We start from the raw sequence: 57671 nt of genomic DNA, 5'->3' as shown, positions 1-57671 counted from the left end.
AAAAACACTGAATTTATTACCGGCCGAGGGTGGGATCAAAATGATTGGAAAGTAAAAGAATTTCCTACCAAAGAAAAACTTGACGCACTTTTCCCCAACACTCCTATTGCCATTACTCGAGTTGACGGGCATGCAATGCTCGTTAATCAAGCGGCGATTGATGTAGCTGGCATTGGCATTGCTTCTAAAGTTGATGGTGGAGAATTTCTTAAAAAGAATGGAAAACTAACAGGAGTGCTTATTGATAATGCCATGAACTTTATCAAAATTCCTCAACCTTCAAAAAAAGAACAAATACAAGCCCTAAAAGATGCTCAAAAAATTTGTTTCGACCTTGGTTTAACTACCGTCGATGATGCTGGTTTAAACAAGCAAGTAATTGAGCTTATAGACAGCTTACAGCAAGTAGGCGATTTAAAAATGAGGGTGTATGCCATGATTTCGAATAACTCCACTAATTTAGATTATTATCTAAAAAAAGGAATCATTAAAACCGACAAGCTCAATGTTCGCTCTGTAAAAGTCTATGCAGATGGCGCTTTAGGATCACGAGGAGCCGCTTTAAAAGATGAATATTCTGATAAAAAAGGGCATTTCGGAGCATTGGTTAATTCCTATGAACACCTACAAAAGCTAGCTCAAAGAATTGCAAGTTCTAACTACCAAATGAATACACACGCCATTGGTGATTCTGCCAATTATGTTATGTTAAAAACATATCATGAAGTGCTGAAAAACAAAGAAAACAGACGCTGGCGTATTGAACATGCCCAAATAGTGGATGTGAACGATTTTGACTTATTTAAAAACGTACTTCCTTCCATTCAACCCACACATGCTACCTCTGATATGTACTGGGCAGAACATCGTGTAGGAGCCGAAAGAATTAAAGGTGCCTATGCTTATAAAACCTTACTAGAACAGTACGGTAAAGTTGCCTTAGGAACAGATTTTCCAGTTGAAGGAGTAAATCCTCTTCATACTTTTTATGCCGCAACCATAAGAAAAGACTTGAAAGGTTACCCTAAAAATGGATATAATATAAACAATGCCTTGTCAAGAAAAAACGCCTTGAAAGGAATGACCATATGGAACGCTTACGCTAATTTTGAAGAACACGAAAAAGGAAGTATTGAAATAGGAAAAGTAGCCGACTTTATAATTTTAGATAAAGACATTATGCATATTAGCGGTGATGAAATCCCAACAACCGATGTTCTAGCAACCTATATTGGTGGAGAAAAAGTAAATTAATATTGATCTAATACCTTTTGTAATTTGAAATTACCCTATAAAAAATGATGTTTTTTTGTGGCACGAATTATAAAATTCAAGCATAGCATTGTGCTTATGATTTCTTTTTCTAATAAAATAGAGAAGAAAAAGGGTACTCTACTACGGTAATTTAAATTTATCAATGGTATCATTGCATCTTTTAAAGCTACGTTTGGTCATATATAAAAAGTAACACCAATGACCGCATCAAAACGTAAACAGGAATTTCACAATCAATTATCATTAGGTAAAATAGCACTTAAAAACAACGATTTTAAAACTTCCTTCTATCATTTAGAAAACGCACATATTCTTGGACAAAGACATGTTTACAGGCATACAGCCTCACATTATTGGATGTTGTGCTACGGGTTAAAAACCAAGTATTTTACAGAAATAATCGGGCAATTTTTCAGAATTATTGCTGCAGTTCTTTGTACATTAATCTGGGTACCCTCAGGAAATACAGGAGGGACAAATATCTCTCCTATCAAACCTATTCCAATTCGAAAAGAACTTCAAAAATATTTTTAAACCTAAATGCATCTTTTTACGCTTTTCATTGTCTATTATATGAACATAAAAAATAAATTATCATGTTACCTAAAAATAAATGTACTTGTACTTGTGAACAATGTAAAACAGGAAATTGCAAAAACTGTACCTGCGACAACTGTAATTGCGACAATTGTAATTGTTAAACCCGTATTGTATACTAAAAACCTATGATTGTTTGAAAGCCTAATACCAGTTATTGTTTGAATTTACGGTAAAAGAAAATAGTAAATGGTATAACGTTTAGATTGTGCTTTTAACTTTCATAGGTAATAGTAAGTATATAATACCATTCTAATGTCAACTTACTCCACCATAATTGGTTATGATCAATGCCGGTTTATCGATAAAACAAAAACATGGTTGTTAAGAAATTATGGAGTAATTTCTCCTAAGAACGGGTATAATACGATTTACAAATAAATTTTTCGCATATCTATTATTTCTTTTGTAGCTATTTTTGCGTTATAAAACTTAACCATAGCTTGGCTATGCTAAAGTTTTATGCCTTAAACTAACTTAAAACAACTCAATACCTATAGACCAAATACTTATCTGTAAATCGTATAATTTGTTATCCCCAGAATACCGTTAAATAAATCAAAATAAAATTTGTTTTGAGAAAGAGATTAATATCTTTTAAAGAAAACACAAGTACACCAATAGTTTTTTGTAAATTTATAATTATGACTACACAAGAAGTTTGGACAAAATACGCAACAGACCTAAAACTTTTTATCATGAGCAAGGTGAAAAATGAGTCTGCTACTGATGATATTTTACAAAATACATTTATTAAAATACACACCAAGCTGCACACACTCAAAGATATCACAAAATTAAAGTCTTGGATATTTACTATCGCTCGCAATTCAATTATTGATTATTTTAAAGCCACCAACCAAACTATTAACAGCAATCTTTTTGAAGAGAAAACGGAAATAGAAGAAAACGAACATACCGAAAAAGATTGCCTACGAGGTATTCTAAACAATCTTCCTAAAAAATATAGAGACCCTTTGTTTTTATCTGACATTAAAGGATTAAAGCAGCAGGAAGTAGCTAAACAATTAAATCAAAGTTTACCCACAACAAAATCTCAAATTCAACGAGCACGTAAACTAATAGCCAAAGGGTTTATGGATTGTTGTGGTTATGTTTTAAACAAAGACGGAAAGTTAATAGGTGAAATTCAAGATAAAGACGACTGTAAAGTTTGTAACTAGTATTGATTGTTATTGGTAGAATTTTAACGATTAATGAGGCATAAAATGTTACGAATTATAAAACTTTTGTAACTTCGTGTAAATTCAACACTAAATGAAGATATCACAAAACATCAAAGTCGCCGTAGATGCTGTTGTATTTGGTTATGAACAAAAAGAATTATCTATTTTACTCATAAAAAGAGGAGTACAACCTTTTAAAAACTCATGGGCTTTACCTGGAGGTTTAGTTTTAGAAAACGAATCGTTAGAAAATGCCGTTCAAAGGGAATTACAAGAAGAAACAGGCGTCACAATTGATTACTTGGAACAACTATATACTTTTGGTACACCTGAGAGAGACCCAAGAAATCGGGTAGTTTCAGTTACTTACTTTGCTTTAGTGAGTCCCAATAATTTTAAAATAGAAGCAGCCACTGATGCAGCTGAAGCTAAGTGGTTTTCTATTGCTAAAATTCCTGAACTCGCTTTTGACCATAAAAGCATTTTGCAACTTGCTTTAAAAAGATTAAAAAACAAAATAAACTATCAACCCATTGGTTTCGAACTACTAAATAAAGAATTTCCTTTTTCCGATCTTGAAAACTTATACCAAACTATTTTAAATAGAAAAATTGATAGACGTAATTTTAGAAAAAAAATATTAAGCTTTGAAATTTTAACTGAGACCGACAAAATACATCAGCGTTCCAGCGGACGCCCTGCAAAACTTTTCCGATTCAATGCCAAGAAATACAAACAACTTCAAGAAGATGGATTCCATTTCGAAATAAAGTTTGCGTAAAAAAAACACAAAATATTTTCATACACTACAAATATTCTTTACATTTGCGTAAAAACAACGCAATATGATTTTAAATCTAGACCAAAAATTCACACCATTGGGTAATCATAATACCATCGAATTTGAAACATTTACCTTTTCAGGTGGAGAGCCACACATTAAAATCATTTCAACTATTGAAAAAGAAGAAATTACCATAACACACAGAATACGATCTTTTAATGATTTTGGTTTGCTATTATTAGCAACCAATGCACTTAAAAACATGGGAGTTCAGAAAATACATCTCCTTTGCCCTTATTTTCCAGCGGCAAGACAAGATAGATTGATGGTTTCGGGTGAACCCCTTTCAGTAAAAGTATATGCCGATATTATTAACAGTCAAAATTATGAATCTGTCACTCTATATGACCCACATTCAGAAGTAACCCCTGCCCTATTGAATAATTCTAAGGTTATTGACAATCATACGTTCATTAAAAAGGTAACACAACAGCTATCAAATGATTTCGTTTTGATTTCGCCAGACGGAGGAGCATTAAAAAAAATATATAAAGTAGCGGCTTACCTTAAAGACTATGAAGTTGTAGAGGGCTCAAAATCTAGGAACGTACAAACAGGACAACTAACTAGTTTCAAGGTATATTCTGATGATTTACAAGGAAAAGACTGTTTAATTATAGATGATATATGTGACGGTGGCGGTACTTTTTTAGGATTGGCTGAAACGTTAAAAGCTAAAAATGCAGGAAATCTTTATTTAGCCGTGAGTCATGGCATTTTTAGTAAAGGGATTTCTGAATTAGAAAAAAGATTTACTAAAATATTTACCACGGATTCATTTAAAACAATTACTGCAGAAAATTGTGTACAAATTAAATTAGAAGAAATTTTAAAGAACAACTATGAAACTAAAAACAAAGCTATATAAAGAACAACTAAAAAATTGGCCAGAAAAAGGGCATCATATCATGGCTCAATATGATGATGAAAAAGTGATTGTATATCAATCATATCGGCCAGCCATTGGGAAATTTGCTATAGAAAACCAATATTTTGGAGGACCATTTAAATACACACGTATGACTTGGATAAAACCCAACTTTCTATGGATGATGTATAGAAATGGTTGGGGTACTAAAGAAGGACAAGAAGTCGTATTAGCCATACATTTAAAACGTACGTCCTTCGAACGGTACCTCACCAAAGCTGTGTATTCAACTTTTAACGAAAAGATCTATGACACCCGTGAAAATTGGCAAAAACAAGTAAAAACATCCTCAATCAGGCTGCAATGGGATCCTGATCACAATCCGTATGGAGGAAAATTAGAAAGAAGAGCAATTCAAATTGGTATCAGGAATCAAGAAGTTATTCAATACGCAAAAGAAGACATTCTGGAGATAGAGGATATTTCTGACTTTGTTAAAGACCAACACAAACATGTCAAAAATAAAAACCTAGATCTGCTCATAGTTCCAGAAGAGCATCCTTTTTATTGTGATGATAATTCTGTAAATGTGGTATTAGGAATAAAATAAATTGAATTATGAAAGTAAAAACCATAGAAGCCACTTTTTTAGGATTAGCCATTGCAGACGCTTTGGGAGTTCCAGTAGAATTTAAAAATAGAGACGAATTAAAAACTAATCCAGTAACTGACATGAGAGAGTATGGAACCCATCATCAACCCAAAGGAACTTGGTCTGATGATAGTTCACTTACTTTCTGCTTGGCTGAAAGTTTATGTAAAGACTATGACTTAATTGATATTTCAATAAAGTTTACACAATGGATGAGAGCGGAAATATGGACACCACACGGATATGTTTTTGATATCGGTATGCAAACACGAAAGGCTATTGTTCACCTAATGGACATCATAACAAGAAATGAATATAAAGAATTGACTATTTTAAAATTTTCTGGTAATGAGTATGGAAATGGAAATGGTTCTTTAATGAGGATAATTCCTTTACTATTCCATATAAGAAACAAACATACGGAAGAACAATTCAATATTATATGGGATGTTTCGTCTTTAACCCATCCACATATTAGATCAGCTTTAGCGTGTTTAATCTATTTAAAATTTGGTGAATATATTTTAAAGGGTGATTCAATTAAAGATTCTTATCTAAACATGAAAAAAGAAATTTTATCTTTTTTTGTTTCTAAAAAAATTTCCACTTATGAGCAGAATCATTTCTCGAGGGTTCTAAAGCAAGACCTTAAGAACTTAACAGAAAAAGATATTAATTCAGGAGGATACGTTGTTCATACTTTAGAAGCTTCTTTATGGTGTTTACTGAATAGTTCAAGCTATACCGAGGCTGTTTTAAAAGCAGTTAATTTAGGTGATGATGCAGATACTACGGCGACAGTAGTTGGGGCAATTGCAGGAATGCACTATGGTTTGGATAATGTCCCTGTAGAATGGAAAAATTGCGTAGCCAGAAAAGAAGATATTCTTCGATTAATTCAACAATTTGCCAAAAAATACCATTATGAAAATTAAACTAACAAAAGGAGACATCACTAAAATAAAAGTAGACGCCATAGTAAACGCAGCCAATTCAAGTTTATTGGGTGGTGGTGGTGTGGATGGTGCTATCCATCGTTGTGGTGGTCCACAAATTTTAGAGGAATGTCAAAAAATCAGAAACAGACAAGGTAAATGTAACATAGGAGAAGCTGTTATAACCACCGCAGGGAATTTACCCGCAATAAAAGTAATTCATACTGTTGGGCCAGTTTACAATGGAGGAAAAAGAATTAAAAAAGAAAAAACACTATTAGCAAACAGTTACCTTAATAGCTTACAAATTGCCTTAAAAAACAACTTAAAAAGCATAGCTTTTCCAAATATAAGCACTGGAATTTATAAATTCCCAAAGCAATTGGCTGCTGAAATAGCTATAAAAACAATACAAGAAAACCCTATATTAGATGAAGTTATTTTTGTCTGCTTCGACGAAGAGAATTATACTATTTACAAAAAACTATTAGACTATGAATAGCATAAACTATGTAAAAGGAGATGCAACACATCCTAACGCTGAAGGGAATAAAATTATTGTTCATATTTGCAATGATATAGGTGGTTGGGGCAAAGGTTTTGTCTTGGCTGTTTCTAAAAGATGGAAAGCACCAGAACAAGCCTATCGCAACTGGTATAGCTCAAAAAATAATTTCAAGCTAGGAGAAGTTCAATTTGTACAAGTAGAAGAGAAAGTCTGGGTCGCGAATATAATAGCTCAACATAAAATTAGAAAGGATGAAAATGGCAATCCACCAATTCGGTATAATGCTATACAAAAAGGATTACAAAAAGTACAAAGTAAAGCAAAAGAATTAAACGCATCAGTTCATATGCCAAGAATTGGTTGTGGATTGGCTGGTGGTACCTGGGATAAAATAGAACCTATTTTGATCGCTACATTAAGCTCCTATAAAATACGCACTACTGTATACGATTTCAAATAAAAATGAAAATTATGAATGAGAAAAACGCAAAAAAAATCAGTAAGTTTTTAAGTTTACTATTAAGACACACGCCTGAAAAAATTGATTTAAAATTGGATATAAATGGGTGGGCATCGGTCAATGATCTGATTCAGAAATCTAAAAAACAGGGTACGATCTTTACGATGGAAGAGCTAGAGTTTATAGTAAACACGAATGATAAAAAACGTTTTACCTTTAATAAAGACAAAACAAAAATCCGTGCCAATCAAGGGCATTCGATACAAAATATTGACTTATCATTAAAAACAGCTACTCCTCCCCTGTTTCTATATCACGGAACAGTTGACAAGTTTATACCAGCTATAAAAGAAAAAGGGCTACAAAAAATGAATAGACAACATGTACATTTAAGTGCCGATAAAGAAACAGCGATAAAGGTAGGTAGGAGAAGAGGAGAACCTATTCTTTTAACTATTCAATCGGATGACATGTATAAAGAAGGATACGAATTTTACCTTTCCGAAAATAACGTTTGGCTAACCAATCATGTTTATCCAGAATATATCGATTTTAAACACCATTAAACCTATGAAAAAAATAGCACTACATCCGGAAGTATTTCTAATAGAAAATTTTTTGAATTCAGAAGAATGTAATAGCTATCTTAACCTATATAAAAAGCAACCATTTGAAGAGGCCAAAATCTCAATTCATGGGCAGCAAATTATGAATAAAAATGTTCGTAATAACGATAGGCATATCTTTTTTGATCAAAACTTAGCGCATAAGTTTTGGCACAAAATAAAAGATTTTATCCCTAAACAGATTGGCTTCTATGAGGCTCTAGAACTAAATGAAATGTTTAGAGTTTACAAACATGTCATAGGCTAGCGGTTTAAAATGCATATTGATGGATGCTTTCAAAGAAATTTGAACGAGAAAAGCTTGTCTTCTTTACTCATTTATTTGAATGAAGATTTTGAAGGTGGTGAAACAGAATTTCGAAAACTTTTTACTATTTCCCCTAAAAGAGGAACAGCACTAGTTTTTAAACATCGATTAAAACATGAAGGAAAAGAAATTTTATCCGGAACAAAATATGTATTAAGAACAGATATAATGTATAGACGAATCTAAGGCAGATACGTACCCTTAATTTAAAAAAAGAAACTGTATGAAAACATTTGTCATAGGAGATATTCACGGAGGGCTCAAAGCAATTCCTCAAATTTTAGAAAAGGCAAATATAACTAAAGAAGATACCTTGATTTTTTTAGGTGATTATGTTGATGGCTGGAGTGAATCCGCTCAGGTAATTCAGTACCTCATTGAGTTGTCTAAAACACATACTTGTATTTTCACAAAAGGAAACCATGATTTATGGTGTGAAGATTGGTTAAGAACAGGTAAAGGTGAAACTGTTTGGTTAGCTCATGGTGGACAAGAAACAATAGATAGTTACGGTAATTTCAGTTCATTGGATAAGGATCTACATCTCTCTTTTTTTCAAAAGATGAAACCATATCATATTGACCAAAAGAATCGTCTATTCATCCATGCCGGCTTTACCTCAATGCATGGTGTGATGAAAGAAAAATTCACTAAAAATTATTTTTTCGACAGAACCCTATGGGAAACAGCTTTGGCAACTGGTGATCGAATAGAAAAAGATGCTAACGTTTATCCTGATCGACTTAAACATTATAGCGAAATATTTATTGGTCACACACCTACAACTCGATACAATATTCTTAAACCAATGAATGCAGCCAATGTATGGAACATAGATACAGGCGCTGCTTTTACAGGTGCGTTAACAATCATGAATATTGAAACTAAAGAATTCTGGCAAAGTGATCTTTTGACAGATCTATACCCTAATGAAAAAGGACGTAATTAACCAATGCTAAGTCACCTATTTCAATGCTAGAACTAGGCTTGTATATTACATCAAAAAAAATGATAGTTATATGCCCTGAAGCCTTCTATCAACATCGTTATATATCAACTATATGTGTAAAATTCAAAACACCTCTCTTTAATACATATGAAAAAGGGATCAACCATTTGAAATCTGTTATCTAAATTTATTACTATGAAATACAACAACGAAAAAATCAAACAACGCTACAACAATAACGAAATCCTAAATTTCTTATTCTTTTGGGGGCATCAACCTAATAAAGATGGAAGTATCGGTAAAAGCTGTTTTAGTCAGTGGTGGGAGGCCACTTTTGAGATTGACGGAATCATCTACCCAACCGCTGAACATTATATGATGGCAGGAAAAGCAAGGGTCTTTAATGATCGTGAAATATTACAAGAAATTCTAACAACTACAGACCCTCATGATGCTAAAAAATTAGGAAGGAAAGTAAAAAACTTTACTCCAGACGCATGGAATCAACATAAGTTCAACATCGTTGTAAAAGCCAATTATGCGAAATTCTCTCAAAATGCAGCACTAAAAATCTTTTTACTTAACACCAAAGATCGAATTCTGGTGGAAGCGAGCCCTAGAGATAGAATCTGGGGAATTGGTATGGGGCAATCGAATGAAAAAGCTTTAAACCCAAATTTATGGCGAGGACATAACCTATTAGGATATGCATTAATGGAAGTACGAGATAAACTAAATAGTCAATAAAGTATTAAGCCAATTATATAAAATGAGACAAATAAATAGTTACAATTTATTGTTAGGTATAGATAGCTATTGGAGATGCATACGGAGCTGGATTAGAATTTCAAGATAGAGATTGGATCAATAAACATGTGAATTTCTCAAAATTTATAAACGCAAGAAATAAAATTAAAGTAGCCCCTGAAAAACTTCACATATTTACAGATAACTATCATGAATGGCAATATACGGATGACACAGAAATGACTATCGGCCTAATAAAAGCTCTTTATTCAAAAAATGTATTCAACGAAAATTTATTAATAGAAAAATGGAAAGAAGAATATGAAAAAGGAAAATTAGAAAAAGGGTACGGAAGAAATGGACATGGTTCTATGGGTTGGTACTATTCAGGAAAAATGAGTATTAGTGAAGTTAGAAATTTCCAAAAAAATCGTATAAACCCTGGAAATGCACCTGCAATGAGGTCAGTTCCTTTAGGACTTATTGACTCTAATTTAATCAATTCTTACTCTGAAATTAACGCCAATGCAACACACCCTAACATCAACGCTATACTATCAAGTCAATGCATAGCCAGAGCAACTGAATATTTAATTGTACAAAAGGGTGATAAAAATGATATTATAAACTACTGTTTTGAAAAAGTTAATCTTAATAAAGAATATCGAAATTATCTTAAGTTGGTAGATAAAATTAGCCCTTATGAAATGCTAACTGAAAATGATTACACAACCTTATGTGGTAACCAACCAATTAAAAAACCATATTTTCTTGCCGGAATAAAAGGTGTGCCCTCTGATTCAAAATATACTACCGGATGCGTTTTGTATATATTAAAAAACAGTACAAACCCTTTTGATGCTCTGAAAAAATCAATTTTAATCGGTGGCGATGTTGACTCCATTGCATCTATTACTACGGGAATAAAAGCGGCCATCCACGGACTCAACAGTATTCCTGAGTTTATGATTGAAAATGTTGAAGGCAAAAAATACATCGAAGAAATCTCAGTAGAATTTAACGATTATATTAACGCACCTCAACACTTTTCATCAATATAAAGAAAAATAATTGCACAGATAATTTAATTTGCGTAATTTTGACACAAATTAAATTATTAACTATGAATCCATTACTATATACAGACGGTTACAAAGTAGACCACAGAAGACAATATCCTCAACAAACTACCTTAGTATATTCAAACTGGACTCCAAGAAAAAGTAGAATTAAAGGAATCGATAAGGTTGTCTTTTTCGGACTTCAATACTTCATCAAAAAATATATTATCAAAGAATTTCAGATGAATTTCTTTAGCAAGTCTAAAGACGATGTCTGTAAACAATACAGCAGAAGAATTAATAATTACTTAGGCGAAAACCAAGTAGGCATACAGCATATTGAAGCTTTGCATGATTTAGGATATATTCCTATGGTATTTAAAGCCCTTCCTGAAGGTGTTGAAGTACCTGTTAGAGTTCCTATGTTTACTATGTATAACACCTTACCTGAATTCTTTTGGTTAACCAACTATTTTGAAACTTTATTGTCTACTACTGTTTGGCTACCATGTAACTCTGCCACTATTGCAAAACAATATAGAAAAATATTAGACCAATATGCACATGAAACCTCTTCTATTCCAGAATTTGTGGATTGGCAAGGTCATGATTTTTCTATGCGTGGAATGGCTGGTTTAGAAGCTGCTGAACTAAGTTCAGCTGGTCATTTATTAAGTTTTACAGGTACTGATACTATTCCTGCTATTGACTTTTTAGAAACTTATTACCATGCTAACTCGGATAAAGAATTCATTGGTGGATCTGTAGCGGCGACAGAACATTCAGTAATGTGTATGGGCACCAATAGTAATGAACAAGAAACTTTTAAACGTTTAATCACAGAAGTATACCCAAGTGGTATTGTGTCGATTGTTTCTGACACCTGGGATCTATGGAAAGTGTTAACTGAATATTTACCCAATTTGAAAAATGAAGTAATAGAACGTGATGGAAAAGTAGTTATTAGACCTGACAGCGGAAACCCGGTAGATATAATTTGCGGAGACCCCAAAGGAGCAACTAAAGCTGCGAAAAAAGGTGTTATCGAATTACTTTGGGAAGTTTTTGGAGGCACTATCAATGGTAAAGGTTACAAGGAACTGGATAAGCATATTGGTGCCATTTATGGCGACAGCATTACCCTGGAAAGAGCTACACAAATTTGCGAGCGTTTAAAGAAAAAGGGATTTGCGTCTACCAATGTCGTATTAGGTATTGGTTCATTTACTTATCAATACAATACGCGTGATACTTTTGGCTTTGCCATGAAAGCCACTTATGGAGAAGTTTCGGGAGAAGGAAGAGAAATTTTTAAAGACCCCATTACTGATGATGGCACTAAAAAATCTGCCAAGGGTTTATTAAAAATCACCTTAGAAAATAACGAATATCAATTATACGATCAAGTAACTTGGGAAGAAGAGAAACAAGGTGAATTACAGGAAGTTTTTAGAGACGGAAAATTACTGGTTCAATATACATTACAAGATATAAGATCCAGAGTTCACACTTCTTTTGAAGTCACCGTATAATTTTATCGAATTTAAAAGTGAAAAGTACATATTGTTAAAAGGCTACTTAATGTATTATTAAGTAGCCTTTACTATGCACCTATAGCACCAAAACGTTTATTATTATGAATGTTACCTGTTATAACGAAACCAATACTCCAATATTTATTGAGTTTCTATTATTTCGAGAAATAACATTAGAATTGTTTTCTTTAAACACGCTTATAAAGGAACCTTGACCATCATATTCAAAAAATAATTTCAAGTTATCATTAACTGTAACTTTATATCCTATACCTAAAGCCATTCCAACATCTGTAGAGCTAAACGACTCTTCTATTGGCAGTGAACTATCAACATCAATCGCTTTAGCATTTAACAAAAACCCTGCATATAATCCAAAATTCAAATACCATTTTCTAGTAGATCCGAAATGCCAGTTAGCCATAACAGGAATCGTAAGATAGTTAATGCGATAATCAGTTGTACTATTAGCTCCATTATTGTCTATTAGATAGCCATTACCCCAACCTTTTTGATCAAAAATTAACTTCGCTTTAATACCCCATCGATCGGAAAAATAATACTCTCCAGTAGCCGCAATATTAAACCCCGTAACGTTATCCGTAGCAGTATCTGTGTTAAACCCATTGGAGCCACCAGTAACATACAAATTTGCAAAATTAACTCCAAGGTTCCCTCCGAGTTCAAAATCTCCTTTTTCTTGGGCAAAACCCCCTGCGTAAAGCATAAAAAACAACGCAACAATAATTGACTTTTTCATAAGTAAAAAAAATTTAAATTTAATATTTCGATTAATTCATTATTTGAAATCCAAAACAGCCTATAATTTCTCTATTTTTAGAAACTATCGGTACCCGCTTTGCATGTTTCTGTTAGTCTAGTAAGAGACCTTTATCTATGTGACCATTTTTAACATCTTTCTTAAAGAATAATCACAATCCATACTTAACAATATCCCAAGGTCTATATCGAAAAAAGATTCATGAAATTCAAAATGAGTATTTGATTGACGTATTGTTAGATCCAGCATAAAACTGTCATCTAAATCAACACTTAAATACAATTTTTCAAGTTCAGGATATTGTAATTCAATATTTTGTCTATAAAACTTCTCAAACTCGATAGTAACTTCATCGTTACTCCATCGATTTCGATCCAAAAAGTATTTTGATTTTAACCCAAAATTATAGGAAGAATAATATATAGTGTAAAAACTTAAGTGTACATAATCACTTTTGCCATTTTCTGCAGAACTTTTTTCCTGCGAAAAAACTTGTGAATACACCAAAAGCATGCACATAGCAACGAACACCTTTTTCATATTTTGCAATTTTCAATTAAAGTTCAAATCTAGAAAAAAAAAACCAGAACTCAGGATTTTCTGTTTTTTTAACATTTGGGTTTACCGTCTTTTCTTCTTTAAACCTCTTGATTTATTTCTAGGGGGTTTTGATTTCGGTTTGAAAACCACTGCATCATCAAAAGTATTTTTGGTTTTTTGAGGTTTGTTTTTACGCCAAGTGGTATCTGAAGGTAATAACTTTTGTAGCAGATCTGAACGACCTACTTTTGTCAATTTATTTTCGATCCACTTTCTATTCTCTTTCTTATACCAAAAGAAAAATCTATGTTGATCGAGTTTTTCTTGTTTCGTTTTCGGTGTTTTAACCTCCTTTAGTGTATAAGGATGATAACCGCTATAGTAAATAACCGTTGCTACGGTCATTGGTGTAGGTGTAAAATCTTGTACCTGTTCTAACTGAAACCCCATATCTTTAGTTTCAGCGGCTAAGTTTGCCATATCTTCAGGTTCACAAGCAGGATGGCTCGATATAAAATAAGGAATCAATTGAAGGTTTAACCTCTTCTTCATGTTAATTTTATCAAACCTTTCTTTAAACTTATGAAAGTACTTAAACGAGGGTTTACGCATTAGTTTTAATACAGGGTCTGACGTATGTTCTGGAGCCACTTTTAAACGACCAGAAACATGTTTGGTCATTACCTCTTCTGTATACGCATCTAATTCCTTAGGATCGGCATTCTTATTAAACTCGGGCACCAGCATATCATGTCGAATACCACTTCCTATAAATGACTTTTTTATTTTAGGATGTTTATCTACCGCCTGATATAATTCTGTTAATGGCTTATGTGAAGTATCTAAATTACTACATATTACAGGTGATATACAAGAAGGTGCAACACATTTATCACAAATTGATTGAACTTTACCTTTCATCTGATACATATTCGCCGAAGGGCCACCTATATCAGATAAATATCCTTTAAAATCATCCATTTGTGTTAATTCATCAACCTCCTTTAACACCGATTCTTTACTTCTGCTGGCTATGAATTTCCCCTGATGGGCAGAGATTGTACAAAAACTACACCCTCCAAAGCATCCTCTATGAATATTAACCGAAAATTTAATCATTTCATAAGCAGGTATTGGTCCTCGCTTATTATATTTCGGGTGAGGCATTCTAGTGTAAGGAAGATCAAATGAGCCATCAATTTCCTTCTCTGTCATTGTAGGATAAGGTGGATTAATCATTAACGTTCTACCTCCTACTTCCTGAAAAATCCTCCTAGCGTATAATTTATTTGATTCCTGCTCTATAATTTTAAAATTCGAAGCATATGCCTTTTTATCTTGCAGACATGTTTCGTGCGACGTTATTTCAACGTCTTGCCAATTTTTGTTCTTAGGTATTTTCTCTCCTTCTTCTAATAAAACTGCTGTTTGCTTAATGGTTCGTAAACTCGAAAACGGCACTCCTTTCTCCAATAATTCTATCACTTCCCTCAATGGTTGCTCTCCCATTCCATACACCAACATATCGGCACCTGAACTCTCTAAAATTGTTGGCATTAATTTGCCCGACCAATAATCATAATGCGTAACCCGACGAAGTGAAGCTTCAATTCCACCAATCAATACGGGTACATCAGGAAATTTTTCTTTTAATATTTTCGTGTATACTGAAGTAGCATAATCAGGCCTAAACCCTTTGTCTCCATTGGGGGTATAAGCATCTTTGTCACGGCGGCGTTTACTGGCCGTATAATTACTTACCATGGAATCCATACAACCTGCTGTAACCGCAAAGAACAAACGCGGTTTTCCTAGTTTAACAAAATCTTGCAAATTATCATGCACACTGGGCTGTGGTACAATGGCTATGCGTAAACCATAGCTTTCAAGTATCCTTCCAATAACTGCAGGCCCAAATGAAGGGTGGTCTACATATGCATCACCGCTAAATAGAATGACATCTAATTCATCCCATCCTCTTAACTTCACCTCCTTATTTGTAGTCGGTAACCAATCTGAAAGCCGTCTAATTCTCATACCTCGTGCAAAGGTACAACGTTTTGAGGTATTTGTTCGTATTTTAGAAATAATACTATTTCTAATGTTAATTTACCTATCATATTATATCAATTAGAATTTGAAAACCCCTCTTTACCCCAATTTATGGAATAGTTTCAACTAACCACAGGTATCATACCATAGTGGTAAGAGAATAAAACTCAAAGTTACCACGGAGTTATGTAGTGCAAATACCCACAATTTTTAAGTCATACTAGCTATTGTTTGAATTTACTGTAAAAGAAAATGAATGTTTCTTTCTTTATATAAAATAGAAAAACCAATAATAGCTGTAGCTATAATTTCTTTTTATTTTGAAATAGAAAGGGAAAAAGGACGTTTCATTACGGTAAATTCAAATGGTAAATGGTATCACTACACGAATACAAGAAAATGATCACCCTAACTTAGCTAAGAATTCGTTATAATAAACTCGAAACAGCTGTGGCTAATAAAACGAAATAATAAAAAGTCTCATGAAAAATGAGGCTTTTTATTATTTCATATTTAATTTTATTTAAAAGAGGCAATACCCTTTTTTAACCAGTTGTAATATTCATCGACATCTGGTGTATATGCCACTGGATCAATTAAATTCTCCTCATTTGTATCCATAAGCACATAATACGGTTGAGAATTCGTTTTATACTTGATCGTTTGAAGCTCACTCCATTTCTGGCCAATATAACGGAGCTTCTTACCCGGTCTGAGTTTAGATTCAACAATGTCATCTTCATTTAAAGCTCTTTTATCATCAACATAAAGTGAAATCAATACGACATCGTTTTTTAAAACAGATAAAACCTTGTCTTTTGCCCATACATTTTGTTCCATCTTTCGGCAATTCACACAAGCGTGACCAGTAAAATCAATTAATACTGGTTTATTTGTTTTTTTAGCATAGGCGAGTCCTTTATCATAGTCATTAAATGCCAAAATATTATGTGGAGCCATTAAATGTGCCCCATCCGGAAGATCATCATGCGGTGTTGCATTATTGACTGTATTTGCTCCGCTAGCTATCTTTTGATACCCTACGCCATAAGGTGATTCACTATAATGCTGCGCAGGAGGAAATGCACTAATTAAATTCAAAGGTGCTCCCCATAAACCTGGCAACATATAAACTGTAAAGGACAATGACACCAAACCTAAGCACAATCTACTTACAGAAATATGAGTAATTGGTGAGTCGTGTGGTAATCGAATTTTCCCGAACAAATATAAAGCTAAGGCACCAAAAATTGCAATCCATATTGCCAAAAACACTTCTCTCTCTAACAAATGTAACTGTAACACCAAATCGGCATTTGATAAGAACTTAAAGGCAAAAGCCAACTCTAAAAACCCTAATACAACTTTTACGGTATTTAACCAACCTCCTGACTTCGGAAGTGAATTCATCCAGCCTGGAAAAGCAGCAAATAAGGTAAAGGGTAAGGCAATAGCCAACGAAAACCCAAACATTCCTACAATAGGTCCAATCGTATCTCCTCCTGTAGCGGCTTCTACTAAAATAGTACCCACAATTGGCCCTGTACATGAAAAAGAGACAATAGCTAAAGCCAAAGCCATAAAGAAAACCCCTATTAAACCTCCTCTATCTGATTGGGCATCAACTTTAGTACTCCAAGAGCTTGGTAAAGTTAATTCAAAAGCCCCTAAAAATGATAGTGCAAATATGACTAACAATAGAAAGAATAATATATTAAACCAAACATTAGTTGATAACGCATTTAAAGCGCTTGGTCCGAAGAAGAATGTTACCGCTATTCCTAAAACTACATAAATAACAATAATCGCCACACCAAAAAATATAGCATTCCTAATTCCTTCCGACTTATTTTTACTTTGCTTGGTAAAAAAACTTACCGTCATTGGAATCATAGGGAATACACAAGGGGTTAAAAGTGCCGCAAAACCAAATATAAACGCTAGAATAAAAGTCTTTAAAAGTCCTTTTTTCCTAGGATTTTCTTTTGTCTTTTTTTTTTCTAAAACAACCTTCTTCGCTTTTGCTAAGTCATACACCAAATCAATTTCAGTAGGTGGCAAACACTGAGTGTCTCTACACACCATAAATTCAACAGAACCCTGAATTTTAGCACTTGCATCTTTTACTTTCACACGTTGTTCAAATCGAGTTTTTTTACTAAACGACTTCACTTCCATGTTGAAAGTTGCATCATGTTTTGTTTTTCCCTTTTCTTCAATCACCTTCCCCTCCAACGTATAATTCGAGTTTTCTGTAAAGAAGAAAGAGGTAGGTATAGGACCACCAGGTTCAACGTTTTGTGAATAAATCTGCCATCCCTTTTCTATAGTTGCCGTTGCAACTAGATTAAACTCATTCTCTGAAATTTTTTCTACCGAGGTAAACCATTTTACAGGGTTATATATTTGTGAAACGATTGATGTTGTCGAACATAACGAAAGAAAAAGTATTAAGAACTGTATACCTAATTTGGGTCTTAAACTTACAAATGATTTCATTTTAACGTTTTTAAATTAATCTTGATCAGTTTTACTAGTATTCTAAGTATGCAATATTAACAAATAAGTTAAAATTAATTGCTTTTATTCTCCTAAAATCTCTAATTTTAATGTAACAATTGTTACATTAAAACACTGTATAGTAAAGATTAATGTATATAATTGTGTATTTTCTCATTCCTCTAGTTCAGATACTGTTTCACTATTTTCTTCTATTATAAATCAAGTGGATACGACTATCTGTTTATAAATTCTTCATAAACGAAAGACTACAATTACATAGTGTCTTTTCCATAATTTTTGCAATTCACACCCTATATAAAAAATAAAACAGTAGTGTTTCAAAGACATTCATAAGTAAACTCATGTAATTCTTTAACATTTAATTAAGAATTGTTACCTATGCATTTACTTAATTTTAACACCTTATATATCATACATGTTTGTATTAAAAAACACTTGTGTTTTTGTTAAAGACAAATACATTCTGTTTTTTTGTTAAGATTTTGAAAATAGAACAGATCTCATTTATCGCACATAGAAAACACCGAAAATATTAATTCATAAATCGTAATTTACAAAAATAAACTTATGAAAACATTCTTAAAACTAACCTCCCTTATCCTATTATTCTTTGCCTTAGGGTGTATTAAAAAGACAACCAATAAAACATCTGAAGTCCAAAAAGAAAGTAGTTATATTCAAGACAACTATCACAAAATGGAGGTGAAAATTACGATGAGAGATGGCATCAAATTACATACAACAATCTACTCTCCTAAAGACACCAGCAAAACCTATCCTATCTTATTAAAAAGAACACCATATAGCTGTAGGCCTTATGGTAAGGATGAGTTCATGGAAAAAATTGGTCCGAATCCGATTTTAATGAAAGAAGGAAATATTATCGTATATCAAGATGTTCGTGGACGTTGGATGAGTGAAGGTATATATGACAACATGCGCGCATATATTCCGAACAAAACAGCCAAACAAACTGATGAAACCACTGATACCTACGACACCATTGATTGGCTAGTAAATAATATTCCTAATAACAACGGCAAAGTAGGTACTTGGGGAGTTTCTTATCCAGGTCACTATTCAACTGTCTCTGCTATAGATGCTCACCCTGCATTAATGGCAGCATCACCTCAAGCTTGTATTGGTGATTTCTTTTTTGACGACTTTCATCATAACGGTGCGTTTTTATTAAGTTACTTTAATGTCATTTCATTGTTTGGTACCTACAAAGATCAACCCACTGATTCTGCTTGGTATACTTTTCCTGATATGAAAACTCAAGATCAATATCAATTCTTTCTAGACAAAGGCCCGTTAAAAAACCTAAATGACTATTTCCAATATAAAAAACCTAGTGTTTCCAATTCTGATAACCATAAACCTATAAATGATTTCTTTTGGAAAGAAATTATTGAACACCCAAATTACGATTCGGTTTGGCAAAGTAAAGGGCTTATTCAACACTTAGATAAAGTTCCATCAAATGTGGCTACCATGATTGTTGGTGGATGGTTTGATGCAGAAGACCTATACGGCCCTCTTGAAACCTATAAAGGCATTGAAAAACATCAACCTAACAACTACAACACCATGGTATTTGGTCCGTGGGATCATGGAGCATGGTCTAGAGACAAAGTACCTAATATTATAGGTAATTACTATTTTGGAGATTCTATTTCATTACACTTTCAAAAAGAAGTAGAAACTAAATTCTTTAATCATTTCTTAAAAGGTGATGGTTCAAAAAACAGTGGACTACCAGAAGCATATGTGTTTGATACTGGTAAAAAAGAATGGAAGTCATACGACGTATGGCCACCGAAAAACGCCCATAAACAAACATTTTTCTTGTCTGAAAATCAAAAGTTAAGTAAGTCTCAAAAAAGCAATACTAAAATCAGTTTCGTAAGCGACATCAAAAAACCTGTTCCTTACTCTGAAGATATTAAAACGGTATTTACGCCTCGTAAATACATGACCGATGATCAACGATTTGCTGCAAGAAGGCCAGATGTATTAGTTTTTGAAACAAATGTCTTAACTGAAGATTTTACTTTAGCTGGTGATATTTTAGCAAAATTACAAGTAGCAACCACAGGTACTGCTGCAGACTGGATTGTAAAAATTATTGATGTACATCCTCACGATTTGAAAAACGATAATGAAGCCATGCAACCTCATTTAAAACTCAGCAATTACCACTTAATGGTGCGAAGCGAAGTAATGCGTGGTCGTTTTAGAAATAGCTTTGAAAAACCAGAACCCTTTACCGCGAATAAAAAAACGGCGGTGACTATAAAATTACAAGATGTTTTTCATACAATTAAAAAAGGACACAAATTACAAATTCAGATACAAAGCACTTGGTTTCCTTTAATAGACCTCAATCCTCAAACGTATGTTGATAATATATACAAAGCAGACGAAAAGCATTTTAAAACGCAAACACATTCAATATTTACCGATTCTAATATAGAGTTTACAGTATTAAAATAAACATAAAAAAAACTTACCGCCACATTAAAAGCCAGATAATGAACTGTAAAAATTGTAACGAAACTCTAGAGGAAAACGCACATTTCTGTGATAATTGTGGCGGTAAGGTAATTACGAATAGAATAACTTTCCGTTTTTTAATGATTGAATTATTTGCTGTTTTAGGTTTTGACAACCTGTATTTCAATACGTTGAAGAAAATATTTATCTCACCTCAAGAGGTTTTAAACGAATATTTAAATGGGGTACGAAAACGATATCTAAATCCCTTTGCTTTTCTTGCCGTTGGAGCTGCTATTTCACTAATCATTTTCAACCTCTTTATAAATGATTATATGGAAATACAAAACTCCTTTAACCCTACCAACATCAGTGAATTAAAAGAGATCACCGAAAAAGATGTAACAAGTATAAAAAGTATATCTCCTAAAGAATTAGCAACTTTAAAAAAGCAACAACAAACGGCTAAAATTCAGCTTAAAATTCAGGACAAATGGAATCGTTTTCTAGTAAAGTACTTAAACATTTTCACCTTTTTGTTTCTTCCTTTTTATGCATTGCTCAGCTACTTTACCTACAAAAAACCTTATAACTTTGGTGAACATATTGTAATAAACGCCTATATTCAAGGAGCAACAATGTATTTTTCCATTATCATGTTCTTCTTAAGCATGTTTATACATCCCAAGATATTTTCCTTTAGCATTCCGTTAATGATACTTTTTTACTTATATGTTTTTAGTAAATTGTACCAACATCGTATACCAAAAATAGTTGGTAAGCTATTGAGATTTATTGCTGTTCTAATTATAGTTTCAATAGTTACTTTCCTTATATTTTTAAGTTTGTTTTTAATAGGTATGCTCATAATAAAAGTTGTTGACCCTGCATTTTTTGATAGTCTAAAAACATCCTTATGACAAAATAGATTCTCTAGTTTTATTAAAAAAACAAACTAATAATCCTTTTATTTCTAAAGTATATTTTAAACACCTATCCTAATATCCTTTTAAATAGAATTAAAAATTACTTCTATTCGAAATTATTAGTTCTTCTAATTACCATAATTTTCATCCTTAAAGACTTCAAGAAAACTATGGGTTATATTTTAGAATTTGGGATCGTATACTACCTACAAAAAAACCAAACTACGTTCGAGAATATGACAAAACTCGAAAAATAAGTTTTAAGAACAATGAAAATCAAAATTTAGTCGATTTGACTTTTAACAATAATACTCACGAAAACTATAAGTAATTTAAAAAATCACTTCTATCAATCTCACGAGCTCCAAGGCTAGCTAGGTGCTCATTATACACCTGACAATCCACTAACTTATAACCACAATTCTGTACCAAATGAATGAACGCCACTTTACTCATATTACTCCGTTTGCTAAACATACTTTCACCACAAAACACACCATTTCCCAAATCGACCCCATACAAACCGCCTACCATTTTATGGTCTTTCCAAACTTCAATTGATTTCGCATACCCTTTGCGGTGTAACTCGATATAAGCCTCTTGCATATCATCTGTAATCCAAGTTCCGTACTGATCATTTCTATCAATATATTTACAATTGAAAACAACCTCTGCAAAAGCCTTATTTTCAGTAACTAAAAAGTCATTTTTACGCAATACTTGTTTCATTGATTTGGAGATATTAACCTCTTTAGGAAACAATACCATACGAGCTGGTGGACAATACCAAACAATAGGCTCTCCTTCGCTGAACCATGGAAAAACTCCCCTTTCATACGCATGCACCAATCTTCCCACTGATAAATCTCCACCCAACGCTAAAACACCTTCTTCAGTTGCTAATTCATAAGGAGGAAATACTATTTCTTTATCTAACCAAATCATATCTATATACATTTTACTACTTACTCTTTGATTTTCTAAAAACTCACTATTTTTTCTTAACATATTTAGCAATTTCTTCTAAAAAAAAAGATCAAAAAGCAATTAGTAGTACTTAGCACAAAAATACTATTAAAAACTCACAAAAAACGAATAGTTCCACACTAGAGCCAGCAACTTATTTCTGTTCTTCTATGATCACAACAATAAAAGTCCTAATAAATAAATGGTGCTTCCCACCAACATTGCAATGAGGGTATATGGCAAAATTTCTTTCGCTTTTAATTTTGTAATACCTAATAAAGGTAATGCCCAAAAAGGTTGTAACATATTGGTGACCTGATCTCCATAGGCCAAGGCCATAATTGCCTTGGGTAAAGGCACCCCCAATTGCAAGGCGCTCTCAACAACAATAGGCCCTTGAACAACCCATTGTCCGCCACCGCTTGGAACAAAAACATTAATCAACCCAGCGCTAAAAAAGGTAAAAATAGGCAAGGTAGTTGCCGTAGAAACTGACACAAAAAAACCAGATATTAACGTAACCATTCCTGTACTTTTCATTATCCCCATAATACCAAAGTACAACGGAAACTGAATTAATATCCCAGAAATATCACTTATCGATTCTCCTACAGCATTGGTAAACTTTTTAAAGCTGCCATGTAAAACAATTCCCAAGCCTAACATAAAGAAATTGATTAAATTAGGTGTGATTTTAAAATTTTTTATATCGTCAAAATACCGAAATGAAAAAGCAATTAAAAGTAAGGCTCCAAAAAAATACGCTAATCGCTTCGAGCTGTCTAACCTTTCAGCCTGAGTTGTCGGTTTTTCATTAGTATTCATTTTATATTCAGGCAGCTTAATTTCTGTAGGCTGCGCTTTCTTTCCCAAGACATAAAACGTTGTTGACACAAGTATCACAACCAATGAAAAAATGAGCAAATTCCACCAACTAAATACTGTTTGGGAATAATCAATAAGATTCGGTATTTGTAAAAGCACCTCTTCTGAAGAAATGGATGTCATTAAACTCTGAATATGCCCACTTTCATTAATTTTAATAGGTGCCGATCCAGAAATACCGCCATGCCAAACCATTAACCCCATATACCCAGCTGCTCCAACAATGGGATAATTAAGCTCTATATTGTTTTTTTGCGCATGCTCTGCGACTTTACGCGCTAGTAGCGCTCCAAAAATCAATCCTAGCCCCCAATTAAAAAAAGCAACTAACATTGTCGTAAAACTAACAATAGAAGCACTAGTTGCCGTATTAGTACAGTACTTTGTTACTTTTACAATAAGATTACTTACGGGGGTACTCAATACCAACACATGCCCTAACACTAAAATAAGCATCATTTGATACGCAAAAACCAATAAACTATTTGACCATATTCCATTTTCCCAAAATGTTAACACATCAATTGAATACGCAAATGTTGTAACATTATCAGGCTTCGTAAATAGCACGGCTAAAAGCAAGGTGAGTAAGGTTAATAAAATGGCGATAGTAAATGGTGACGGCAACCATTTTTTAAATATATTTTCAATAGTCTGCGTAAGTTTCATAATACTAATTTTGATTTGCTAAAATAATCAAATAGACGCAATCATTTTTTTAACTAGCTTTGCAACATGATTAAAGAACTTCAACTGCGCGTTAGTTTAAAAGAAGAAAAAATAGACGATATTTTAAAAAAGAAAGCTTCTACAAACTTAAAAATACGATACACTGATATTACCACTGTAAAAGTACTTCGTAAATCGATTGATGCACGGAAAAAAGAGGTAGTTTTTAACTATAAAGTAGCCGTTTACATAAATGAATCAACACCTGAAAACATTGAATATTCCTTCGATTACAAAGATGTTTCCAATGCAAAGGAGATCCATATTATTGGGTTTGGCCCCGCTGGTATGTATGCAGCACTTCGATGTATTGAACTGGGCTACAAACCTATTGTTTTAGAACGCGGTAAAAATGTACAAGACCGCCGAAGAGATTTACGGGCTATTAATCAGTTTCATGAAGTAAACGAAGACTCTAATTATTGTTTTGGTGAAGGTGGGGCAGGCACCTATTCTGACGGTAAATTATATACCCGTAGTTTGAAGCGAGGAGATGTTAGAAAAATATTTGAAAACTTGGTATATCACGGAGCTACAGAAGAAATTTTAATTGATGCACATCCACATATTGGCACGAATAAATTACCTAAAATTATTCAAAACATTCGTGAAACCATTATAAAGCACGGTGGTGAAATTCATTTCCAAGCACGTGTTACTAATTTCGTCATCAATAATAACACACTACAAGCCATACAATTACAAAATGGGTCAGAGATCTCGGTTAATTCTGTTATTTTAGCTACAGGTCATTCTGCAAGAGACATCTATGAGCTATTACACAGCAAGAACATTTTACTTAAAGCCAAGTCATTTGCTATGGGTGTTCGTGTAGAACACCCGCAAGAGCTCATTGATCAAATTCAATATAATTGTCCGTATAAAAGAGATGAACTATTACCGGCCGCTGCATACAGTCTCGTGCAACAAGTTAACAATCGTGGTGTGTATTCTTTTTGCATGTGCCCTGGCGGATTCATTGTTCCAGCAGCCACTAAGAATGGAGAAATCGTAGTTAACGGAATGTCTCCTTCTCGTAGAAATAACAAATTTGCCAATTCGGGAATTGTTGTCGAAATTAATGCCGAAAAAGATCTTTCTAAATACGAAAGTTTTGGTGTCTTAAAAGGGCTGCAATTTCAAAAGGATTTAGAAACGTTGGCGTTTAACGCAGGAGGAAGAACTCAAACCGCTCCGGCACAACGATTAACTGATTTTGTGGAAGGAAAATTATCGTCTTCTTTGAACGAAACTTCCTATCAACCAGGATTAAATTCGTCTCCCTTACATTCATTACTCCCAAAGTTAATAGGTAGTAGATTGCGAAAAGGATTTGCTTCGTTTGGAAAAAAAATGCATGGTTATTACACTTCTGAAGCCAACATTGTAGGAGTTGAATCTCGCACCTCATCTCCAGTTAATATCCCAAGAAAAGACACTTTAGAACACCCACAAATCAAAGGCTTATTTCCCTGTGGCGAGGGTGGCGGTTATGCTGGTGGGATTATTTCCGCAGCCATGGATGGTGAACGTTGTGCTGAAGCAGCAGTAGATTTATTATAATTAACAAGATTTCTTTGATTTATCAGCAATTACCTTGTATTTTTGCGGATTCCACAGAACTAAGGATAAAGTTGTAGATGTACATGGAAACAGCAAAGAAAAAAAAGAAACCCCCAAAAGCAAAACGATTGCATAATTACTATCAACGCACTGGTTTTTATATGTTTATATGGGAAAGCTTAAAAAAAGCCTTTTGGCCAATACTTGGTGTAGTCGTAGGTTTATTCTTGTTTAATAAATATGTATACAACATTAATGATGGTTTAGAAGCAATGACCGACACCTTTTCCAGGATAGGAGTATTAATAACCTTCTTTATTTCCGAAACATTATTGGGATTAATCCCACCAGAAATTTTTATAGCTTGGTCGAAGAAAACGAGCGAACCAATTATAAATCTTTCTATTTTAGCGGCTCTTTCTTATTCTGGAGGAATAATATCTTATTTTATTGGGCGAGCTGCTCTAAAAATAAACGCGGTCAAAAATTACCTAGAAATTAAAATGGCTAAACACTTAAAAAACACAGCCAAATGGGGAGGATTTTTAATTTTAGTGGGGGCTTTATTACCATTACCCTTTTCTATAAGTTGTATGACTGCTGGCATGATCAAATACCCATTTAAAGGGGTAGTAACCTTTGGGTTATTTCGTTTTTTACGTTTTGTTATTTATGCATGGGCTATTTTCAATATGGTAAGTTAATAAATATATTATGGGAGGATTATCAAACAACGATGTTTTTAAAAAATTACGAGTAGCTCATAAATTAAGAGATACCGATATCATTAAAATTTGTTCTTTAGTTGACTTTAAAGTTTCTAAAGCCGAATTAGGTGCTTTCTTTCGAAATGAAGAACACCCAAAATACAAAGAATGTGGAGATCAAATACTGAGAAACTTTTTAAATGGTTTGATTATACATTTACGAGGCCCAATGCCTAAGAAAAATGAAATTAAAAAATAAAAACCTTCTAGTTTATTAAGCTAGAAGGCTATCCCCTTTAAGTTCTTCTCTCAGAAAACTGAGTGATGAAGCCACAAATCTAATACCGAAAACATAAGGTTTACGTTAAAAAAAATGTAATTTTTTCACAAATCTCATGTTTTTACATAAAAAAAAGAGCATATATGCTCTTTTTATATAGTATTACTGCTTTCTATATTAAAACGGCAAATCATCCGGCTCATTATCAGATAGATCCGGAGCTGGTGAAAATTCATCTGGAGTTGGTGTATTTTGAGCTGGCGATTGTGCTAAATTTTCAACCCTCCATCCTTGAACTGAATTGAAATATTTTGCTTCCCCTTGTGGATTTACCCACTCTCTACCTCTTAGATTAATTGAGACCTTTACATCTTGACCTACTTGGTAATTATTTAATAAATCACACTTATCTTGAATAAATTCAATTAGTATCATTTGAGGATACTGCTCATCAGTAGTCACAACCATCTCACGCTTTCTAAAACCATTGCTTCCAAAGGTTTGCGTTTCGTTAATTAACTTAATTTTACCAATTACTTCCATTACTATAACTATTTAATTAAAAGCACTTTCCAAGCACTTTCTACATCATTACTTTCTAAAAACTCTTGTGCAAAAGTATGTTTTTTTTCTTCAGATACACCTACATATTGCGGATGTTCTTTAGCAAAGTTATTAACATCGCTGCTCGCTGGTAACTCTTCTACATTCCCGAGCATACCCAAGTTATTACCCGTTAAAACCCTGCTGTTTCTTATGTCGACCGGGATTCGATCTACACCAACACCCAAAGTCGTTATAGGCTTAGGTATTTCAAAAAAACCATCTCTAGCTCGTGTATAATAACTACCTCCTGCTCTTGCCACTAAATCAATTTTGTGTTGATCTATGTTCCCATTATCATCTAGCACATCTTCCTTTACATGTAACTTAACCACTTCGCAGACTATTAAATTTCCAGCACCTCCCTCTTGACCAGTATATATAATTTCTTTCACCCTGCATTCAAACTGTACAGGAGATTCAGCTACTCTAAAAGGTTTTACTACTTCAGAGGGTAACATAGTGAGGCCTGCCTTTTCAAATTCGTTGACCCCTTTCGGGTACATCGTGCTACTCAAAGACATTTGTTGAACAATACTATAATTAACAATATTGATAACAACTTCTTTAGTAATTTCAGCATTGTCTAATGTATGTTTTGTTTTATTTTCTCTGACACTTCTGGCGGGAGAAAAAATCATTATAGGAGGATTCGCTCCGAAAACATTGAAAAAACTGAATGGTGATAAGTTAGGGTTTCCGTGCTCGTCAATTGTGCTTGCAAAAGCGATTGGCCTTGGAGCTACTGCTCCTAACAAATACCCATGCAATTTTGCTGTAGATATATCTTTAGGATCTATAGATAACATTATTTATTTTTTTGGTGTAAATATACTACAGTTTTATATATGATGTTATAGTAGAGAATAGTTTATATTTGATGTATGAGTTTTTTTCAAAATACCTTTTGGCTGAAGCGTATCACTGTTTTAATTTCTATCGTAATTGTTTCCTTAATTCTATGGAATACCTATATATTTTTCAAGAAATTTAAAGAAGAAGAACGTTCAAAAATGGAGTTATATGCCTCTGCCATTAAAGAAATGGCTTCTAACCCCGATTTGAATGCTAGTTTCAATATAGAATTTAAAGTTTTTGAAAGTATCAAAAACATCCCTGCCTTATCATTAAGTGAAGATGGAAAAATAATTAGAATGTACAATTTGGATTTTATTCAATCTAACGATCCAACATATCTTCAAAAACAATTGGCTCAAATGAAAAAACAAAACGAACCAATTGTCATTGAATACCTAAATACAAAAGAATTCATTTATTATAGAAATTCTGATTTACTCTATAAACTCACCTATTATCCCTTAGCCCTATTATTAATTCTCGGGTTATTCTTAACAATTCTCTATCTAGGTTTAAAATCGAATAAAATTGCCGAGCAGAACAAATTATGGACAGGAATGGCAAAAGAAACTGCCCATCAAATAGGAACTCCTTTATCTTCTCTTTTAGGATGGATTACTATTTTACGATCAGAGAACATTAATAAAATGTATGTAAATGAAATAGAAAAAGATGTAGATCGTTTAAACATCATAGCCAACCGTTTCTCTAAAATCGGCTCTCTTCCCGAATTAAAACCTCACAATATCACTGAAGCTACTTTAAAAGTATTTAATTATTTAAAATCTAGAAGTTCTAAGCAAATATCTTTCTTTTTCCATTCGTTTAAAGAAGATACAAATGTCAATATTAACACTGAGCTATTTGGTTGGGTTATTGAAAACCTAATAAAAAATGCTATTGATGCTATGCAGGGAAAAGGAACTGTAAATGTTTCCATTTCAGACAACACCAAACAGGTTATTATTACAATTTCAGATACAGGAAAGGGACTTCACAAATCACAATTTAAAGAAATCTTCAAACCCGGATTTACTACTAAAAAACGTGGCTGGGGTTTAGGATTATCGCTTTCAAAAAGAATTATTAATGATTATCATAAAGGAAAAATATTGGTGCAAAAATCGGAGCTAGGCAAGGGAACTACTTTTGAAATACAACTTTCCAAGTTTTAATATATTAATACCTCCTTACATACCGGAATTTGGCTAAAATTTTTCGCTGATGATAAAAATTCGTCAAATCCATTTTCAATACCAGATCGAACGTAGGACGTTTGTTTAGATCTATAAAGAACCAATCAACACCAAAATTCATTCTTTTTTCAGTTCCTACTCAAAATTACTAGCAATGTTCTCGGCTAAAGAAACAAACTCTTCATTCGTCAATTTCACTTTCTCCATAAATCGCATATCAGCCATATGATTAATCGGTATCAAATGCACATGAACATGCGGAACTTCCAGGCCAATTACACTCATACCGATTCTTTCACATGAAACTGTTTTTTCAAGAGCTTTAGCCACACGGTACGAAAAAGACATCAAGTTAGTATACTCCTCTTTTGATAAATCAAAAAGCTTATTTTCTTCTCTTTTAGGAATCACTAGTGTATGACCTTTCGCATTCGGATTTATATCTAAAAAGGCGTAAAAATCATCATCTTCTGCAATCTTAAAAGAAGGTATTTCTCCTGCTATTATTTTTGTGAAAATACTTGCCATAGTTGTTTTTAATAATTTTTGTTAAGTAAAAATATAAAAGAATTCGGGTTTTGAACACATCAAAACCCGAATATAAACTTTAATTTAAATTTTTATTGAAGAACTAACGTGAAATATCCAATATTTCAAATTTCATAATACCGTTCGGCACCTGAATTTCTGCCATATCTCCAACCTCTTTTCCTAATAACCCTTTTCCTATGGGGGAATTCACAGACAGCTTTCCATTCCTTACATCACTTTCACTATCAGCTACTAGTGTATATTTGAATTCCATTCCATTAACTGTGTTTTTTATTTTGACAATGGAGTGAATTAAAACCTTTGAGGTATCTAATTGGCTTTCATCAATGATACGGGCACTAGCCACTACATTTTTAAGTTTAGCTATTTTTGTTTCCAGTAACGATTGCTCTTCCTTCGCCGCATGATACTCAGCATTTTCGCTCAAGTCTCCCTTATCACGTGCATCAGCAATTTCTTGTGATACTCTAGGTCTTTCCACCTGCTCTAACTGCGCCAGTTCATCTTTTAACTTTTTTAATCCCTCTACAGAATAATATGATACGTTTCCCATAAATTCAATAAATTTAAAAATCTCATACCAGTAGGAATGAGATTGTCTTACAAATGTACAAAATTTTCGTAAATTCGTTGTCTTATATTTATATCTACTTTAAAACAAATGAAAAATATTTCAATTATAGTACTGCTACTAATCGTAGTTGGTTGTAACAATAACACTTCGATAAACAGTTGTTTTAGAAACACATTGCAACCTATATCTGTAGATTTAAATAACCCTCAATTAAACAGTTTATTAACTCCAAATGGCACAGCGGAAATAAATGGAGGCTTGCAAGGCATCGTATTATTTAACAAAGGTACAGGAGGTTCTTTTAGCCCTTATATTGCCTTAGATCGGCAATGTCCAAACAAAGATTGTTCAACTCCAATGATTATTGATCCACCTGTATTAACCTGTTCTTGTGATGAAAGCAAGTATAGCATGTTAAACGGTAGTTTAATCTCTGGAAACAATAGTTGCGAAGGAGGGGCGAGAATTTATACAGTAACTCCAAGTGGAAATAGTTTACAAATAACCAATTAATTTAGACATACTATAAAATAGATTCTTATTTTTGCAGTAATAACAAGACTTACTAACAAATTTATCGTGAAAAATTATTTTTCTTCAAACTTTAAATTGGGCGTTCTTGGTGGCGGGCAATTAGGAAGAATGTTACTTGCTGAAACGCAAAAACTAGACATATACACAGCCATTTTAGACCCTAATAATGAGGCTCCATCTGCCAAGATTTGCAACGAGTTTCATCAAGGAGATCTTCTAGACTTTGAAACGGTTTATAATTTCGGCAAAAAAGTAGACGTTTTAACTATTGAAATAGAAAACGTTAATATTGATGCTTTGGATAAACTAGAAGCTGAGGGGCTTACCATTTATCCAAAACCTAAGAACCTAAGAACCATTCAAAACAAAGCTCACCAAAAAGTCTTTTACCATGACCACAATATCCCCACAGCTGAATTTTCAAGATTCACCTCTTTAGAAGAATTAAAGCACTCTATAAGTAATGAGGCTATCAACTTTCCCTTTGTATGGAAATCAGCAAGATTTGGCTATGATGGAAATGGCGTGAAGATTGTTCGTGAAACTGGTGATCTTAACAATTTACCTACGAATGAGTGTATCGTTGAAAAACTAATTCCTTTTAAAAATGAATTAGCGGTTATTGTTGCAAGAAATGCCAACGGAGAAACGAAAACCTACCCGGTAGTCGAGATGGAATTTCACCCGGAAGCAAATCAGGTAGAATACGTAATTTGTCCGGCAAGAATTGATGAATCGGTAGCTCAAAAAGCACGTGAAGTTGCCCTAAAAGTAGTAGATGCTTTTGATTTTATTGGATTACTAGCAGTAGAAATGTTTCAAACAGAAGATGATGAAATATTGGTAAATGAAGTAGCTCCTCGAACGCATAATTCTGGGCACTACTCTATTGAAGCGAGTTATACAAGTCAATTTGAGCAACATTTACGAAGTATTCTAAACCTTCCACTAGGAAATACTAATAGTAAACTTGCTGGAATCATGGTTAACTTAGTTGGTGCTGAAGGTTTTACTGGCGATGTAGTTTATGAAAATATTGAGGAAATTTTAAAAATAGATGGAGTTACGCCACATATTTATGGAAAAAAACAAACCAAACCTTTTCGTAAAATGGGACATGTAACCATAATAAATAAAGACATCAATAAGGCTCGAAAAGTTGCGCAAAAGGTAAAAGAAACAATTAAGGTAATAAGTAACTAAATATCAGGTCGTTTTTTTTAGAATTATTGTTCATCAATTAAATTCTTAACTAAACGCCAAACAATAAAAAATAATTATGGTAGGAATTATAATGGGAAGTGATTCAGATCTTCCAATCATGCAAGAAGCAATTAATATATTAGAAGGCTTTGATATTAGTGTTGAAGTTGATATTGTATCCGCTCACCGTACCCCTGAAAAGTTATTTGATTACGCCACAAATGCTCACAAAAGAGGTATTCAAGTAATTGTTGCTGGTGCAGGAGGCGCAGCGCATTTACCTGGTATGGTGGCAAGTATGAGTCCATTGCCTGTAATTGGCGTTCCTGTAAAAAGTAGAAACTCAATTGACGGTTGGGATTCTGTTTTATCGATTTTACAAATGCCTGGTGGTGTACCTGTAGCAACAGTAGCTTTAGATGGCGCTATGAATGCAGGTATTTTGGCGGCCCAAATTATTGGAGCATCAGATAAATGTGTCTTAGACAAGATTGTTGCCTATAAAGAAGGCTTAAAACTCAAAGTTGAAAAAGCTTCTGAAAGAGTAAAAAAATAAGTACTTTAGTGCAAAAATAGTACTATAAACCTCACAGATTTATAATTTGTGAGGTTTCGTGAATTAAAAAAGAACCTAAAAATGAATCCACTTTTACAAGATTTTAATACTGCTCCTTTTTCTAAAATTAAAGAGGATGATTATAAGCCAGCCTTTCAAAAAGCCATTGAAATAGCCAACAAGGAGATCAACGCTATTGTTGAAAATTCAGAAGCTCCATCTTTCGAAAATACGACTGTTGCTTTGGACAACACAGGTGAAAAATTAGACCGGATAACCGCTATCTTTTTTAATTTAAACTCTGCTGAAACAAACGACGCTATTCAGCAAATAGCAAAGGAAATTTCACCTTGGTTAAGCGAGTTTAAAAATGATATGATTTTAAATCAAGCGCTATTTAGAAAGGTAAAAAAAGTGTACGACCAAATTGACACGTTACACCTTTCTCCAGAACAACATATGTTGTTAAAAAAGCAATATAAAAGTTTTGCTCGCAATGGAGCTAACTTAGACGATGGTGATAAAAACGAACTGCGAAAAATTGATACTGAATTGGCAAAATTGTCATTACAGTTTGGTGAACATGTTCTTGCTGAAACCAATGCATTTGAAATGCTCTTAGTTGATGAAAAGGATTTAGATGGATTACCCGAAAGTGCCCGAGAAGCCGCTAAAATGTTGGCAGAGCAAAGAGGTAAAAAAGGGTGGTTAATTACTTTAGACTACCCAAGCTATATTCCTTTTATGACCTATGCTGATAATCGAGAATTACGTAAAAAACTAGCCATTGCTTTTGGTAGCAAAGGATTTCAGCAAAATGAATTTAACAATGAAAACATTGTTTTAAATATTGTCAATTTACGAAATAAAAGAGCGCAGTTATTAGGCTATAAAACACATGCCAATTTTGTGTTAGAAGAACGAATGGCTGAATCTCCTGAAAACGTATTGTCTTTTTTAAATGAACTCCTTCAAAAAGCAAAACCAGCAGCACAAAGAGAATTCACTAACTTAGAACAGTATGCAAAAAAGCTTGATAACATTGATCAACTTCAAAAATGGGATGGAGCTTATTATTCAGAAAAACTAAAAAAAGAACTTTATAATTTAGACCAAGAACTGTTAAAACCATATTTTAAGCTAGAAAACGTTATTAATGGTGTTTTCGAAATCGCCAAGCGATTATATGATTTAAATTTTGAAGAAATTGATACTCTTGAGAAGTATCACGAAGATGTAAAAACCTTTAGAGTTACCAACACCAAAGGCAACTTTATCTCTCATTTTTATGCTGATTTCCACCCAAGAGCTGGGAAACGAAATGGTGCTTGGATGACCTCTTATAAGTCTCAACAAATTAAAAATGGTACAAATGAACGCCCACAAGTTTCAATTGTATGTAACTTCACTAAACCAACGGACACCAAACCCTCTCTGCTAACTTTTAATGAAGTAACAACTCTTTTTCATGAATTTGGGCACGCATTACATGGCATGTTAGCCAATACTGTATACAACAGTTTATCAGGTACTTCGGTTTCTTGGGATTTTGTTGAATTACCAAGTCAAGTTTTAGAAAACTGGTGTTATGAAAAAGAAGCACTAGAGCTCTTCGCTAAACACTACGACACTGGAGAAACTATTCCGATGGACTACATTCAAAAAATAAAAGAGTCTGCTAGTTTTCATGAAGGAATGCAAACCTTACGTCAATTAAGCTTTGGTTTGTTAGATATGAGCTGGCACGGAAACAGTATAGATAAGATAGATGCTGTCAAAGAATTTGAAACAAATGCCTTTTCAAATACGCAACTATACCCTGATGTAAAAGAAAACTGTATGAGTACTTCTTTTTCACATATTTTTCAAGGAGGATACGCTGCTGGCTATTATTCGTATAAATGGGCAGAAGTATTAGATGCTGATGCTTTTGAATATTTTAAAGAAAAAGGTATCTTTAACAAAGAAATTGCTACTAAGTTTAAAGACTCTATACTTTCTAAAGGAGGTACAGAAAAACCAATGGAGCTATACAAACGATTTAGAGGAAAAGAGCCTAATTCTGATGCTTTACTCAAGAGGGCTGGCCTGCTTAAAACGGAAAAGTAAGTAACTCGATTTCTGATGTAAATCACCAATCATAATTACTTATAGTAACATCGGCCAAAAAGTAAATCAGAAACCTGAGAGTAAGGAAATGATTGAGTTATCTCACCTCAGAATCGATATAACATATGCAACAAGCTTTTACCTTAATTTAGAGCTTGTTGTTTTTTAAAAACATTAAAAAAAGCACTAAACTTTATTAAACTCGAATGAAAGTTAGCAAAAGGTTGGTATTGCTATCTATTTTTAGCTTCAATCCATTTGCTCATATACTTTGTTGCTTGTACTGTTTTGTAGTGTAACAAATTTCCTAAAAAATTATGAGTTCGATGTTCTTCTAAATGCTGCATTAGTGTTTCAATCCTATACATAAAAGGTTCCTCGAGTTTTTCCTTATTGTAAAGGGTATTGATAATATGTACTCCATTTTTCTGGGCTGCTTTCCATACTATTTCATCTTTATATAGCTCAACGGCTCTTTGGCTAAAATCTTCCATATTATCAACTATAAAACCATTCCAAGGTAAACTATCATGCATCCCTTCTGCTCCTATATTCGTAGTTACACTAGGAGTTCCACTAATCATTGCCTCAGTTAACTTTCCTTTGATACCTGCTCCAAATCGTAAGGGAGCTAACACTACTTTTGCCTTTCTAACCACCTCTTCTGCATTATTTACATAGCCTTTAATATAAAACCGTTCTTTTGGTGAGTGAAGTTGCTCTATTTGTTGCGTTGTATAAGCTCCATAAACATGAAGTTCTGCTTGCGGTAATTTGTTTTTAATATGTCCCCAAATATTTTTTTTCAATTGCAAAACAGCATCAACATTTGGAGCATGTAAAAAATTACCGATAAAAACAAAGTTATTACGCATAGAAAAACTCAACCAATCATCTACTCGATTGTCGTCAATCTTTTCAAATAAAAACGGAAGATGATATAATAAGGTTTCCTCTATTTTAAACACCTCTTTTAACAACTTTACTTCATAGCTAGAAATAATTAAGCTGATATCGCACCTTAAAATAGCAGCGATCTCTCGTTTTGCATCATCAGACTTCAAAAGTGCCTTGTTTGTTAAGGTTGCTCCTTTTTTTATATGGGCATGTCTGGTTTTGCGTAAAAAATGTAAATCCTCCGTATCCAAGACACGAACGGCATTGGGCACATTTTCAGCTACTCTCCAACCAAACTGTTCCTCCATCATAAAACGGTCAAACATTACTATATTGGGATTCAACGCTGTAATAAAACTATCGAATGAAGAACAGTTTAGTTTAATTTCCATTTCATCAACTCCTAAAATAGACAAATCAACTGCCTTTTCACTCTTTTGTGATGGTGAGGCAAATGTTACCTTATACTTATTCTGTAAAAATAAATGTATTAATTGCAACATTCGACTGCCTGCTGCTGATGAGTTTGATTCTACCCAAACGTACCCTATGATTAAAACTTGATTTTCCAATGATTAATTAACTAAAGTGTTTTGGTATTCCTACCAACAAATTTACTCGAAATTAAACGATTTATACAATAAAGACAGATCTATGTCATAAAACCATAGCACATCATCAAAACAGGCTTTAATAATTCAGTTTAGTAAGATAATCGAAGTATTCAAGAACTCGACCCATAGCTTAATTGTAACAACGTATTATGCAGCAGAACTTCGTCATGAGCGAGCTAAACAAAATAAAAACAAGTGCTTTCTCAATATTAGCAAAGTACCGCTATAGTAATATTTAAAAGTACAACGAAGTGGTTCATTATACCGTGGTTTGGTTTCATCTTATAATAGATATTCTATCGCATAATTCAAGTTTTACAAAATAATCAATAATCACAAAATCGCTACTAGGGTTTACTTGCCTATGAAAATAGACTAGACTATTTTTTGTCAAGTATTAAAAACAGAAAATACCTCAAGTCTCATTTCAAAGTTCCAACACATATTTGGAATTTAATTCATTACTACACTTTGTTTGGCTAACAAGCATTCTTTCTTCATATTTTTATTGATCGGTATCATCTTGAATGTTAAACTCAGAAACAGTAATTCTTTAGTATTAAAAGCATAATATCACAAATAATTGTACATTTGTACACTAAAAAAGAACTAAATAATTTAAGCTACAAGCTTCAAAAAATAGATAACAATGAAATACGATGTAATCGTTATTGGTTCTGGTCCTGGTGGATATATTTCCGCCATCAGAGCTGCTCAATTAGGTAAGAAAGTTGCAATAATAGAAAAGTACGCTACGCTCGGTGGTACATGTTTAAACGTGGGGTGTATTCCTTCTAAAGCGTTACTAGATTCATCTCATCATTATTATGATGCCGTACATCATTTTGATGAGCACGGAATTTCAGTTGAAAAACCAACTTTTGATTTTGGTAAAATGGTAGCACGTAAGGCATCTGTTGTAGAGCAAACTACCGGAGGAATTAAGTATTTAATGAACAAAAATGAAATTGAAGTTTTCGAAGGTTTAGGTTCATTTGAAGATGCTACCCATGTAAAAGTAACCAAAAACGATGGTTCTTCAGAAATTATAGAAGCTGAAAATATTATTATTGCTACTGGTTCTAAACCATCTAGCTTACCTTTTATCTCAATCGATAAAGAGCGTGTAATAACTTCTACTGAAGCCTTAAAGTTAAAAGAAGTACCAAAACACCTATTGGTTATTGGTGGAGGTGTCATAGGATTAGAGTTAGGCTCTGTTTACAAACGTTTGGGTGCTAATGTAACTGTAATTGAGTATGCTTCTGCTATTACACCAACAATGGATAAAGATGTATCTAAAGAACTTATGAAAGTTTTGAAGAAACAAGGAATGAAGTTTAATATAAATCATGGAGTTACTTCTGTTGAGCGCAATGGTGATGAAGTTATTGTAAAAGCAACAAACAAGAAAGGAGAAGAGGTTGTTTTCAAAGGAGATTACTGTTTAGTTTCTGTTGGTCGTCATGCTTATACAAAAGGATTAGGCTTAGAAAAAGCAGGTGTTAAAGTTACTGAAAGAGGTCAAATTGACGTGAACAAGCATCTACAAACTAATATTCCTAATATCTATGCAATAGGCGATGTTGTTCGTGGAGCGATGCTTGCTCATAAAGCAGAAGAAGAAGGTGTTGCTGTTGCAGAATATTTAGCTGGTCAAAAACCTCATATTGATTATAATTTAATTCCTGGAATAGTGTATACCTGGCCTGAAGTTGCCGCTGTTGGAAAAACCGAACAAGAATTAAAAGAAGCTGGAATTGAATTTAAAGCTGGTAAATTTTCAATGCGTGCATTAGGACGATCACGTGCTAGTGGAGATATTGATGGTTTCGTAAAAATATTGGCAGACAAAAACACTGACGAAGTCTTAGGTGTTCATATGGTTGGTGCACGTGCCGCCGACTTAATTATGGAAATGGCTGTTGCTATGGAATTCAGAGCTTCTGCCGAAGATATTTCACGCATATGTCATGGTCATCCGACGTATTCAGAAGCAGTGAAAGAAGCTGCTAAAGCTGCTTGGGACGGTCAACCGTTAAATGCTTAGTAAAAAATAAAACTAAAAAAAGCAACTCAATGAGTTGCTTTTTTTACGCCTAATAATTGCTATAAAAACAAAATACATCGTATTTAAGTATAGAAAACACATTTTTATTGTTAATTTTTTACATATATTTAGTAACACGAACTAAAAATTATTAAAAATGAAATCAAAAATACTTAACACCCTTCTGTTTTTACAAGTTTCTATTGCGGTTTTCTCTCAAAGCTTTATTGAAAAACAACTTCCACCTCCACAAAACTTAAGTTCATTCTTTATAGGTCCAATTATAAAATCAACAATCCATTATGGAGCAAAGCCTGCTAACTATAATGATAAGGTACTATTGTTTAATCATGGATACATCGATTTAAACCAGTTGTTTTTCACTAATAATACATTTTATCAAGAAGCTTACAATGCTGGCTACCAAGTAGTTTTTGTTGCCACAACAAGAGGTGAAGGAATTTGGGCTAATGGAAATTTACTTGCCGAAGCTATTGATATTATAACTCATAAATACGAGGTAGCAAATCTAGATATTATTGCACATAGTAATGGAGGAAAAGCTGCAGAGGCAGCTATGTATGCTTATGGAAAAAAAGATAACGTAAAAAGAGTTTTTGCTTTGGGAACACCTTACTGGGGCACCTATTTGGCAGACATATCACAACAATGGTGGTTTAATTGGATTTGGCAAAACACAGGGCTAAACGAAGGCAGTGCAACCTCTACCACCTATTACTGTCGTGATGTTGTTCGTCCCTTTTTTGATAACCATCCAGAAAATGAACCTGAAAAATTTTATGTACTGGGTGCTTCTGGATTTGCTCATGGTCATACCATTTTAGCTCCTGTAATGCTAACTAGTGGCTTACTATTATACACCCAACAAGGGGCAAACGATGGTGTTTCTCCTTATGATAGTACCTTACGCCCTAATGGAAATTTTCTTTTTCAGAAAAATGAACTAAGAATAGACCATATTGATGTAGCCTTAGGGCAATACGTTTGGCAATACATAGCACCCATTTTAGAAACGAACGCTGCAAGAGCTATTCAAAAAAATACGGTTACCGTATCTTCCAAAACGACCAGTGATTATCAAGTCATCCATTCTGAAAATGAGTATGACGCAATTACCATGGATAGAGGTAATTCTAGTGCAACTTTAACTATCTATCACGACAAAGAAGTGAAATCCTTTCAACTAAAAAGCACTCACGGAAAACTCATGCACGAAAAAAACATCAATAATTTTACACAAAGCTATGTCTTAACAAATGCTTCACAGGATGTCAAACTTATATCCAATGGAACATATACAGCGTTTATACACCAACCGAATGGTCCAAAAATGAGCTATGAAAGTGATAATACTACTGAACGATTAAAAGTTTCTTTCCAAAACAGTAACACCCCTATAAAACATATTGAAGTAGATGCTGTAATAAGTAAAAAATCTGATTTATATGGTAACAAAATAGCTAATGAAATTTATCACTATTCTTTAACGTATGATAGTCCTTCAAAACAATTCATCCTAGATACTTCTTCTTTTAACGAAGGAGTATACAGTATTCTTTTAACTGGCACTCACTCTAACTTTAAGAGATCACTAATTTCTGGTTTCACAAAAGGTTCTTTGTCCATTTCAAAAATTAAGAAGAAAATAGCATCAAGCAATACTGTTTTTAGTCCTACGCTTAAAACTACCATTATTGATGAGCATATAGAGCTTACAAACCTATCTCAGCACACTATGAGTAATATTACCATTGAAATCTACACATTGAATGGCCAAAGGGTATTGAGAAAGATGCAAACCATTGATAATGATTATATCGTAACCAATACGAGTACCCTTTCCTCTGGGTTATATATCCTTTCTGTTGATGTCAAAGGAAAAAAGAAAAGTTTTAAAATTATCAAAAAATAATAGCGTTTTATATTTAAAATTACCTTTGAATTTTAACATCAAACGAATACGAAGAACATCATAAAATAGCACGGTATTTACCATAAGGTTGTTGGTAAATTAACACCACAAATGAAATTACATAAAAAAAACCGGGCACTTTGCTCGGTTTCTCTCTTATTTACTTTGCTTGTTATTGCTGAATACCATAGAAAAGTATGCCACTCTAGTTGGTACATGTTTAAATGTAGAATGTATTACTGCTAAAGCTTTACTAGATCCTGTTCATCATAATATAATGCTGTACACCATTTCAATAAGCGCGGAATTTCAGTTGAAAAACTAACTTTTTATTTTGGTAAAATAGTAGCACGTAAGACACCTGTTGTAGAGCAACCTACTAGTGGGAATAAATATGTAATGAGTAAAAGTGAAATTCAACTTTTTGAAGATCTTGGTTCATTACAAAATGCTATTCATTTAAAAGTAGGTAAAAACGATGGGGGTTCAAAAATTATAGAAGCTGAGAATATTAATATTGCTACAAGATATAAACCATCTAGCCTATTTATTATTTTTATTGATAGACGACAAAAACACTGACGAAATCTTAGGTGTTTATATGGTTAGTGTAACTGCTACTGACTTAATCATGGAAATGACTGTAATAATGGAATTCAGGGAATATGCGGAAGATATTGCTGGAATTTGTCATGGGAATCAAACCTATTCAGAAACTAAAACTGGATCGAATGACCAGCACTTAAATGCCTAATAACGAAATAATCAATTCTACTAAAGAACAGCTATTTTTTGCATTTTACACAAAAAAATAAACCATCTATAATATTTACAGACACATCACTAATAAACTTTCATACATTTATACAAAATCTTAAAAATCAGTTAATTATGAAGTTAAAAATACTTTTATTTAATGTATTGATATGGTTATCATCAAACATTCTATCACAACATTTAAAAGAAATACAACTCACAAGTCCGGAAAATATAAATTCATCTGTTTTACAAACAATTGAACAATCTACCATTCATTATGGAGCAATACCTCAAAATTATAGTGGAGAGGTTATACTTTTCACCCATGGATTTTCATCACTTAATCAATTATATTTTTCAAATAATGATTTTTATAAACAAGCTTACGAAGCCGGGTATCAAGTTGCTTTTGTTTCGACAACTAGAGGGGAAGGCATGTGGAGAAATGGCGAAATTCTCGCGGAATCAATAGATCAAATATGTAATAAATTCAACGTAAATGATGTAATTATAATTGCTCACAGCAACGGAGGAAAAGCTACCGAAGCGGCAATGTATAATCATAATAAAAATGATAAGGTGAAGAGCGTCTTTGCACTTGGCACTCCGTTTTGGGGAACATATCTAGCAGATATATCGCAATTTTGGTGGTTTAGTTGGATATGGAAACACACTGGACTAAATGAAGGAAGTGCGACGTCAACTACATATTATTGTCGGGATATAATTCGTCCATTTTTTGATGGACACCCTGATAACGTTCCTGAAAAATTTTATATTGTAGCTGGCTCAAGCTATTTAAGATCAAACCCTGCATACCATTTTTCAGGGTCAATTTTAAACCTTAAACAAGGAACGAATGATGGAATAACACCATACAGCAGCTCATTAAGACCGAATGGAAACTTTTTATTCGAGCAGAACGAACTACTACTAGATCATAGTGAAGTGGCAGAAGGTCAAAATGTTTGGCAACATATTAAACCCCTATTGAATAATAATAATCGGAGACAATATGTAAATTCTAATAAGAAAAATAAATACGATTATAACATCGTGGAGAGTGATTATCAAATAATCAATTCTGAAAATGATTACGATGTAATTAAGATGGACAAAGGTAATTCGAATGCTCTGTTAACTATTTATCATGACGATAATCTAAACTCTTTTCAGCTAAAGAGTACAAATGGAAAACTTACACAAGGAAATAACATAAGTGGAAACACACAAAGCTATACCTTAAAAAATGCATCACAGACGGTTGAGCTATCATCAAATGCAAAATATGTAGCGTTTATTCACCAACCTGATGGTCCGAAAATGATGTATGAAAGTGACATTTCTACAAATCAATTAAAAGTATCTTTTCAAGACATCAACATAGAACCAAAAGATATTGAAGTGGATGCTATAATAAGTAAAAAATCAGATTTATTCGGCAATAAGATAGACCATGAAATTTATCATTATTCTTTAACATATAATCATACTTCGAAAGGATTTGTCCTAGACACCTCTTCTTTTAACGAAGGGGTATACAGTATTCATTTAACGAGTACTCATGCTAACTTTAAAAGATCACTTATTTCTGGTTTCACAAAAGGTTCTTTGTCAATTTCAAAAATTAAAACTGAATTAACATCCAATGATAACTTTTTTAAACCTAAACTTAAAAATTCTGTTATTGACGAGCATATAGAACTTACAAATCTCTCTCCTAATACAATGAGTACAATTAACGTTGAAATCTACACAATAAGTGGCCAAAGGGTATTAAGAGATATACAAATCATCCATAACGATTATATAATAACCAATACTAGCTCACTTTCCTCTGGATTTTATATCCTTTCTGTTGATGTTAAAGGAAAAAAGAAAAGTTTTAAAATTATCAAAAAATAATACCATGTATGATTTGAATATGAGTTCGATTTGTTTTACTTCTACAGAAGCCATAGAAATAATGAGATTTGATGTATAAAACATAGCTTAAGCCTTTAATTTCAGACTCTATGAATCATACATTATTTAAATATAATAACAAAATATTAGGAATAATGACATAAAAAAAGACCGAGCAAATTGCTCGGTCTTTTTTTTATTTTAATTTGATATTATTGTTGAATACCGTAGAAACTACTTACTCTATCATCAATCTTAGAAGCCTTTTTTAACGCTTCAAACATTTGATATGATTTATTCTTTCTACCACTAGCTATTCTTTTTCTATATGTATCGTAATTTGGTAATGCCGTTGGTACTTCTTTCTTCTCTACTACAAAAGCATAAACACCTCTATCACCTACAACTTCAGTATACAAATTATTCTCTGTTGCCGATAACATAGCTCCTACAACTCTAGGTTCACGTCCTACACCTGATAATGTTGGTGCTTCCAGATTTACATTCAGGGTACGTCTCACTGTTTGTCCTGAAGACTTTGCAATTTCCTCTACTGTTGTTCCACTCATCTTAGCTTGAATCATTTCAGCTTTCTTTTCATTCATAAGTATTGGACGAACCTTTGTTGCTGCTTTATCAACTGGCATTAAACCTTTATTAGTTTTCCCAGTTAACATCGCTACAACATACCCACCATCTACGTCAAAACGTTTAAAATCTCCAACATTTATATCTTTATCAAACGACCAAGTTATAATTGATCTTTCATTACCCAAACCAGGAACGTTTTCATCTAATGCTTTTAATCCTACGGCAGGAGAAGAAGATAATTTCTTTTCTTTAATAATGTCCTCATATTTCTTACCATTCGCTAAATCTAAAGCAAACGTTTCAGCATTTTGAAAAATAGTATTCTCAGTTGCATCAGAAGCTTCTATTTTACGACCTATGGTAACTAGCTTCACTACTGGTTGGAAATTCTTTTGATCTTCAATTTTGATAATATGGAACCCAAACACTGTTTTAACAACTCCAACATCACCTTTTTTATTTCCAAAACAATAATCTCTAAACTCTGGCACCATTCGGTTATAGGTAAACCATCCTAAAGCACCGCCTTTATCAGCATTTGACTTATCTACTGAAAATTCTTTCGCTATCTCAGTAATCTTTGATGGTGATTTTTTTATAACCGCCATTAAACTATCTGCTTTGTCTTTCGCCTGCTCTTCTGTTTCTTTAGTTTCCGCTGTTGCCGAACGTGATCCAATAAAAGGAATCAATACATGGCTTGCCTTAACTGAATCAGGGATTTCGGTTATTTCTTTAATTTTTGACAATTTAAAATGGTCATTATCTTTATAAGGTCCGAATACATCACCTACCTTACCTTCAAAAAGTTTCTCAGCAATAACCTGCGGTACTTCTACTTTAAACTTATAATTATCATCTAGTGTAATGTCTGATTTTACATCTTCAGAAAACACCTCATAATCAGTGGTGTTTTTTAAGCCTACAAATCTATTTTCTTCTGAATCATTTAAAAAACTAGCTACCACATTCTTAATAGCTCCTTCATCCTCTTTTGTAGGTTCTATGTTAAATTTCACAAACTTAAGATCTCTCGATGCTTCTACTTGATAACTTAATGGATTCGCTTTTATATACTCTTTAATATCCTTCTTTTTAACAGACACTAAACTATCTGCAATAGAGGTGTATGGTACGTATACAAACTTTCCAGAAATTTTTGTGTTTTCCGTTAAGTATTGCAACTCTCCTTCTTTTAGTGAAGCACCTAATCCAGCCCCTACTAAATTATCGTAAGTAGTCTTTTCGATATTATCTCTTAACGAAGCCATATAATTTTGCCAACTCTGCCATTCTTGAGAATTTTCAGCTTTTATGGTTGCCAAATGTTCTTTTAACTTACTTTTGTCAAAAACACCTCCGGTTTGAAATCTTTCTTGGTTTTTTACCCCAGAAGACTCAATAAGTGCTTTTAATATATCTGCTTCTCCAACAGTAATTCCAGCTTCTTCTAACTGTGCTTTATATATTTTTTGACGTACTAAATTATTCCAAACTGTTTTTGCAGCTTGCATTTCAGATACTCTATTACCAGCTTGTTTTTTATAGGCTTCTAAAGCTTCACCAAACTCTTCACGAGTTATGCTTTCACCGTTTACTTCGCCTATTTCATTTACTTTACTTGAATTAAAAAAATCTGATATTGTAGAAGGGTCTAATACAAATGCAAAAAGTGCTAAACCAATAACAAGAATCAAGAACATTGAACGTTCTCTAATTTTAGATAAAATTGCCATACGTCATTTTATTTTATTAACAGTGTGCGAAAATACAATTTCACATTTAATAATGCAATGTTTTTTACCTGTTTTAGAGCAGTTATACTTGTTGTTGTTTTATTATTCGTGGTTATCTAACACTCTTAGATATATTGTATCAATTTTAGAAGCGCTTACTTTCAAAATTTTTACTTCAAAGTTTTCTATTTGAAGAATTTCATCTTGTGCTGGAATCGTTTCGGTATGATTTATTATAAACCCTCCTAGAGTTTCATAAGCTTCTTCTTTAGGTATCTCTAAGTGGTACTCTTCATTTAGATAATCAACTTCTAAACGTGCTGAAAAATGAAACTCTCCTTCATTTATTTTTTCTTCAAAAAGGCCTTGTGTATCATGTTCATCTTCAATCTCTCCGAACAATTCTTCAACAACATCTTCAACAGTGATAATTCCAGACGTACCTCCATATTCATCGACAACGACAGCAATGCTTTTTCTTTTCTTCATCAATGAATTCAACACATCATTAATAATCATAGATTCAGGCACAAACTCAACGGGTAATAATATCGCTTTTATAGATCTAGGTTTTTTAAATAACTCAAAAGCGTTCACATATCCCAAAATATCGTCTAATGAATTCTTATAAACTAAAATCTTAGACAATCCTGTTTCAATAAAAAGTTCTCTCAGGTTACAAACTGCTTCATGAATATCAACGGCAATTATTTCTGTACGCGGAACCATAATTTCCCTAGCTTTTACTTTGTGAAATTCTAAGGCATTTTGAAAAATCTGTATTTCCGAATCTACTTCTTCCTTATCGCTACCACCATCCAACTGTTCTGATATATAATGTCCAAGCTCCTCTTTACTAAATTCAGTTTGTGCTTCGTTTTCTTTTGTTTTAAAGAATACATGAAGAAAAAAATCAGAAATTTTTGTAGTTATCCATGTAACAATATAAAATATAAGGTAAAATATATAAGCAGGTATGGCAAATACTTTTAGCATTCTATTCGCATAGATTCTAAAAATAGCTTTAGGTAAAAATTCTGCAGTTACTAATATGAGTATTGTTGATATTATGGTTCTTGTCAATAAGCTTATATCGGACAAAATGTAATTAATTACATAGTAATTCGAAGGTAAAAAAGTTTGAAACCAGTTCATCAAAAGGTCTCCCATGAAATAACTATAAATAACTAAGGCTACGTTATTACCAACTAACATCGTCGTAATAAAGTTTGAAGATTTTTCAGTTAATTTAGCTAAAACTTTAGGTAAAAAACCTTCCCTTTTTTTTTCTAGTTCAATATGTAGTTTATTTGCTGACACAAATGCTATTTCCATGCCAGAAAAAAAAGCAGAAAATAGGATGGAAATAAAAATTATAATGATTTCAAACTGCATTTAACCGTTTCGTTTAGTTTTGCTTATTTCTTTCCTCAATTTTTCTTCTAAAACGACGTTTAAACAAAAAAATTAAGGTTATAAAGATAGCGAAACCAAACATTAATAATGCTTGTTGTATATCTGAATTTAATTTTAAAATTCCTTCAATAAAAAAAATAATGGCTACTGCTAAATAACCGTATTGTAAATATTTCCAAAGTGCATTCATTATAAATCTTTCTCTTTAGTTTCTACTTTTCCTGTAATGTCTTTAGCCACCCATTTTGATAAATCTTCCCTTGATTCAAAACCAAAACCGTTGATGGTATCAGTTGGAGTGGTGAGCCTAAAACCATCTTCCGTAAAAAATATCTTTTCCTTTTGATCCCAAAACAATTGATTGGTTTCTAGTTTAGATTTCTCAGTATGATTTATGATAACCACATTATCTCTAATCTCAGAGACCCTAGTTTTGTTGTATGTTAACGCATAATTCCCCATAATTGTTGTAGAATCTTTACCATTATCATCAAATGTTATAATTTCCACTCCTTTCGGAAACTCATTATAAGGGTGTTCTTTTCTATTGGCAAAATCATGCAAGAGCGGAGTTATCAGTTTCGAAGTTATTCTACCTGAATCTTTATAAGTATGATAGATGTTTTTTCCTACGGCAATTGGTAAGTTCCTATCCGCCAAAAAATCTCGGACCTCTTTTTTGTCATTTATACATGAAAAAAACATTGCCGTCAACCCAATGACAGCAATGTTTTTATATTTATTTTTATTACGTTTCATATACTTATGGTACACGCACCGTTTCTCCGATCCAACAGCCCACTTTATAAGATGACCCTGAAGACATTCCTTTCTGGAACACTAATTTTTTAGATGGAATATTCTTTTTATAATTGGCAATGTATCTCCCTGCACCACACCCTGGATCAACTTTTTTAGCCTTCAACGCCTTATTTAAAGCCGCTACATATACCATTCTTTTCTCAAATTCATCACCTCCACAAGAGTTGGCACTTTTTGCATATAAACTTGCAATAAACAAGTAGGCTTTCCCCATGTTAGGATTGTACCTAAGTGCTTCATTCGCTAAAGCTCTAGCTCTACTACCTCTAGCACCCTGTGCTTCTCTAAGTTTTAACCTTGCCTTTTTATATGGGTCCGTTTCTAAATCAAAACATTCCTTTCTTTTCTCTCTAGCTTCCGATCTTTTCCCATTCTTTTCCAAAATAGTAGCTACAAAAGAACAAGCATCAGGTGAAGCAGAAACTTCTGAATATGCTAAAGCCAATTTTTCAAACAATGGATCTGATTGACATCCTTTGTTGTACATTCTTGACACGGCTCTTTTTAACCAAACACCATCTGTTTTATTACTTTCAAAATCTCTATTGTAAATAGGAATCAATCTTTCGCAAGTTGCCATTTCTGATATCATTGCATCTAAACCACCTTCAACTTTACCTAAAGATGTTGAGTTTATTGTGTAGGCTCTCAACGCTTTTTTCTCTTTCGAGTCCAACGTACCTGCCTCTTCTTTCGGTTGTAGTTTTGTTATTTTACCACGATAATCATCTAACTTTTCTTGTACAGATTCTATCACATCATCATAGGTATCAAATACTAATTGTGGATTAGAATCTTTATATTTTTCTTTAATCGCCTTAAAATACCTAAAAATATTTTTAACACTCATATCTTTAGGAGATATACCATACGCTTTTTCTAATAAAGAGAACACCTCAGCATCATCACCTAATTTATTTTTGATCAAGTAAGTAGCGTAGTCACTATATGCTTTCGCGGCTTTCTTATTAGGGAAATTCTCTATTCTTGCTTCAAAAACCCTTTTTGCTAACACATGATCATTGGTCTTTTCAGCTACTTTAGCCCCGTATTTATAAATATTAACTGATAATTTTGAACAATTAGTAAGTAGATATTCTAAATCTGGTTTGGCTGCTTCATATTTGTTTGTAATGGCATTTCCTTTAAAAAGATTGTATTTAATATTACATTCTTGACTTGCTTGTGCCTTAACCCCGCTTACGGATACAAACAAAAGTACTCCTGTCAGTAAATACGTAATTTTTTTCATCATTTATCAGTTTTTATTAATCTATTTTTCTCTTTTTAAACCAATTAGCACTATTTAAAGATAAACTTAGTTTTACATTAAAATAGTTTTCTTTAATTAGGTTATTATCAGTTGTTCCTCTCTGCCCGTATTCAAGGCCAATATTTACATTGGACAATTGTTTCGGTAATGGTAAACCAACACCAACATTTATGCCAAAATCATTAATGGAAGTTAAATTTTCACCAGTTCCTGCTCCATCCACTAAAATTCCCATTTTCTCGAAACGTAATCCAGCTCTGTATGTAACTCTATCCCAGTAACTCGTGATTGAATTAATTTTCGGTATATAAAAACCTCCAACAGAAAGTTTGTTTCCGCTTTCGTATTGAAACCCTTGAGAGGTTAAATTTAGCGCATTTGAATTAAGTACCGCATCTCTATACTCCTGATTAATTCCTGCATACCATTTATTTACTTTACCTACGCCTACTCCAAATACTGTTTTTAAGGGCATCGTGATGTTTCCAGTTGTAGTTTCATCATATAAAATATCTCTAATAGCACCATCATCTACACCTATTGAGTACATTACTTCTGCCCCATTAGCCGATAACTCACTTTCTAAAGTAACAGCCACTCCTGCACTTAATTCCAGTTTATTTTTAAGTTCCTTTTTATACTGTGCTCCAAATTTAAACAGTCCACCTTTTAAGTTAAGGCTCTCTACTTGCTTTGTACCTAGCATTACCCCGTTGTTTATGTTTAATACGTCATTTTCAATGGAACCAAAAACAAAACTCGCCTCTGCTCCTAAAGAAAACCCTTCAAAAACATACATTCCAAAACTAGCGTACAATCTATTGGTTCCGCCTTCACCAGTAAACCTAGAAATTTGTGCAACTTCGTCTCCATCATACGTTGTATTGTAAAGAGCGTACCCCACTGATGAAAAAGGTTGCAAACCTACTGAAAATCCCGCTTTATTTCCTATCGGAAAACCCAATGAAACATATCTCAGGTGAGTTGAATTACCTGATTTAGACGCATTGGTTTCTTTTAATGTTAAAAATGTGACACTACCACCCAGCGCATAAGTTGCATACCTTAAATCTGCATTCGCCGCAGGGTTCGTAAAATTCAAATGATAGCTATCTTTTAACGCTGCTCCAATACCTCCCATGGAAGCCTGTTCTACCGTTACTGACTCAAAATTTTCTCCTATTCCAAAATAAGAGTATGGTGATGCACTATTACGCTGTGCAACTATTGACGTTGCACTAACTATTAATATTCCTATTATAAACCTACTAATCATTCGCTGAATTATATATCAAAATCGTGTGTAAACCTTCCAAAACAAAATTTGGATGGGCAAATATGACACTTTTTAATTGTTTTGCCAAGAATTTTGTATCCCCTCCTGTTAAAACTATTGTTAAATCTTGATAGTTCTCCTTATATAAATGTATAAGACCATTTATTTCATTACATACTCCATTAATAATTCCCGAATGGATTGAATCATTCGTATTCGTGCCGATAAAATGCGAAACATTTACTTTATCTAACAAAGGTAATTTCGATGTAAATGTATTCAAAGCCTTATATCTCATAGTGATTCCAGGTGAAATTGCTCCACCTAAATATTCTTTATCTTTAGATATAAAATCAAAAGTTATACATGTTCCAGCATCAATAACCAATGTATTCCGATTGGGGTATTTATTTACTGCTGCTGCTGCCAAAGCAATTCTATCTACACCCAAAGTATCAGGGGTATCGTATAAATTTTTAAACGGCACCTCGGTACCTGAATTTAGAAATAAAGGATCTACTATTTTAGATATTTTCGTTGTTTCCTCTTCCGAAAATGAAGCTACAGACGAGATAATACTATGAGTGATTAAAAATTTTGAAGTAATTTCTTGTAGTTTTTTGATGATTTCATTTTTTTGAAAAACAAAACTCGTCACTAGCATACTTTTCTCAAAAACAGCTGTTTTAACTCTTGTATTTCCAACATCAATAATTAAATCCATAATTTCATTTTATAAAATCTCAAAGTTACGATTCCTTTTTTTATTTTTTTTATTTTGGTAAATCGAAAAACGATTGTATATTTGCATCCGCTTAACGAAAGTAGTGACTGGTGCCTTAGCTCAGTTGGTAGAGCAAAGGACTGAAAATCCTTGTGTCCCTGGTTCGATTCCTGGAGGCACCACAAAATAAAATTCGCAATTCATTTGCGAATTTTATTTCAAAAGCTACAAAGTTAAGTACCAATGGTGCCTTAGCTCAGTTGGTAGAGCAAAGGACTGAAAATCCTTGTGTCCCTGGTTCGATTCCTGGAGGCACCACAGAAAAACCCGAACTTTTGTTCGGGTTTTTTGTTACTCCTTTTCAAAAAAAACAACCCGTTTTCCTCATAAGTCGTTAATAAACGATACCTTTCTATATTATTTATTACTAATCTTCACTATATTTTGTCTCAAATAAAGGGGTGAATTCTAATATTTTTAGCAATAAAACCATTTGAAAAACAAAATTAGTTCCATGACTTTTCTTGTTTTTCTCCAATATACTAATCAAGTACTAAACACTAAATTATGAAAACATCCCCCCCAGTAATTATCATAGTATACATACTAACAATCATTTCTTCTATTTTTATTAGTTGTGAAAAAAATGAAGGTGAATCATGTGAAATAAGCACCTTAGCAATATCCGTTGGAGAATGCAACAATGATAACACTTATGAATTAACCGTAAATTTTGAATACGTAAACCCAGGTAACGATTATTTTGATCTCTACACTAGAAATGATGAGCTCATTGGGTATTTTTTACTCTCTGATCTACCTGTAACTATTGATAATTTTGACATTAGCGGTCTAGAAAACGATTATCTAAAAGCTTGTATTAATGACAATCCAAATTGTTGCATGATAACAGAATGGACACCCCCTTCATGTGAAAGTGATAACGAATGTGAAATAAGTAACTTAGACGTATCTGTTGGTGCATGTAATAACGACAATACTTACGAGTTAACTGTAAATTTTGAATATGTAAACCCAGGTAATGATTATTTTGATCTATATACTAGAAATGATGAGCTCATTGGGAATTTTTTACTTTCTGATTTACCTCTAACTATTGATAACTTTGAAATCAGTGATCAAGAAAATGATTATCTAAAAGTGTGTATTAATGACAACCCGAATTGCTGTGAGGTAACAGAATGGACACCTCCTTCATGTGAAAGTAATAACGAATGTGAAATAGGTAACTTAGAAGTATCTGTTGGTGCATGTAATGACGACAATACTTATAATTTAACTGTAAACTTTGAGTATGTAAATCCGGGTAATGATTATTTTGATCTATACACTAGAAATGATGTGCTCATTGGGAATTTTTTACTCTCTGATTTACCTCTAACTATTGATAACTTTGAAATCAGTGGTCAAGAAAATGATTATCTAAAAGTGTGTATTAATGACAACCCGAATTGCTGTGAGGTAACAGAATGGACACCTCCTTCATGTGAAAGTAATAACGAATGTGAAATCAGTAATTTAGAAGTATCTGTTGGTGCATGTAATGACGACAATACTTATAATTTAACTGTAAATTTTGAGTATGTAAATCCGGGTAATGATTATTTTGATCTATACACTAGAAATGATGAACTCATTGGAAACTATTCACTCTCTGATTTACCTCTAACTATTGATAACTTTGAAATCAGCGGTCAAGAAAACGATTATCTAAAAGTTTGCATAAATGACAACCCAAATTGTTGTGAGGTATTAGAATGGACACCTCCTTCATGTAATTAAATATAGACAGCTTTTACCTATCTATTAATTCCGTTTAATAGAAGGTAAAAGCTATCATAACAAGATTATATAATAGTTTAAGATATTTTGTTTTGTTTATTATACCAGTTATTGTTACACCAAAAATTCAAATAAATTAGGTTTATCATTTAGATACTCTCCATAAAAATTACGTTCTTTCATTCTGGTGATCAATGGTATCAAATCTTCATTCTTTTCTAGCTCTACTCCTACCACTGCCGGACCATTCTCTCTACTTGTTTTTTTTGAATATTCAAAAAAAGTAATATCATCGCTCTTCCCTAATACGTCTATCACAAATTCTTTTAAAGCTCCCGCCCTTTGTGGAAAGCGTATTATGAAATAATGCTTTAGTCCATGGTACAACAATGCGCGTTCTTTAATTTCTGGTGTTCTGGTAATATCATTATTACTACCACTAATTACACAAACTACATTTTTCCCTTGTATTTCACTTTTATAGGCATCTAAGGCAGAAATTGTTAATGCCCCTGCAGGTTCCACTACAATGGCCTCTTTGTTATACATATCGAGAATGGTTTGACATACTTTTCCTTCAGGAACCGTAATCATATCATATAAGTTTTCTTTACATATCTTATACGTTAAATCTCCTACCTGTTGAACTGCAGCTCCATCTACAAATTTATCAATGTTTTTAAGTTTAATATTTTCATTTTTTTCTAGTGCTAATTTCATGGATGGTGCTCCTGCTGGTTCAACACCAATCACTTTAGTTTGTGGCGATAAATATTTAAACACACTTGACACACCTGCAGCCAATCCTCCGCCGCCCACAGGAACAAAAATATAATCGATAGGTTCGTTAAATTGCTTAATAACTTCGAGAGCTACCGTTCCTTGACCTTCAATAATTTTTTCATCATTAAATGGGTGCACAAATGTTTTCTGCAAGCTATCTGCAACGTATTTTGCAGCATTGTAAGCATCATCAAAGGTATCACCAGTTAACTGAATATCAACATACTCACCTCCAAACATTTTCACTTGCTCTACTTTCTGTTTCGGCGTTGGTGCTGGCATAAAAATAGTTCCGGAAATTTTTTTTATACTACACGCCAAAGCAACCCCTTGTGCATGATTTCCTGCACTAGCGCAAACAATTCCATTGATTAGTTCCTCTTTTGATAATGAGCTGATTTTATTAAATGCTCCTCTAATTTTATAAGAACGAACCTGTTGTAAATCCTCACGTTTTAAAAGAATACTAGCCTTGTATTTCTGTGAAAACCTATAATTTAATGATAATGGTGTTTCAGCAACTACTTCTTTTAAAGTAGTTGCTGCTTTTTGTATATCTGTTAATTTAGGATAGTATGTTTGCGTTTCTAATTCCATTTACTACGCTAAAACAGGTTCTTCTATTTCTGTCTTTATAGATATCATAGCCGTCATTGCCGAGCGTAATCTCTTTCCTGTAATTTCAACTGGATGGTTTTTAATAGCCTCATTAACCGCAATTAATTGTTGGTTCTCTACCTTATTAGAATTAGCAAATGACTTACCTATTACATCTGAAGAAACCGTTCTCATGAAATCAGTTAACAATGGTCTGCAAGCATGATCAAACAAATAGCAACCATACTCTGCTGTATCTGAAATAATTCTGTTCATTTCAAATAACTTCTTTCTAGCAATCGTATTAGCTATTAAAGGAGTTTCGTGTAATGATTCATAATAGGCAGATGCATCAATAATGCCCGCCTCTGTCATAGTTTCAAACGCTAACTCTACTCCAGCTCTTACAAAAGCAACTAATAGTGTTCCGTTATCAAAATATTCTTGTTCATCTATTTCTTGTACCAACGGTGATGTTTTTTCAAAAGCTGTTTCGCCCGTAGCCGCTCTCCATTTCAACAAATTAGCATCATCATTTTTCCAATCTGCCATCATGGTTTTAGAGAAATGTCCAGACATGATATCATCCATATGCTTATGAAATAACGGGCGCATGATATCTTTTAATTCTTCCGATAATTCAAAGGCTTTAATTTTTGCTGGGTTTGACAACCTATCCATCATATTGGTAATACCTCCATGTTTTAAAGCTTCCGTAATAGTTTCCCATCCGTATTGAATTAATCTAGACGCATACGATGGTTCGATTCCTTCTTCTACCATTTTGTTAAAAGACAAAATTGATCCGGTTTGTAAAACACCACATAGTATCGTTTGCTCTCCCATCAAATCAGATTTCACTTCTGCAACAAAAGAAGACTCTAGTACTCCGGCTTTATGACCTCCTGTAGCAAAAGCATATGCTTTCGCTTCTGCGAACCCTTTACCCTTCGGGTCGTTTTCTGGGTGTACAGCGATTAAGGTTGGCACTCCAAAACCTCTTTTATATTCCTCTCTTACTTCTGATCCAGGACATTTTGGTGCAACCATAATTACTGTTACATCTTTACGAACCTGCATTCCTTCTTCTACGATATTAAATCCATGAGAATATGACAACGTTGCATCTTCTTTCATTAAAGGCATGATCGTGTTGACCACACGTGTATGTTGCTTATCTGGTGTTAAGTTACACACTAAGTCAGCCGTTGGAATTAATTCCTCAAAGGTTCCAACTTTAAATCCATTTTCTTGTGCATTTTTATATGATTGGCGCTGCTCTTTAATAGCTGCATCACGCAAAGCATAAGAAATATCTAAACCAGAGTCACGCATATTCAACCCCTGATTTAAACCTTGAGCCCCACAACCTACAATTACCACTTTTTTTCCTTTTAGAGCTTTAATTCCTTCCTGAAACTCAGAAGACTCCATAAATCTACACTTTCCTAATTGAGACAATTGTTCTCTTAGTGAGAGTTGGTTAAAATAATTTTCCATTTTATTATTATACGTTTTTAAATTATATGTTGTTTTGTGTTATTGTAGTGCCTTAATAATTTCAGACACTCGCATTTTTTCTTTTGTAATGGCAATTCTACCCGATCTCACAAACTGCATAATACCGTGCTTGTCTAAGATATGATAGAGTTCTTCAACTTCTTCTTTGGATCCTGATTTTTCTAAAACAAAAAAATCTTTATTAATATTAACAACTCTTGATTTACTACTATTAATAATTAGTTGAATTTCATCATTGTTCGTCAACAAGTCTGTACTCAACTTAAACAAACATGATTCTTGATACACCGTCTCATCATCTTTATGATAAAAGGCTTTAATCACATCAACTTGTTTTTCTATTTGTCCAATAATTTTTTTCATCTCATCTTCCTTCAATTTAACCAGTAGCGTAAACCTTGATACACTTTTAATTTCCGACTTAGAAACGTTAACACTTTCTATATTTAAATGTCTTCGTTGAAATATCGATGAGATTCTGTTTAATAATCCGATATTATTCTCTGTATATATCGAAATAGTATAGGTCTGTTTATTTTCCATAATTATTCTAATCTTATATCTGAAACCGACGCTCCTGTTGGTATCATAGGGAACACATTATCTTCCTTTTCTACACAAACTTCTAAAAAGTATGCTTCGTCTGATAACATCATTTCTTGCACTGCTTTTGATAAATCTTCTCTTTTCGTTACTCTATTTGCTTTTAAATGGTACCCTTTAGCAATGGCTATAAAATCGGGATTTATCATTTCAGTTGAGGCATACCTTTTATCGAAAAACAATTGCTGCCATTGGCGTACCATACCCAAAAACTCATTGTTTAATACAACAATTTTAACAGCTGCTTTTGTTTGTAAAATGGTCCCTAGCTCTTGAATAGTCATTTGATATCCTCCATCTCCAATAACAGCTACTACTTCCCTTTCAGGAGCTCCCATTTTTGCCCCTATCGCTGCGGGCAATGCAAACCCCATGGTTCCTAAACCTCCTGAGGTAATATTGCTTTTACTTTTATTAAATTCTGCATAACGGCAAGCAAACATTTGATGCTGACCTACATCAGAAACAATAACGGCATCTCCTCCTGAAGCTATGTTTATTTCTTTCATTACTTCGCCCATCGTCAATCCTTCTTTTTTAGGATATAAAACATCTTTGATCACCTTATCAAATTCGATGGCGTCGTGTTTTTTAAATTCAGCCAACCATTGTTGATGTGAGTTTTTATGAATCAGGGGTAAAATTGCTTTTAAACTATCTTTGGCGTCTCCAAGAACTGCAACATCAGTTTTTACATTTTTGTCAATCTCAGCAGGATCAATTTCAAAATGCACTATTTTAGCTTGCTTCGCATAAGTTTTCAAATTGCCTGTAACCCGATCATCAAAACGCATTCCTATCGCAATCAATACATCGCATTGATTTGTTAGAACATTTGGACCATAATTACCGTGCATTCCAACCATTCCTACATTTAGAGGATGGGCAGTTGGTATGGCTGATAACCCTAAGATGGTCCATGCTGATGGAATTCCAGCTTTTTCTATAAAGGCTTTAAACTCAACTTCAGCCTCTCCTAAAATTACTCCTTGTCCGAAAATAATCATCGGCTTTTTTGCTCCATTAATGATAGCCGCTGCCTCCTGTAATTTTGTGTGGGTGGCAGGAACTTTTGGCACATAACTTCTAATTGACGTGCATTTTTTATACACAAAATCGAATTCCTCAAATTGCGCATTTTTAGTAATATCGATCAATACAGGACCTGGACGTCCTGACTTCGC

The 57671-nt window shown here is 33.2% G+C and carries 54 protein-coding genes and 2 tRNA genes (2 of these 56 only partly in view); 34 read left to right on the top strand and 22 right to left on the bottom strand.

The window, feature by feature from the left end; genetic code table 11:
• The 16 genes from AC2TDS_RS16880 to AC2TDS_RS16805 all read left to right on the top strand — a co-directional run.
• Positions 1–1254, top strand: partial view of an amidohydrolase gene (locus AC2TDS_RS16880; protein WP_484736744.1) — the 3' portion only. Its footprint begins 369 nt before the window's first position; 1254 of the gene's 1623 nt are visible here — the last part of the coding sequence; the start codon falls outside the window, past its left edge; it ends in the stop codon at positions 1252–1254.
• 219 nt (positions 1255–1473) lie between these two features.
• Positions 1474–1809: a DUF3703 domain-containing protein gene (locus AC2TDS_RS16875; protein WP_484736743.1), complete on the top strand. Its 336-nt coding sequence runs from the start codon at positions 1474–1476 to the stop codon at positions 1807–1809.
• A gap of 707 nt (positions 1810–2516) precedes the next feature.
• Complete coding sequence (locus AC2TDS_RS16870) at positions 2517–3056, top strand: sigma-70 family RNA polymerase sigma factor (RefSeq protein ID WP_484736742.1); 540 nt, start codon at positions 2517–2519, stop codon at positions 3054–3056.
• A 94-nt stretch (positions 3057–3150) separates the two neighbouring features.
• Positions 3151–3840 carry an NUDIX hydrolase gene (locus AC2TDS_RS16865; RefSeq protein ID WP_484736741.1) on the top strand — a complete coding sequence of 230 codons (690 nt, stop codon included), beginning with the start codon at positions 3151–3153 and terminating at the stop codon, positions 3838–3840.
• A gap of 64 nt (positions 3841–3904) precedes the next feature.
• Positions 3905–4771 carry a ribose-phosphate diphosphokinase gene (gene prs, locus AC2TDS_RS16860; protein WP_484736740.1) on the top strand — a complete coding sequence of 289 codons (867 nt, stop codon included), beginning with the start codon at positions 3905–3907 and terminating at the stop codon, positions 4769–4771.
• Positions 4746–5381, top strand: coding sequence for a DUF4291 domain-containing protein (locus tag AC2TDS_RS16855; RefSeq protein ID WP_484736739.1), 636 nt, complete (start codon positions 4746–4748; stop codon positions 5379–5381). Before prs ends, AC2TDS_RS16855 begins: the two co-directional genes overlap by 26 nt.
• An 8-nt stretch (positions 5382–5389) precedes the next feature.
• Positions 5390–6358: an ADP-ribosylglycohydrolase family protein gene (locus tag AC2TDS_RS16850; protein WP_484736738.1), complete on the top strand. Its 969-nt coding sequence runs from the start codon at positions 5390–5392 to the stop codon at positions 6356–6358.
• Entirely contained in the window at positions 6348–6860 is a 513-nt protein-coding gene (locus AC2TDS_RS16845) for an O-acetyl-ADP-ribose deacetylase (protein WP_484736737.1), read from the top strand. The genes AC2TDS_RS16850 and AC2TDS_RS16845 overlap by 11 nt, the downstream gene beginning before the upstream one ends.
• A complete protein-coding gene (locus AC2TDS_RS16840; protein ID WP_484736736.1) occupies positions 6853–7326 on the top strand; it encodes a macro domain-containing protein in 474 nt (157 codons plus the stop codon). The genes AC2TDS_RS16845 and AC2TDS_RS16840 overlap by 8 nt, the downstream gene beginning before the upstream one ends.
• Positions 7327–7337: 11 nt before the next feature.
• Positions 7338–7892, top strand: coding sequence for an RNA 2'-phosphotransferase (locus tag AC2TDS_RS16835; RefSeq protein WP_484736735.1), 555 nt, complete (start codon positions 7338–7340; stop codon positions 7890–7892).
• Between the two features lie 4 nt (positions 7893–7896).
• Entirely contained in the window at positions 7897–8199 is a 303-nt protein-coding gene (locus AC2TDS_RS16830; protein WP_484736734.1) for a hypothetical protein, read from the top strand.
• A gap of 9 nt (positions 8200–8208) precedes the next feature.
• Positions 8209–8445 (top strand): 2OG-Fe(II) oxygenase, encoded by a 237-nt coding sequence (locus AC2TDS_RS16825; protein WP_484736733.1) that lies wholly within the window; start codon positions 8209–8211, stop codon positions 8443–8445.
• Positions 8446–8482: 37 nt separating this feature from the next.
• Positions 8483–9208, top strand: coding sequence for a metallophosphoesterase (locus AC2TDS_RS16820; RefSeq protein WP_484736732.1), 726 nt, complete (start codon positions 8483–8485; stop codon positions 9206–9208).
• A 195-nt stretch (positions 9209–9403) separates the two neighbouring features.
• A complete protein-coding gene (ybiA, locus tag AC2TDS_RS16815; protein WP_484736731.1) occupies positions 9404–9955 on the top strand; it encodes a riboflavin biosynthesis intermediates N-glycosidase in 552 nt (183 codons plus the stop codon).
• A gap of 62 nt (positions 9956–10017) precedes the next feature.
• The gene (locus AC2TDS_RS16810; protein WP_484738970.1) at positions 10018–11016 is read left to right on the top strand and encodes an ADP-ribosylglycohydrolase family protein; all 999 of its coding nucleotides are present in this window, start codon (positions 10018–10020) and stop codon (positions 11014–11016) included.
• A gap of 62 nt (positions 11017–11078) precedes the next feature.
• Entirely contained in the window at positions 11079–12548 is a 1470-nt protein-coding gene (locus tag AC2TDS_RS16805) for a nicotinate phosphoribosyltransferase (protein ID WP_484736730.1), read from the top strand.
• Between the two features lie 118 nt (positions 12549–12666).
• On the opposite strand, the gene AC2TDS_RS16800 is transcribed toward AC2TDS_RS16805, so the two are convergent.
• From AC2TDS_RS16800 to AC2TDS_RS16785, 4 genes are all read right to left on the bottom strand, one after another.
• Positions 12667–13311, bottom strand: a complete 645-nt coding sequence (locus tag AC2TDS_RS16800; protein WP_484736729.1) for a porin family protein — start codon at positions 13309–13311, stop codon at positions 12667–12669.
• Positions 13312–13446: 135 nt separating this feature from the next.
• Positions 13447–13872: a hypothetical protein gene (locus AC2TDS_RS16795; RefSeq protein ID WP_484736728.1), complete on the bottom strand. Its 426-nt coding sequence runs from the start codon at positions 13870–13872 to the stop codon at positions 13447–13449.
• Positions 13873–13953: 81 nt separating this feature from the next.
• Positions 13954–15909 (bottom strand): YgiQ family radical SAM protein, encoded by a 1956-nt coding sequence (locus AC2TDS_RS16790; protein WP_484736727.1) that lies wholly within the window; start codon positions 15907–15909, stop codon positions 13954–13956.
• 534 nt (positions 15910–16443) lie between these two features.
• Positions 16444–18423, bottom strand: coding sequence for a protein-disulfide reductase DsbD family protein (locus AC2TDS_RS16785; RefSeq protein WP_484736726.1), 1980 nt, complete (start codon positions 18421–18423; stop codon positions 16444–16446).
• A 591-nt stretch (positions 18424–19014) separates the two neighbouring features.
• Between AC2TDS_RS16785 and AC2TDS_RS16780 the strand changes: the two genes are divergently transcribed.
• Both AC2TDS_RS16780 and AC2TDS_RS16775 read left to right on the top strand, forming a co-directional pair.
• Positions 19015–20943, top strand: a complete 1929-nt coding sequence (locus AC2TDS_RS16780) for a CocE/NonD family hydrolase (protein ID WP_484736725.1) — start codon at positions 19015–19017, stop codon at positions 20941–20943.
• Between the two features lie 38 nt (positions 20944–20981).
• Positions 20982–21863, top strand: a complete 882-nt coding sequence (locus AC2TDS_RS16775) for a DUF3667 domain-containing protein (RefSeq protein WP_484736724.1) — start codon at positions 20982–20984, stop codon at positions 21861–21863.
• A 327-nt stretch (positions 21864–22190) separates the two neighbouring features.
• On the opposite strand, the gene aat is transcribed toward AC2TDS_RS16775, so the two are convergent.
• Together aat and AC2TDS_RS16765 are read right to left on the bottom strand one after the other, a co-directional pair.
• Positions 22191–22814 (bottom strand): leucyl/phenylalanyl-tRNA--protein transferase, encoded by a 624-nt coding sequence (gene aat / locus AC2TDS_RS16770; RefSeq protein ID WP_484738969.1) that lies wholly within the window; start codon positions 22812–22814, stop codon positions 22191–22193.
• Between the two features lie 195 nt (positions 22815–23009).
• Positions 23010–24389 carry a short-chain fatty acid transporter gene (locus AC2TDS_RS16765; RefSeq protein WP_484736723.1) on the bottom strand — a complete coding sequence of 460 codons (1380 nt, stop codon included), beginning with the start codon at positions 24387–24389 and terminating at the stop codon, positions 23010–23012.
• A 66-nt stretch (positions 24390–24455) separates the two neighbouring features.
• Here AC2TDS_RS16765 and AC2TDS_RS16760 point away from each other — a divergent pair, with 66 nt between their 5' ends.
• The 3 genes from AC2TDS_RS16760 (at position 24456) to AC2TDS_RS16750 (ending at position 26978) form a co-directional block, all read left to right on the top strand.
• Entirely contained in the window at positions 24456–26012 is a 1557-nt protein-coding gene (locus AC2TDS_RS16760) for an NAD(P)/FAD-dependent oxidoreductase (RefSeq protein ID WP_484736722.1), read from the top strand.
• A gap of 83 nt (positions 26013–26095) precedes the next feature.
• A complete protein-coding gene (locus AC2TDS_RS16755; protein ID WP_484736721.1) occupies positions 26096–26716 on the top strand; it encodes a YqaA family protein in 621 nt (206 codons plus the stop codon).
• Positions 26717–26726: 10 nt separating this feature from the next.
• Positions 26727–26978 carry a DUF1456 family protein gene (locus tag AC2TDS_RS16750; protein ID WP_484736720.1) on the top strand — a complete coding sequence of 84 codons (252 nt, stop codon included), beginning with the start codon at positions 26727–26729 and terminating at the stop codon, positions 26976–26978.
• A 198-nt stretch (positions 26979–27176) separates the two neighbouring features.
• On the opposite strand, the gene AC2TDS_RS16745 is transcribed toward AC2TDS_RS16750, so the two are convergent.
• The gene (locus tag AC2TDS_RS16745; protein WP_484736719.1) at positions 27177–27542 is read right to left on the bottom strand and encodes a DUF3127 domain-containing protein; all 366 of its coding nucleotides are present in this window, start codon (positions 27540–27542) and stop codon (positions 27177–27179) included.
• 8 nt (positions 27543–27550) lie between these two features.
• Positions 27551–28411, bottom strand: a complete 861-nt coding sequence (locus tag AC2TDS_RS16740; protein WP_484736718.1) for a flavin reductase family protein — start codon at positions 28409–28411, stop codon at positions 27551–27553.
• Between the two features lie 75 nt (positions 28412–28486).
• On the opposite strand from AC2TDS_RS16740, the gene AC2TDS_RS16735 reads away from it, so the two are divergent.
• Complete coding sequence (locus AC2TDS_RS16735) at positions 28487–29635, top strand: sensor histidine kinase (protein WP_484736717.1); 1149 nt, start codon at positions 28487–28489, stop codon at positions 29633–29635.
• A 156-nt stretch (positions 29636–29791) separates the two neighbouring features.
• On the opposite strand, the gene AC2TDS_RS16730 is transcribed toward AC2TDS_RS16735, so the two are convergent.
• Both AC2TDS_RS16730 and greA read right to left on the bottom strand, forming a co-directional pair.
• Positions 29792–30184 carry an HIT family protein gene (locus tag AC2TDS_RS16730; RefSeq protein ID WP_484736716.1) on the bottom strand — a complete coding sequence of 131 codons (393 nt, stop codon included), beginning with the start codon at positions 30182–30184 and terminating at the stop codon, positions 29792–29794.
• A gap of 103 nt (positions 30185–30287) precedes the next feature.
• Positions 30288–30761: a transcription elongation factor GreA gene (gene greA / locus AC2TDS_RS16725; RefSeq protein WP_484736715.1), complete on the bottom strand. Its 474-nt coding sequence runs from the start codon at positions 30759–30761 to the stop codon at positions 30288–30290.
• A 108-nt stretch (positions 30762–30869) separates the two neighbouring features.
• Between greA and AC2TDS_RS16720 the strand changes: the two genes are divergently transcribed.
• The 4 genes from AC2TDS_RS16720 to AC2TDS_RS16705 all read left to right on the top strand — a co-directional run bounded on the left by AC2TDS_RS16720 (position 30870) and on the right by AC2TDS_RS16705 (position 35184).
• A complete protein-coding gene (locus AC2TDS_RS16720; protein ID WP_484736714.1) occupies positions 30870–31295 on the top strand; it encodes a Rieske (2Fe-2S) protein in 426 nt (141 codons plus the stop codon).
• Between the two features lie 66 nt (positions 31296–31361).
• A complete protein-coding gene (locus AC2TDS_RS16715) occupies positions 31362–32519 on the top strand; it encodes a 5-(carboxyamino)imidazole ribonucleotide synthase (protein WP_484736713.1) in 1158 nt (385 codons plus the stop codon).
• Positions 32520–32595: 76 nt separating this feature from the next.
• Positions 32596–33075: a 5-(carboxyamino)imidazole ribonucleotide mutase gene (gene purE, locus AC2TDS_RS16710; RefSeq protein ID WP_484736712.1), complete on the top strand. Its 480-nt coding sequence runs from the start codon at positions 32596–32598 to the stop codon at positions 33073–33075.
• An 81-nt stretch (positions 33076–33156) separates the two neighbouring features.
• On the top strand, positions 33157–35184 hold the full coding sequence (locus AC2TDS_RS16705; RefSeq protein ID WP_484736711.1) for a M3 family metallopeptidase: 2028 nt from the start codon (positions 33157–33159) through the stop codon (positions 35182–35184).
• 233 nt (positions 35185–35417) lie between these two features.
• On the opposite strand, the gene AC2TDS_RS16700 is transcribed toward AC2TDS_RS16705, so the two are convergent.
• A complete protein-coding gene (locus tag AC2TDS_RS16700) occupies positions 35418–36653 on the bottom strand; it encodes a glycosyltransferase (protein ID WP_484736710.1) in 1236 nt (411 codons plus the stop codon).
• 691 nt (positions 36654–37344) lie between these two features.
• Here AC2TDS_RS16700 and lpdA point away from each other — a divergent pair.
• From lpdA to AC2TDS_RS16675, 5 genes are all read left to right on the top strand, one after another.
• Positions 37345–38745 (top strand): dihydrolipoyl dehydrogenase, encoded by a 1401-nt coding sequence (lpdA, locus tag AC2TDS_RS16695; protein WP_484736709.1) that lies wholly within the window; start codon positions 37345–37347, stop codon positions 38743–38745.
• 157 nt (positions 38746–38902) lie between these two features.
• Positions 38903–40678 (top strand): T9SS type A sorting domain-containing protein, encoded by a 1776-nt coding sequence (locus AC2TDS_RS16690; RefSeq protein ID WP_484736708.1) that lies wholly within the window; start codon positions 38903–38905, stop codon positions 40676–40678.
• A 399-nt stretch (positions 40679–41077) separates the two neighbouring features.
• Complete coding sequence (locus AC2TDS_RS16685; protein ID WP_484736707.1) at positions 41078–41260, top strand: hypothetical protein; 183 nt, start codon at positions 41078–41080, stop codon at positions 41258–41260.
• Entirely contained in the window at positions 41238–41432 is a 195-nt protein-coding gene (locus tag AC2TDS_RS16680) for an oxidoreductase dimerization domain-containing protein (RefSeq protein WP_484736706.1), read from the top strand. The genes AC2TDS_RS16685 and AC2TDS_RS16680 overlap by 23 nt, the downstream gene beginning before the upstream one ends.
• A gap of 137 nt (positions 41433–41569) precedes the next feature.
• The gene (locus tag AC2TDS_RS16675) at positions 41570–43342 is read left to right on the top strand and encodes an esterase/lipase family protein (RefSeq protein ID WP_484736705.1); all 1773 of its coding nucleotides are present in this window, start codon (positions 41570–41572) and stop codon (positions 43340–43342) included.
• Positions 43343–43554: 212 nt separating this feature from the next.
• Here the strand turns inward: AC2TDS_RS16675 and AC2TDS_RS16670 are convergent, their stop codons facing one another.
• From AC2TDS_RS16670 to AC2TDS_RS16640, 7 genes are all read right to left on the bottom strand, one after another.
• On the bottom strand, positions 43555–45669 hold the full coding sequence (locus AC2TDS_RS16670; RefSeq protein ID WP_484736704.1) for a peptidylprolyl isomerase: 2115 nt from the start codon (positions 45667–45669) through the stop codon (positions 43555–43557).
• Positions 45670–45771: 102 nt separating this feature from the next.
• Complete coding sequence (locus tag AC2TDS_RS16665) at positions 45772–47064, bottom strand: hemolysin family protein (protein WP_484736703.1); 1293 nt, start codon at positions 47062–47064, stop codon at positions 45772–45774.
• A gap of 13 nt (positions 47065–47077) precedes the next feature.
• Positions 47078–47275 carry a hypothetical protein gene (locus tag AC2TDS_RS16660; RefSeq protein WP_484736702.1) on the bottom strand — a complete coding sequence of 66 codons (198 nt, stop codon included), beginning with the start codon at positions 47273–47275 and terminating at the stop codon, positions 47078–47080.
• Positions 47275–47844 (bottom strand): LPS export ABC transporter periplasmic protein LptC, encoded by a 570-nt coding sequence (lptC, locus tag AC2TDS_RS16655; RefSeq protein WP_484736701.1) that lies wholly within the window; start codon positions 47842–47844, stop codon positions 47275–47277. Before lptC ends, AC2TDS_RS16660 begins: the two co-directional genes overlap by 1 nt.
• A 4-nt stretch (positions 47845–47848) precedes the next feature.
• A complete protein-coding gene (locus AC2TDS_RS16650; RefSeq protein WP_484736700.1) occupies positions 47849–49162 on the bottom strand; it encodes a hypothetical protein in 1314 nt (437 codons plus the stop codon).
• Between the two features lie 13 nt (positions 49163–49175).
• Positions 49176–50456, bottom strand: coding sequence for a beta-barrel assembly machine protein BamG (gene bamG / locus AC2TDS_RS16645; protein WP_484736699.1), 1281 nt, complete (start codon positions 50454–50456; stop codon positions 49176–49178).
• Positions 50449–51180: a type III pantothenate kinase gene (locus tag AC2TDS_RS16640; RefSeq protein ID WP_484736698.1), complete on the bottom strand. Its 732-nt coding sequence runs from the start codon at positions 51178–51180 to the stop codon at positions 50449–50451. The genes bamG and AC2TDS_RS16640 overlap by 8 nt, the downstream gene beginning before the upstream one ends.
• A gap of 109 nt (positions 51181–51289) precedes the next feature.
• Between AC2TDS_RS16640 and AC2TDS_RS16635 the strand changes: the two genes are divergently transcribed.
• The 3 genes from AC2TDS_RS16635 (at position 51290) to AC2TDS_RS16625 (ending at position 52983) form a co-directional block, all read left to right on the top strand.
• Positions 51290–51362: transfer RNA gene (locus AC2TDS_RS16635), tRNA-Phe, on the top strand.
• A 63-nt stretch (positions 51363–51425) separates the two neighbouring features.
• Positions 51426–51498: transfer RNA gene (locus AC2TDS_RS16630), tRNA-Phe, on the top strand.
• 249 nt (positions 51499–51747) lie between these two features.
• The gene (locus AC2TDS_RS16625) at positions 51748–52983 is read left to right on the top strand and encodes a hypothetical protein (RefSeq protein WP_484736697.1); all 1236 of its coding nucleotides are present in this window, start codon (positions 51748–51750) and stop codon (positions 52981–52983) included.
• Between the two features lie 114 nt (positions 52984–53097).
• On the opposite strand, the gene ilvA is transcribed toward AC2TDS_RS16625, so the two are convergent.
• The 4 genes in view from ilvA to ilvB are tightly spaced (at most 39 nt apart) and all read right to left on the bottom strand, a layout consistent with a single transcriptional unit that may run on beyond the window.
• The gene (ilvA, locus tag AC2TDS_RS16620; RefSeq protein WP_484736696.1) at positions 53098–54363 is read right to left on the bottom strand and encodes a threonine ammonia-lyase; all 1266 of its coding nucleotides are present in this window, start codon (positions 54361–54363) and stop codon (positions 53098–53100) included.
• Positions 54364–54366: 3 nt separating this feature from the next.
• A complete protein-coding gene (gene ilvC / locus AC2TDS_RS16615) occupies positions 54367–55863 on the bottom strand; it encodes a ketol-acid reductoisomerase (RefSeq protein ID WP_484736695.1) in 1497 nt (498 codons plus the stop codon).
• A 39-nt stretch (positions 55864–55902) separates the two neighbouring features.
• On the bottom strand, positions 55903–56427 hold the full coding sequence (ilvN, locus tag AC2TDS_RS16610) for an acetolactate synthase small subunit (RefSeq protein ID WP_484736694.1): 525 nt from the start codon (positions 56425–56427) through the stop codon (positions 55903–55905).
• A gap of 2 nt (positions 56428–56429) precedes the next feature.
• Positions 56430–57671, bottom strand: the 3' portion of a protein-coding gene (ilvB, locus tag AC2TDS_RS16605) for a biosynthetic-type acetolactate synthase large subunit (protein ID WP_484736693.1). It continues 492 nt past the right edge of the window; the window shows 1242 of its 1734 coding nt (coding positions 493–1734); its start codon lies beyond the right edge, outside the window; the stop codon is at positions 56430–56432.

This window comes from Tenacibaculum profundicola (assembly GCF_057220795.1).
The sequence above is the reverse complement of the archived record's forward strand: the minus strand, read 5'-3'. Positions and strand labels throughout refer to the sequence as shown.

Bases quoted from the DNA above. Each gene is read 5' to 3' on its own strand.
- AC2TDS_RS16875 (WP_484736743.1), top strand. From the start codon at position 1,474: ATGACCGCATCAAAACGTAAACAGGAATTTCACAATCAATTATCATTA.
- AC2TDS_RS16870 (WP_484736742.1), top strand. From the start codon at position 2,517: ATGACTACACAAGAAGTTTGGACAAAATACGCAACAGACCTAAAACTT.
- AC2TDS_RS16865 (WP_484736741.1), top strand. From the start codon at position 3,151: ATGAAGATATCACAAAACATCAAAGTCGCCGTAGATGCTGTTGTATTT.
- prs (WP_484736740.1), top strand. From the start codon at position 3,905: ATGATTTTAAATCTAGACCAAAAATTCACACCATTGGGTAATCATAAT.
- AC2TDS_RS16855 (WP_484736739.1), top strand. From the start codon at position 4,746: ATGAAACTAAAAACAAAGCTATATAAAGAACAACTAAAAAATTGGCCA.
- AC2TDS_RS16850 (WP_484736738.1), top strand. From the start codon at position 5,390: ATGAAAGTAAAAACCATAGAAGCCACTTTTTTAGGATTAGCCATTGCA.
- AC2TDS_RS16845 (WP_484736737.1), top strand. From the start codon at position 6,348: ATGAAAATTAAACTAACAAAAGGAGACATCACTAAAATAAAAGTAGAC.
- AC2TDS_RS16840 (WP_484736736.1), top strand. From the start codon at position 6,853: ATGAATAGCATAAACTATGTAAAAGGAGATGCAACACATCCTAACGCT.
- AC2TDS_RS16835 (WP_484736735.1), top strand. From the start codon at position 7,338: ATGAATGAGAAAAACGCAAAAAAAATCAGTAAGTTTTTAAGTTTACTA.
- AC2TDS_RS16830 (WP_484736734.1), top strand. From the start codon at position 7,897: ATGAAAAAAATAGCACTACATCCGGAAGTATTTCTAATAGAAAATTTT.
- AC2TDS_RS16825 (WP_484736733.1), top strand. From the start codon at position 8,209: ATGCATATTGATGGATGCTTTCAAAGAAATTTGAACGAGAAAAGCTTG.
- AC2TDS_RS16820 (WP_484736732.1), top strand. From the start codon at position 8,483: ATGAAAACATTTGTCATAGGAGATATTCACGGAGGGCTCAAAGCAATT.
- ybiA (WP_484736731.1), top strand. From the start codon at position 9,404: ATGAAATACAACAACGAAAAAATCAAACAACGCTACAACAATAACGAA.
- AC2TDS_RS16805 (WP_484736730.1), top strand. From the start codon at position 11,079: ATGAATCCATTACTATATACAGACGGTTACAAAGTAGACCACAGAAGA.
- AC2TDS_RS16800 (WP_484736729.1), bottom strand. From the start codon at position 13,311: ATGAAAAAGTCAATTATTGTTGCGTTGTTTTTTATGCTTTACGCAGGG.
- AC2TDS_RS16795 (WP_484736728.1), bottom strand. From the start codon at position 13,872: ATGAAAAAGGTGTTCGTTGCTATGTGCATGCTTTTGGTGTATTCACAA.
- AC2TDS_RS16790 (WP_484736727.1), bottom strand. From the start codon at position 15,909: ATGAGAATTAGACGGCTTTCAGATTGGTTACCGACTACAAATAAGGAG.
- AC2TDS_RS16785 (WP_484736726.1), bottom strand. From the start codon at position 18,423: ATGAAATCATTTGTAAGTTTAAGACCCAAATTAGGTATACAGTTCTTA.
- AC2TDS_RS16780 (WP_484736725.1), top strand. From the start codon at position 19,015: ATGAAAACATTCTTAAAACTAACCTCCCTTATCCTATTATTCTTTGCC.
- AC2TDS_RS16775 (WP_484736724.1), top strand. From the start codon at position 20,982: ATGAACTGTAAAAATTGTAACGAAACTCTAGAGGAAAACGCACATTTC.
- aat (WP_484738969.1), bottom strand. From the start codon at position 22,814: ATGATTTGGTTAGATAAAGAAATAGTATTTCCTCCTTATGAATTAGCA.
- AC2TDS_RS16765 (WP_484736723.1), bottom strand. From the start codon at position 24,389: ATGAAACTTACGCAGACTATTGAAAATATATTTAAAAAATGGTTGCCG.
- AC2TDS_RS16760 (WP_484736722.1), top strand. From the start codon at position 24,456: ATGATTAAAGAACTTCAACTGCGCGTTAGTTTAAAAGAAGAAAAAATA.
- AC2TDS_RS16755 (WP_484736721.1), top strand. From the start codon at position 26,096: ATGGAAACAGCAAAGAAAAAAAAGAAACCCCCAAAAGCAAAACGATTG.
- AC2TDS_RS16750 (WP_484736720.1), top strand. From the start codon at position 26,727: ATGGGAGGATTATCAAACAACGATGTTTTTAAAAAATTACGAGTAGCT.
- AC2TDS_RS16745 (WP_484736719.1), bottom strand. From the start codon at position 27,542: ATGGAAGTAATTGGTAAAATTAAGTTAATTAACGAAACGCAAACCTTT.
- AC2TDS_RS16740 (WP_484736718.1), bottom strand. From the start codon at position 28,411: ATGTTATCTATAGATCCTAAAGATATATCTACAGCAAAATTGCATGGG.
- AC2TDS_RS16735 (WP_484736717.1), top strand. From the start codon at position 28,487: ATGAGTTTTTTTCAAAATACCTTTTGGCTGAAGCGTATCACTGTTTTA.
- AC2TDS_RS16730 (WP_484736716.1), bottom strand. From the start codon at position 30,184: ATGGCAAGTATTTTCACAAAAATAATAGCAGGAGAAATACCTTCTTTT.
- greA (WP_484736715.1), bottom strand. From the start codon at position 30,761: ATGGGAAACGTATCATATTATTCTGTAGAGGGATTAAAAAAGTTAAAA.
- AC2TDS_RS16720 (WP_484736714.1), top strand. From the start codon at position 30,870: ATGAAAAATATTTCAATTATAGTACTGCTACTAATCGTAGTTGGTTGT.
- purE (WP_484736712.1), top strand. From the start codon at position 32,596: ATGGTAGGAATTATAATGGGAAGTGATTCAGATCTTCCAATCATGCAA.
- AC2TDS_RS16705 (WP_484736711.1), top strand. From the start codon at position 33,157: ATGAATCCACTTTTACAAGATTTTAATACTGCTCCTTTTTCTAAAATT.
- lpdA (WP_484736709.1), top strand. From the start codon at position 37,345: ATGAAATACGATGTAATCGTTATTGGTTCTGGTCCTGGTGGATATATT.
- AC2TDS_RS16690 (WP_484736708.1), top strand. From the start codon at position 38,903: ATGAAATCAAAAATACTTAACACCCTTCTGTTTTTACAAGTTTCTATT.
- AC2TDS_RS16685 (WP_484736707.1), top strand. From the start codon at position 41,078: ATGAGTAAAAGTGAAATTCAACTTTTTGAAGATCTTGGTTCATTACAA.
- AC2TDS_RS16675 (WP_484736705.1), top strand. From the start codon at position 41,570: ATGAAGTTAAAAATACTTTTATTTAATGTATTGATATGGTTATCATCA.
- AC2TDS_RS16670 (WP_484736704.1), bottom strand. From the start codon at position 45,669: ATGGCAATTTTATCTAAAATTAGAGAACGTTCAATGTTCTTGATTCTT.
- AC2TDS_RS16665 (WP_484736703.1), bottom strand. From the start codon at position 47,064: ATGCAGTTTGAAATCATTATAATTTTTATTTCCATCCTATTTTCTGCT.
- AC2TDS_RS16660 (WP_484736702.1), bottom strand. From the start codon at position 47,275: ATGAATGCACTTTGGAAATATTTACAATACGGTTATTTAGCAGTAGCC.
- lptC (WP_484736701.1), bottom strand. From the start codon at position 47,844: ATGAAACGTAATAAAAATAAATATAAAAACATTGCTGTCATTGGGTTG.
- AC2TDS_RS16650 (WP_484736700.1), bottom strand. From the start codon at position 49,162: ATGATGAAAAAAATTACGTATTTACTGACAGGAGTACTTTTGTTTGTA.
- bamG (WP_484736699.1), bottom strand. From the start codon at position 50,456: ATGATTAGTAGGTTTATAATAGGAATATTAATAGTTAGTGCAACGTCA.
- AC2TDS_RS16640 (WP_484736698.1), bottom strand. From the start codon at position 51,180: ATGGATTTAATTATTGATGTTGGAAATACAAGAGTTAAAACAGCTGTT.
- AC2TDS_RS16625 (WP_484736697.1), top strand. From the start codon at position 51,748: ATGAAAACATCCCCCCCAGTAATTATCATAGTATACATACTAACAATC.
- ilvA (WP_484736696.1), bottom strand. From the start codon at position 54,363: ATGGAATTAGAAACGCAAACATACTATCCTAAATTAACAGATATACAA.
- ilvC (WP_484736695.1), bottom strand. From the start codon at position 55,863: ATGGAAAATTATTTTAACCAACTCTCACTAAGAGAACAATTGTCTCAA.
- ilvN (WP_484736694.1), bottom strand. From the start codon at position 56,427: ATGGAAAATAAACAGACCTATACTATTTCGATATATACAGAGAATAAT.